This is a genomic window from Clostridium sp. NkU-1 (assembly GCA_001312405.1).
Map to the genome: position 1 here is coordinate 228580 of BBDR01000004.1, position 57671 is coordinate 286250.

At 44.9% G+C, this 57671-nt stretch carries 50 protein-coding genes and 17 pseudogenes (2 of these 67 only partly in view); 62 read left to right on the plus strand and 5 right to left on the minus strand.

Features of this window, described 5'->3' with window-relative positions:
• From JCM10519_RS08760 to JCM10519_RS08925, 46 genes and pseudogenes are all read left to right on the plus strand, one after another.
• Nucleotides 1-552: the 3' portion of a histidine kinase gene (locus JCM10519_RS08760; RefSeq protein WP_347843613.1), read on the plus strand. 384 nt of this gene lie to the left of the window's left edge; the window shows 552 of its 936 coding nt (coding positions 385-936); the start codon falls outside the window, past its left edge; it ends in the stop codon at nt 550-552.
• A gap of 394 nt (nt 553-946) precedes the next feature.
• A complete protein-coding gene (locus JCM10519_RS08765) occupies nt 947-1618 on the plus strand; it encodes a sugar ABC transporter permease (protein WP_347843614.1) in 672 nt (223 codons plus the stop codon).
• A gap of 21 nt (nt 1619-1639) precedes the next feature.
• Nucleotides 1640-1951: a hypothetical protein gene (locus tag JCM10519_RS28100; protein WP_347843615.1), complete on the plus strand. Its 312-nt coding sequence runs from the start codon at nt 1640-1642 to the stop codon at nt 1949-1951.
• Between the two features lie 37 nt (nt 1952-1988).
• The gene (locus JCM10519_RS28105) at nt 1989-2474 is read left to right on the plus strand and encodes a carbohydrate ABC transporter permease (protein WP_347843616.1); all 486 of its coding nucleotides are present in this window, start codon (nt 1989-1991) and stop codon (nt 2472-2474) included.
• 69 nt (nt 2475-2543) lie between these two features.
• Nucleotides 2544-4719: pseudogene (gene gnpA / locus JCM10519_RS08775) on the plus strand (1,3-beta-galactosyl-N-acetylhexosamine phosphorylase).
• Nucleotides 4720-4746: 27 nt separating this feature from the next.
• Complete coding sequence (locus tag JCM10519_RS08780) at nt 4747-5877, plus strand: glycoside hydrolase family 88 protein (protein WP_347843617.1); 1131 nt, start codon at nt 4747-4749, stop codon at nt 5875-5877.
• Nucleotides 5834-7339 (plus strand): alpha-L-fucosidase, encoded by a 1506-nt coding sequence (locus JCM10519_RS08785; protein WP_347843618.1) that lies wholly within the window; start codon nt 5834-5836, stop codon nt 7337-7339. The genes JCM10519_RS08780 and JCM10519_RS08785 overlap by 44 nt, the downstream gene beginning before the upstream one ends.
• A gap of 129 nt (nt 7340-7468) precedes the next feature.
• The gene (locus JCM10519_RS28110; protein ID WP_347843619.1) at nt 7469-7726 is read left to right on the plus strand and encodes a hypothetical protein; all 258 of its coding nucleotides are present in this window, start codon (nt 7469-7471) and stop codon (nt 7724-7726) included.
• A 40-nt stretch (nt 7727-7766) separates the two neighbouring features.
• Nucleotides 7767-8849, plus strand: a complete 1083-nt coding sequence (locus JCM10519_RS08790) for an extracellular solute-binding protein (protein ID WP_347843620.1) — start codon at nt 7767-7769, stop codon at nt 8847-8849.
• A 104-nt stretch (nt 8850-8953) separates the two neighbouring features.
• The gene (locus JCM10519_RS08795; protein ID WP_347843621.1) at nt 8954-9925 is read left to right on the plus strand and encodes a PHP domain-containing protein; all 972 of its coding nucleotides are present in this window, start codon (nt 8954-8956) and stop codon (nt 9923-9925) included.
• 230 nt (nt 9926-10155) lie between these two features.
• Nucleotides 10156-10464: pseudogene (locus JCM10519_RS28115) on the plus strand (MFS transporter); the annotation flags it as partial.
• 97 nt (nt 10465-10561) lie between these two features.
• Nucleotides 10562-11200 (plus strand): MFS transporter, encoded by a 639-nt coding sequence (locus JCM10519_RS28120; RefSeq protein WP_347843622.1) that lies wholly within the window; start codon nt 10562-10564, stop codon nt 11198-11200.
• Between the two features lie 166 nt (nt 11201-11366).
• Nucleotides 11367-11933: a hypothetical protein gene (locus tag JCM10519_RS28125; protein ID WP_347843623.1), complete on the plus strand. Its 567-nt coding sequence runs from the start codon at nt 11367-11369 to the stop codon at nt 11931-11933.
• Nucleotides 11930-12250: a hypothetical protein gene (locus JCM10519_RS28130; protein WP_347843624.1), complete on the plus strand. Its 321-nt coding sequence runs from the start codon at nt 11930-11932 to the stop codon at nt 12248-12250. The genes JCM10519_RS28125 and JCM10519_RS28130 overlap by 4 nt, the downstream gene beginning before the upstream one ends.
• A 438-nt stretch (nt 12251-12688) precedes the next feature.
• Entirely contained in the window at nt 12689-13129 is a 441-nt protein-coding gene (locus tag JCM10519_RS08810; RefSeq protein ID WP_347843625.1) for an OsmC family protein, read from the plus strand.
• Between the two features lie 69 nt (nt 13130-13198).
• Nucleotides 13199-14881: a dihydrolipoyl dehydrogenase gene (gene lpdA / locus JCM10519_RS08815; protein ID WP_054738655.1), complete on the plus strand. Its 1683-nt coding sequence runs from the start codon at nt 13199-13201 to the stop codon at nt 14879-14881.
• Nucleotides 14882-14896: 15 nt separating this feature from the next.
• Nucleotides 14897-15802: a lipoate--protein ligase gene (locus JCM10519_RS08820; RefSeq protein WP_347843696.1), complete on the plus strand. Its 906-nt coding sequence runs from the start codon at nt 14897-14899 to the stop codon at nt 15800-15802.
• A gap of 84 nt (nt 15803-15886) precedes the next feature.
• Nucleotides 15887-16321, plus strand: coding sequence for a MarR family transcriptional regulator (locus tag JCM10519_RS08825; RefSeq protein ID WP_054738659.1), 435 nt, complete (start codon nt 15887-15889; stop codon nt 16319-16321).
• A gap of 444 nt (nt 16322-16765) precedes the next feature.
• A complete protein-coding gene (locus tag JCM10519_RS08835) occupies nt 16766-17017 on the plus strand; it encodes a TM1266 family iron-only hydrogenase system putative regulator (RefSeq protein WP_054738662.1) in 252 nt (83 codons plus the stop codon).
• Between the two features lie 104 nt (nt 17018-17121).
• Nucleotides 17122-18537 (plus strand): annotated as a pseudogene (hydG, locus tag JCM10519_RS08840) ([FeFe] hydrogenase H-cluster radical SAM maturase HydG).
• Nucleotides 18538-18621: 84 nt separating this feature from the next.
• Nucleotides 18622-19857 (plus strand): annotated as a pseudogene (gene hydF / locus JCM10519_RS08845) ([FeFe] hydrogenase H-cluster maturation GTPase HydF).
• Nucleotides 19858-20080: 223 nt separating this feature from the next.
• A pseudogene (locus tag JCM10519_RS08850) lies at nt 20081-21219 on the plus strand (sodium ion-translocating decarboxylase subunit beta).
• Nucleotides 21220-21268: 49 nt separating this feature from the next.
• Nucleotides 21269-21415, plus strand: a complete 147-nt coding sequence (locus JCM10519_RS08855) for a hypothetical protein (RefSeq protein ID WP_347843626.1) — start codon at nt 21269-21271, stop codon at nt 21413-21415.
• Between the two features lie 260 nt (nt 21416-21675).
• A pseudogene (locus tag JCM10519_RS08860) lies at nt 21676-22939 on the plus strand (MATE family efflux transporter).
• A 455-nt stretch (nt 22940-23394) separates the two neighbouring features.
• Nucleotides 23395-24162, plus strand: a complete 768-nt coding sequence (locus tag JCM10519_RS08865; RefSeq protein WP_054738667.1) for an adenosylcobinamide-GDP ribazoletransferase — start codon at nt 23395-23397, stop codon at nt 24160-24162.
• A 35-nt stretch (nt 24163-24197) separates the two neighbouring features.
• Complete coding sequence (locus tag JCM10519_RS08870; protein WP_054738669.1) at nt 24198-24800, plus strand: bifunctional adenosylcobinamide kinase/adenosylcobinamide-phosphate guanylyltransferase; 603 nt, start codon at nt 24198-24200, stop codon at nt 24798-24800.
• A 23-nt stretch (nt 24801-24823) separates the two neighbouring features.
• A complete protein-coding gene (gene cbiB, locus JCM10519_RS08875) occupies nt 24824-25819 on the plus strand; it encodes an adenosylcobinamide-phosphate synthase CbiB (protein WP_054738671.1) in 996 nt (331 codons plus the stop codon).
• Nucleotides 25820-25850: 31 nt separating this feature from the next.
• A complete protein-coding gene (locus JCM10519_RS28135; protein ID WP_347843627.1) occupies nt 25851-26300 on the plus strand; it encodes an aminotransferase class I/II-fold pyridoxal phosphate-dependent enzyme in 450 nt (149 codons plus the stop codon).
• Nucleotides 26275-26940 carry an aminotransferase class I/II-fold pyridoxal phosphate-dependent enzyme gene (locus tag JCM10519_RS28140; protein WP_347843628.1) on the plus strand — a complete coding sequence of 222 codons (666 nt, stop codon included), beginning with the start codon at nt 26275-26277 and terminating at the stop codon, nt 26938-26940. Before JCM10519_RS28135 ends, JCM10519_RS28140 begins: the two co-directional genes overlap by 26 nt.
• 4 nt (nt 26941-26944) lie before the next feature.
• Nucleotides 26945-28483: pseudogene (locus tag JCM10519_RS08885) on the plus strand (cobyric acid synthase).
• Nucleotides 28484-28691: 208 nt separating this feature from the next.
• Nucleotides 28692-29253 (plus strand): annotated as a pseudogene (locus JCM10519_RS08890) (precorrin-8X methylmutase).
• A gap of 78 nt (nt 29254-29331) precedes the next feature.
• On the plus strand, nt 29332-29835 hold the full coding sequence (locus tag JCM10519_RS28145) for a response regulator (RefSeq protein WP_347843629.1): 504 nt from the start codon (nt 29332-29334) through the stop codon (nt 29833-29835).
• Nucleotides 29805-30239, plus strand: a complete 435-nt coding sequence (locus tag JCM10519_RS28150) for a hypothetical protein (protein ID WP_347843630.1) — start codon at nt 29805-29807, stop codon at nt 30237-30239. Before JCM10519_RS28145 ends, JCM10519_RS28150 begins: the two co-directional genes overlap by 31 nt.
• Nucleotides 30240-30280: 41 nt before the next feature.
• Nucleotides 30281-30790 carry an AraC family transcriptional regulator gene (locus JCM10519_RS28155; RefSeq protein ID WP_347843631.1) on the plus strand — a complete coding sequence of 170 codons (510 nt, stop codon included), beginning with the start codon at nt 30281-30283 and terminating at the stop codon, nt 30788-30790.
• Between the two features lie 23 nt (nt 30791-30813).
• Nucleotides 30814-30990: a hypothetical protein gene (locus JCM10519_RS28160; protein WP_347843632.1), complete on the plus strand. Its 177-nt coding sequence runs from the start codon at nt 30814-30816 to the stop codon at nt 30988-30990.
• Between the two features lie 36 nt (nt 30991-31026).
• The gene (locus tag JCM10519_RS28165; RefSeq protein ID WP_347843633.1) at nt 31027-31551 is read left to right on the plus strand and encodes a hypothetical protein; all 525 of its coding nucleotides are present in this window, start codon (nt 31027-31029) and stop codon (nt 31549-31551) included.
• Complete coding sequence (locus tag JCM10519_RS28170; protein ID WP_347843634.1) at nt 31542-31808, plus strand: cache domain-containing protein; 267 nt, start codon at nt 31542-31544, stop codon at nt 31806-31808. The genes JCM10519_RS28165 and JCM10519_RS28170 overlap by 10 nt, the downstream gene beginning before the upstream one ends.
• Nucleotides 31736-32704 (plus strand): sensor histidine kinase, encoded by a 969-nt coding sequence (locus JCM10519_RS28175; protein ID WP_347843635.1) that lies wholly within the window; start codon nt 31736-31738, stop codon nt 32702-32704. The genes JCM10519_RS28170 and JCM10519_RS28175 overlap by 73 nt, the downstream gene beginning before the upstream one ends.
• Nucleotides 32705-32893: 189 nt before the next feature.
• On the plus strand, nt 32894-33235 hold the full coding sequence (locus JCM10519_RS28180; RefSeq protein ID WP_347843636.1) for a substrate-binding domain-containing protein: 342 nt from the start codon (nt 32894-32896) through the stop codon (nt 33233-33235).
• The gene (locus JCM10519_RS28185; protein WP_347843637.1) at nt 33228-33470 is read left to right on the plus strand and encodes a hypothetical protein; all 243 of its coding nucleotides are present in this window, start codon (nt 33228-33230) and stop codon (nt 33468-33470) included. Before JCM10519_RS28180 ends, JCM10519_RS28185 begins: the two co-directional genes overlap by 8 nt.
• The gene (locus tag JCM10519_RS28190) at nt 33467-33865 is read left to right on the plus strand and encodes a hypothetical protein (protein WP_347843638.1); all 399 of its coding nucleotides are present in this window, start codon (nt 33467-33469) and stop codon (nt 33863-33865) included. Before JCM10519_RS28185 ends, JCM10519_RS28190 begins: the two co-directional genes overlap by 4 nt.
• A gap of 15 nt (nt 33866-33880) precedes the next feature.
• Nucleotides 33881-34681 (plus strand): galactose ABC transporter substrate-binding protein, encoded by an 801-nt coding sequence (locus JCM10519_RS08910; RefSeq protein WP_347843639.1) that lies wholly within the window; start codon nt 33881-33883, stop codon nt 34679-34681.
• On the plus strand, nt 34678-34902 hold the full coding sequence (locus JCM10519_RS28195) for a hypothetical protein (RefSeq protein WP_347843640.1): 225 nt from the start codon (nt 34678-34680) through the stop codon (nt 34900-34902). The genes JCM10519_RS08910 and JCM10519_RS28195 overlap by 4 nt, the downstream gene beginning before the upstream one ends.
• 249 nt (nt 34903-35151) lie before the next feature.
• Entirely contained in the window at nt 35152-36213 is a 1062-nt protein-coding gene (locus JCM10519_RS08915; RefSeq protein ID WP_347843641.1) for a galactose ABC transporter substrate-binding protein, read from the plus strand.
• A 243-nt stretch (nt 36214-36456) separates the two neighbouring features.
• Nucleotides 36457-38013, plus strand: a complete 1557-nt coding sequence (locus JCM10519_RS08920) for an ATP-binding cassette domain-containing protein (protein ID WP_054738675.1) — start codon at nt 36457-36459, stop codon at nt 38011-38013.
• The gene (locus JCM10519_RS08925; protein ID WP_054738676.1) at nt 38010-39044 is read left to right on the plus strand and encodes a hypothetical protein; all 1035 of its coding nucleotides are present in this window, start codon (nt 38010-38012) and stop codon (nt 39042-39044) included. The genes JCM10519_RS08920 and JCM10519_RS08925 overlap by 4 nt, the downstream gene beginning before the upstream one ends.
• Before the next feature lie 118 nt (nt 39045-39162).
• Here the strand turns inward: JCM10519_RS08925 and JCM10519_RS08930 are convergent.
• A pseudogene (locus tag JCM10519_RS08930) lies at nt 39163-39614 on the minus strand (CYTH domain-containing protein).
• A gap of 271 nt (nt 39615-39885) precedes the next feature.
• On the opposite strand from JCM10519_RS08930, the pseudogene JCM10519_RS28200 reads away from it, so the two are divergent.
• From JCM10519_RS28200 to JCM10519_RS09005, 16 genes and pseudogenes are all read left to right on the plus strand, one after another.
• Nucleotides 39886-40929, plus strand: a pseudogene (locus tag JCM10519_RS28200) (galactose ABC transporter substrate-binding protein).
• A gap of 1 nt (nt 40930) precedes the next feature.
• Nucleotides 40931-41490: pseudogene (locus tag JCM10519_RS08945) on the plus strand (DJ-1 family glyoxalase III).
• Between the two features lie 16 nt (nt 41491-41506).
• Nucleotides 41507-41830: a hypothetical protein gene (locus tag JCM10519_RS28205; RefSeq protein ID WP_347843642.1), complete on the plus strand. Its 324-nt coding sequence runs from the start codon at nt 41507-41509 to the stop codon at nt 41828-41830.
• A gap of 162 nt (nt 41831-41992) precedes the next feature.
• Complete coding sequence (locus JCM10519_RS28210; RefSeq protein ID WP_347843643.1) at nt 41993-42403, plus strand: hypothetical protein; 411 nt, start codon at nt 41993-41995, stop codon at nt 42401-42403.
• The gene (locus tag JCM10519_RS28215) at nt 42361-42882 is read left to right on the plus strand and encodes an extracellular solute-binding protein (protein WP_347843644.1); all 522 of its coding nucleotides are present in this window, start codon (nt 42361-42363) and stop codon (nt 42880-42882) included. The genes JCM10519_RS28210 and JCM10519_RS28215 overlap by 43 nt, the downstream gene beginning before the upstream one ends.
• Nucleotides 42883-42953: 71 nt before the next feature.
• Entirely contained in the window at nt 42954-44609 is a 1656-nt protein-coding gene (locus JCM10519_RS08955; protein WP_054738681.1) for a hypothetical protein, read from the plus strand.
• A complete protein-coding gene (locus JCM10519_RS08960) occupies nt 44599-45456 on the plus strand; it encodes a diguanylate cyclase (RefSeq protein ID WP_054738683.1) in 858 nt (285 codons plus the stop codon). The genes JCM10519_RS08955 and JCM10519_RS08960 overlap by 11 nt, the downstream gene beginning before the upstream one ends.
• Complete coding sequence (locus tag JCM10519_RS08965; RefSeq protein ID WP_054738685.1) at nt 45381-45929, plus strand: EAL domain-containing protein; 549 nt, start codon at nt 45381-45383, stop codon at nt 45927-45929. Before JCM10519_RS08960 ends, JCM10519_RS08965 begins: the two co-directional genes overlap by 76 nt.
• 113 nt (nt 45930-46042) lie before the next feature.
• Nucleotides 46043-47330, plus strand: a pseudogene (gene tig, locus JCM10519_RS08970) (trigger factor).
• A gap of 135 nt (nt 47331-47465) precedes the next feature.
• Nucleotides 47466-48053: an ATP-dependent Clp endopeptidase proteolytic subunit ClpP gene (gene clpP / locus JCM10519_RS08975; protein ID WP_054738687.1), complete on the plus strand. Its 588-nt coding sequence runs from the start codon at nt 47466-47468 to the stop codon at nt 48051-48053.
• A gap of 128 nt (nt 48054-48181) precedes the next feature.
• Nucleotides 48182-49484, plus strand: a pseudogene (clpX, locus tag JCM10519_RS08980) (ATP-dependent Clp protease ATP-binding subunit ClpX).
• A 79-nt stretch (nt 49485-49563) separates the two neighbouring features.
• A pseudogene (gene lon, locus JCM10519_RS08985) lies at nt 49564-51881 on the plus strand (endopeptidase La).
• 133 nt (nt 51882-52014) lie between these two features.
• A complete protein-coding gene (yihA, locus tag JCM10519_RS08990) occupies nt 52015-52614 on the plus strand; it encodes a ribosome biogenesis GTP-binding protein YihA/YsxC (RefSeq protein WP_054738807.1) in 600 nt (199 codons plus the stop codon).
• 369 nt (nt 52615-52983) lie between these two features.
• Nucleotides 52984-53556 (plus strand): transporter substrate-binding domain-containing protein, encoded by a 573-nt coding sequence (locus JCM10519_RS08995; protein ID WP_347843697.1) that lies wholly within the window; start codon nt 52984-52986, stop codon nt 53554-53556.
• A 171-nt stretch (nt 53557-53727) separates the two neighbouring features.
• Nucleotides 53728-54528, plus strand: coding sequence for an ABC transporter permease subunit (locus JCM10519_RS09000; protein ID WP_054738690.1), 801 nt, complete (start codon nt 53728-53730; stop codon nt 54526-54528).
• Nucleotides 54529-55273: pseudogene (locus JCM10519_RS09005) on the plus strand (amino acid ABC transporter ATP-binding protein). It begins immediately after the preceding gene.
• 81 nt (nt 55274-55354) lie between these two features.
• Here JCM10519_RS09005 and JCM10519_RS09010 read toward each other — a convergent pair.
• The 4 genes and pseudogenes from JCM10519_RS09010 to JCM10519_RS09025 form a co-directional block, all read right to left on the minus strand.
• Nucleotides 55355-56317 carry a GNAT family N-acetyltransferase gene (locus JCM10519_RS09010; protein ID WP_054738693.1) on the minus strand — a complete coding sequence of 321 codons (963 nt, stop codon included), beginning with the start codon at nt 56315-56317 and terminating at the stop codon, nt 55355-55357.
• 50 nt (nt 56318-56367) lie between these two features.
• Entirely contained in the window at nt 56368-56682 is a 315-nt protein-coding gene (locus JCM10519_RS09015; RefSeq protein ID WP_054738695.1) for a hypothetical protein, read from the minus strand.
• Between the two features lie 35 nt (nt 56683-56717).
• Nucleotides 56718-57243: pseudogene (locus tag JCM10519_RS09020) on the minus strand (DUF4364 family protein).
• 181 nt (nt 57244-57424) lie between these two features.
• Nucleotides 57425-57671, minus strand: a pseudogene (locus JCM10519_RS09025) (NADP-dependent malic enzyme) (it continues 907 nt past the right edge of the window).

The following is a 57671-nucleotide window of genomic DNA, read 5'->3' on the forward strand; positions in this document are numbered from 1 at the left end:
ATGGAACATGAGATCGAACATCTTATGGCTTACGTAAAGATTCAGAAAAACCGTTATAAGGATGAGTTTGAATTCGATCTTCGGACGGATATGCGGCAGATCCATGAACTGTTTTCCTTAAAAATAATTATGCAGCCAGTGGTGGAAAATTCCTTCCTGTACGGTATGACAGGTTTAAAGCAGCCCATGATGATCCATCTTACGGTCAAGGAAAAAGGCCAATGGGTCGTGATAAAAGTTATGGATAATGGACGTGGCATGGACAAGGAGAAATTAAGGGAAATACGGGATCAGATCCGGTTTGGAAAAGCAGGAAAGGATGAGGAGGAGCAGAACCGGTGCAGCAGCGGAATCGGACTTCACAGTGTGGAATCCAGGATCAAGCTGTACTTTGGAGTGGACCGGGCTGTTTCCATCTACAGCAAAAAGGATGCAGGAACCCTGACCGTTATACGGATCCCAAGAATTACCGTGGAGGATATTGATGAACACGGTAATTTAACCTCATCAAGCAGGGAAGCGGATTGCGAATATCCAATTCAGGAAAAGTAAATAAAACAGCTTAAAAATCGAAAATAACCAACAAATACAAAAATCGACCTATGTTTATTGGGAAAAAATCCGTTAGAATAGAAGTAAGAGAAAGGTTTTTATTCCTATGAGCCTTTCTACCTAAAATAAAAAGCGGGAGGCAGGCCCATGAGCAAGGAAAAAGCACCAGTATTAAAAACAAAAGAAAAGACATCCATAGCCCAGAAAAAAAGAGAACAGGTATGGGTGGCTGTTTATTTCGCCCTACCTGATTTTTTTCACTGTTTTCACCGGCATTCCTTTTGTAATCGCAATTGTGATGTCGTTTTTAAACATGAAATATATTACAAGGTTAGACAATCTTAAATTTGTAGGGCTTCAAAACTTTATAAAGGTATTCACCAACAAGGAGATTATGGAATCCCTCATAAGAACCTTCCAATATTCCCTGGTATATGTGCCTCTTATCATGATCCTTGGATTTGTGCTGGCATTTATGTTAAATAACGGAGTCTATATGAAAAAGGCCATGCGTTCCCTGGTATTCATGCCTTATGTATCCAACATGGTGGCAGTGGCCGTAATCTTTAAGGTGCTGCTTGGAAATAACAGTCCTGTGATTGTTGCTTTAAGAAATATGGGATTTGATCCGCCCTTACTTTTACTGAATTTAAAGCTGGCTCTTCCTACGGTGGCTATGATTTCCGTATGGAAAGGCGTTGGCCTTAACATGGTGGTTTATCTTGGAGCGCTGCAGGAGGTGCCGGCTGAGCTGCTGGAAGCGGCGCAGATTGACGGGGCAACAAAATGGCAGCGGATTCGCAATATCATCATACCTATGATTTCCCCCACCACCTTTTTCCTGGTAATCAGCTCCATTATCGGTTCCTTCCAGAACTTTACCTGTATACAGGCTCTTACTGAGGGAGGTCCGGGACAGGCGACTACCGTTATGTCCGTAAATATTGTCCGTACTGCATTTACAAAATATGAAACCAGTCTGGCAAGTGCAATGGCTTTCGTCATGTTTGCACTGGTCATGATCGTAACGCTGATCCAGTGGCGCGGACAGAAAAAAATGGGTTAATTATTAAGGGAGGGATCATCAATGACAAGCAAAAAGAAAAGTTTAAAGATAGCACTTACAGTTTTTATCCTGTTGATCGGGCTGGCATCTAATTTTCCATTCCTGTTCATGATCTCCTCTTCCTTTAAGGTAAGCGGAGAGGTCATGAAATTTCCATGGCATTTGATTCCGGAAAACCCCACCCTGATGAACTTTCAGGCATTATTGACAAACGGTATTTATAACTTTCAGAAATGGTATTTAAACACGGTTGTCATGACGGCCCTTACCATTGTAATTAAGATATTTTTTTGTAAGCTTTACGGCATATGGTTTTGCAAGAATAAAATTTAAGGGAAAAGACGCAATATTTCTGATCTTGCTGTCAGCCATGATGATTCCCAGCGATATCATGATCTTACCGAGATACATGATATTTAAAAATTTACACATTCTGGATACCATGTGGTCATTGATCCTGCCAAGCTGTGTTGACGTGTATTTTGTATTCCTGCTGCGCCAGTCCTTTGTTTCAATTCCGGACTCCTTAAGTGAAGCGGCCAAAATTGACGGCTGCGGTCATTTGCGCATTTATTGGCAGATTATTTTCCCATTGGCAAAACCGGCCATTGCGACCATGGCACTATTTTCCTTTACATGGTCCTGGAATGACTATATGGGACCCTATCTGTATATATCAACCATGGATAAGCAGATGCTGTCCGTTGGAGTAAAGCTTTTCTCCTCTGGTCTGATCCAGGATTATGGTAGTCAGATGGCTGCGGCAACGGCTGTGCTGCTGCCCATTCTGGTGGCCTTCCTGTTCTGCCAGAAGTTTTTCATCGAAGGCGTTGCTTCCTCCGGTGTAAAGGGATAACAAATAAAATGTAAGGCAGGTTAAAATGCCTTTGGAATTAGAAAAGATAACATAGAAAGGGGATATAAGATGGAAAAAAAACTTACCGGAAGAGTCACTGTTCCCACGGATGTGGATATGATCCAGGAGACTAAGGAGATTGCAAAGCGATGGGGAGCCGATGCGCTGCGGGATTGTGACGGGACGAATATGCCGGATGAGCTTAAGAAAATGCCTGTCAAGATCTACTCTACCTATTATACTACCAGAAAGGACAACGAATGGGCGAATGCAAACCCGGATGAAGTCCAGCAGGTATATTTGATGACAGAGTTTTACACGGCAATGGAAAAGGGAGAGCTTCGCATCCCTTTGATGAAGCATCTGTATAAGGATCAGTTAAAGCCCAATACCCTTCATGACATCAAGCGCTGGTGGGAGGTCGTGGACCGCACAACAGGGGAACCCTTAGGAGCGAATGCATGGGAATATGATGAAAACACCCAGGAGGTCATTATATTAAAGCCTGAAAGGTATCACGATTATACGGTAAGCTTTCTGGCGTTTATCATCTGGGATCCGGTTCATATGTATAACTTTATTACCAATGACTGGCAGGATGTGGAGCATCAGATCACCTTTGACGTGCGCCAGCCAAAAACCCAGAGCCATGTGATCGAAAAATTAAAACTCTGGATGGAGGAAAACCCGGACAGCAATGTGGTGCGTTTTACAACGTTTTTCCATCAGTTTACCCTTGTATTCAATGAATTTGCAAAAGAAAAGTTTGTTGACTGGTTTGGATACAGCGCCAGTGTCAGCCCTTATATTCTAGAGCAGTTTGAAAAAGAGGCCGGTTACCCCTTCCGTCCGGAATATATCATTGACCAGGGGTATCATAACAACACCAACCGGGTGCCGTCAAAGGAGTTCCGGGATTTCCAGGAATTCCAGCAGAGAGAGGTTTCCAAGCTCATGAAAGTCCTTGTGAATATCTGCCATGATTACGGCAAGGAAGCCATGATGTTTTTAGGGGATCACTGGATCGGAACGGAACCATTTGGAGAGTATTTTAAAAACGTAGGACTGGATGCGGTAGTGGGAAGCGTGGGAAATGGAACCACTCTTCGCCTGATTTCCGATATTCCGGGAGTAAAGTATACGGAGGGCCGTTTTCTGCCTTACTTCTTCCCGGATGTATTCTGCGAAGGGGGAGACCCCATCAAAGAGGCAAAGGTAAACTGGGTGACTGCAAGGCGTGCCATCTTAAGAAAACCGGTTGACCGGATCGGCTACGGCGGATATTTAAAATTAGCCCTGGATTTCCCGGAGTTTATCCAATACATTGAGGAAGTCTGCGATGAATTCCGTCTTCTTTACGAAAATGTGGGAGGACAAAGCCCATACAGCCACTTTAAAGTGGGAGTGCTGAACTCCTGGGGGAAGATCCGTTCCTGGGGAACCCATATGGTAGCCCATGCCATTGATTATAAGCAGACCTATTCCTATGCAGGAGTGCTGGAAGCCTTAAGCGGAATGCCTTTTGACGTGGAGTTCATCAGCTTTGAGGACGTGATCGCAGATCCGGATGTGTTAAAGAAATGCAAGGTAGTGATCAATGTGGGCGATGCCTACACAGCTCCCAGCGGCGGGGCATATTGGACCAATCCAAAGGTCAGCAGCGCTGTAAAAGCCTTTGTAGCCCTTGGAGGCGGATTCATCGGAGTAGGAGAGCCGTCAGCCTGCGAATATCAGGGCAGGTATTTTACCCTGGCAAATGTTCTTGGAGTAAACAAAGAAGTGGGCTTTTCTATGTCAACAGATAAATATAACTGGGAAGAGCACAGCCATTTTATCACAGAGGAATCCTCCGGGAACATTAATTTCGGGGAAGGGATGAAGAACATCTATGCTCTTTCCGAAGCGGAGATCTTAAAAAAGGACGGGGAAGATGTCCAGATGGCTGTCAACCGGTTCGGAGACGGAAGAAGCGTTTATATCAGCGGAATCCCTTATTCCTTTGAAAACTCCAGGATGCTTTACCGGGCAATTTTCTGGGCAGCAGGCATGGAGCAGGAAATGAAAAAAATGGTATAGCAGCAACTATAATGTGGAAGTCAATTATTATCCGGCTACCGGCAAATATTGTATCGTAAACAACACGTATGAGCCTCAGGAAACCATGATTTATGACGGAAATGGCAAAGAGTGCTCTATGCAGTTAAAGGCAAATGATATTTTGTGGTTTTCATTTTCACAAAATTAGAAAGGACCCATTCTCCTTATGCAGACAATGGAAACACTTGAAACCTATGAGGCTGTCACCATAGAGGAAGCACGTCATGCGCTGAATCATGCGGTCGCCAGAATTAAAAATAATATTTCTAAATTTTATGATAGTTTCCCGGCGGCAAGCAGCGCCAACCAGATCTATCCTGCTGCAGAAAATGATGATTGGACCAATGGTTTCTGGACCGGACAGCTTTGGCTGGCATATGAACATACAAAGGAGGCGGCTTTTAAAGAAGCCGCCCTTCATCAAATACCAGGCTTTCAGGAACGTCTGATCAAAAGAATTGTAGTAGATCATCATGATATGGGATTTTTATATACACCCTCCTGTGTGGCAGCTTACAAGCTTACCGGTGACAAGCTGGCAAGAGAAACTGCTCTGATGGCAGCAGATAATCTGATGGGGCGGTTTCAGGCTAAGGGGGAATTTTTCCAGGCCTGGGGAAAGCTGGGCGATCCGAAAGAATACCGGTTAATCATTGATTGTCTTTTAAATATGCCGCTGTTATTTTGGGCGTCAGAGGAAACAAAGGATACAAAATACCGTGAGACCGCCCTTCGCCATATCCGAACCAGCATGAAATATGTGGTCCGTGAAGATTCTTCTACATACCATACCTATTATTTTGATCCGGAAACAGGAAATCCGGTGCGGGGAGTAACGGCACAGGGGTACCGGGACGGTTCCATATGGGCGAGAGGCCAGGCATGGGGAATTTATGGTTCGGCAATCGCTTATAAATATTGTCCTGATCCAATGTACATAGAAAGCTTTAGAAAGATTACAGCATGTTTTCTGGAGCATTTACCTGGGGACCTGGTACCTTATTGGGATTTTGACTTTACAGACGGCAGTACGGAACCAAGGGACTCTTCTTCCGGGGCAATCGCAGCCTGCGGAATGCTTGAAATGGCAAAATATCTGGAACCGGATGAAGCAAAGGATATGCTGCAGCATGCAAAACGTTTCATAAAGGCGCTGACACAGCATTGTTTATATCATTCTGATGAAGAGACCAACGGAATCCTGCTTCATTCCACTTATGCTAAAAGTTCTCCTTATAACACGGTAAAGGATAGCGGTGTTGATGAATGTACCCTATGGGAGATTACTTCTATACGGAAGCATTGATACGACTGACAGAACCGTGGGAAGCCTACTGGTAGAAAAGAGAGTAAAAATGAATCAATTAGATGAAAGGCTTATAAAAATTGTTCCGTCTGACAGACAGGTTATGCTGCAGAAAACAGAATTTTATGCATTCTTTCATTTTACGGTGAATACTTTTACCGGAACGGAATGGGGATATGGAACAGAATCAGCAGAGGTCTTTAATCCTGATCAAATGAATGCAGACCAATGGGCAGAAGCTGTTAAGGCGGCAGGGATGAAAGGAGCAATCCTTACCTGCAAGCACCATGACGGATTTTGCTTATGGCCCAGCAAATACACCGATCATTCTGTGAAGTACAGTCCTTATCTGAATGGAAAAGGAGATATTGTAAAGGAAGTGGCAGAGGCCTGTAAAAAAGCCGGTTTGAAATTTGGCATTTATCTTTCTCCATGGGATCGGAATCAGGAAACCTATGGACAGGGAAACGCGTATGATGATTATTTTGTGGCGCAGCTCACGGAACTGCTTACCGGGTATGGAGATATTTTCAGCGTTTGGTTTGACGGCGCTTGCGGGGAAGGCCTTAATGGCAAAAAGCAGGTCTATGACTGGCAGCGTTATTATGATACCGTAAGAAACTATATGCCGGACGCCTGCATTTCCGTAAGCGGGCCGGATGTCCGGTGGTGCGGCAATGAGGCAGGTGATACCCGGCCCAGTGAATGGAGCGTTGTACCGGCGGATTTATCGGTAGCAGAGCGGGTGGCGGCTTTAAGCCAGCATGCAGATGATCCGTCTTTCCGGCAAAGGGTAATAAGCAGTATGGAAGAGGATTTGGGAAGCAGGGAACGTCTAAGACAGGAGCAACACTTAATCTGGTATCCGGCAGAAGTGGATGTATCCATAAGGCCGGGCTGGTTCTACCATCCGGAAGAGGATGATAAAGTTCGGTCCCTGGATAACCTGATGGATATTTATGAAAAATCCGTAGGGGGAAATACCACCCTGCTTTTAAATATTCCTCCCATGCCAAGGGGACTCCTTCATGAGGAAGATGTAAAAAGGCTGCAGGAGCTGGGCAGGGAAATACAAAAAAGATACGGGAATAACCTGGCAGAAGGAACCGAAATTCTGGTCAAAGAAGAAAATGAGTGGAATCCAGTAAAAGATGTACAAACGGATGACTATGAAACTTACTATCAGGGAAAAGGTCCTAAGGCAGAATTTAAGATTTCCTGGAATGCCCCCCAAAAGATTTCAGCAGTTATTTTAAAAGAAAATATATTAAAAAGCCAGAGAATTGAGGCGTTTGAAATTTTATCCATGAAAAATGGAAACCTTGTAAGTTTATATAAGGGAACTACCGTAGGCTATAAAAAAATCGCCCGCTTTCCCCAGATAGAATCGGATATACTGATTGTACAAATTTTAGACTCAAGGATCGGGCCGACTCTTTCGTTTGTTGGTATATATGGATAAAAAAATCGGTTTTCCTTTGAAAAAATCCATAGAATGATAAAAATAGCATATAAAGTTAAAATACAACCTATGTAAATCAGATAAAATGTCAGCTATAATGGGATTATAAATAAAAGGAGGGTAACAGATATGAAATTAAAAAGTGCATTAAGACGCGGCACTGCTTTAAGCTTAGCTGCAGCCATGGTTTTAAGTACGGCCGGATGCGGAAAAGCCGATAATACTAAGGGCAGTACAGACAGTAAAGCAGCAGAAACGACTCAAAAGACAGACAGCGACAAGCCATTTGACGGTGTAACAGTAAAATGGGCACTGACAGATAATGCCGCAACCAGTACGGAAACAAAAGAAATGATAGCATTAATCAAAGAAAAAAACAGGTATTAATGTAGAATTTTTCATTACTCCTACATCAAAAGCAGGAGAAATGGACAAGGTGCTTGTAAGCCTGATGGCCGGAGAAGATATGGACATTATAGGCAGAACTCCCCTTCAATTAGAGGAATTCTACAAAGCTGCTGTTTTAGAGCCAATTGATGAGCTTGCAAAAGCAGATAATTATGATATGGATACGTTGTATGGCGGCCAGACTGTAAAATTTGAAGATCAGACATATGCAATTCCGGCAGAAAAAGATATTTGGCTGACCTATTATAATAAAAAGATTTTTGATGAAGCAAACATTCCTTATCCTACCGCAGAAGGCTGGACCTGGGAAAAATATGTAGAGACTGCTAAAAAGCTGAATAATCCTGATAAAAATGTCTGGGGCTCCTTTATGAGCGATGACGTTGCTTGCAACTATATGCAGGCAACACAGAAGGGCGCATCTGCTTACAAGGCAGACGGAACTGCTAATTTTGATGATCCGGCATATGCCGATGCCATGAAGTGGTTCTTCAGCCTGGGTAATGAGTTAAAGATTCAGCCTAACTGTCTGGATCTGGCTTCCGGCACATATCCATATAACTCCTTTATGGTAAATGGAAACATCGGTATGTACGTATATGGCGGCTGGGTAGCAAGTGCTTTATCTGATAAGGTAAAATACCCAAGAGACTGGGAACTTGGAATCCTTCCAATGCCTTATCCGGAAGGCTCTGATCCATCTTCTTTAACGATTACAAGCTGCTATGCGATTCCAAAGACATCCAAGAACAAAGAAGCAGCATTTGAAGCGATCAAAACCATTTGTGAAAACAAATATACCTTAGGCTACGGACGTGTTCCTGCCAAGATCTTAACAGAAGACGAAGCAAAAGCCTATATCGAAAGCAGCCTGCTTCCTAAATTTAAAGATGACAACTTAACAGTGGAAGACTTTATGGCAGGCTGGTTTGATAACAGCAGAGCATACTTAAGTGAAAAGATCATGGGTACTGCTGATACGACCATCGGACAGATTTATACCGAGGAAGGCCAGTTATACGGCCAGGGACAAAAATCACTGGAAGATACCATGAAATCAATTCAGGACAGAGCAAATGAAGCGATAAAAGAAGCACAGTAATAATGAGAAAGCGCTGCCATGGCATTTGGCAGCGCTTTCTTTTCAGTTTAGAAAGAACCGTCAGGAAAGGGAAGAGCAATGGATGAACGGATTTATCTTCTCCCATGGAGGGGAATTTTTATAAAGCGAATATGCACTGCCATACAACGGTTTCCGATGGAAAGCTGACACCTGAGCAGGTGAAAGAGGAATATGGGAAAAGAGGTTATCAGATCGTGGCCTTTACGGATCACGGGAAATATTGCCCTCACCACCAGCTGACCACAAAAGATTTTCTGGCCCTGGCAGGCTTTGGAGCGGAGCTGAGAAAAGGCCCCATGGACAGGGAGCAGGCCAGAGGAGGCGCTTTTCATATTAATTTCTATGACAGCAATCCGGATGAGATGCAGGAAGAGAAGGCAGGAGCCTGTGGGAAGGAAACCGGAAATTATGATTGTTCCGGCATCAATGCCTACATAAAGAAGATGAAGCAGCTGGGCTTTCTGGCATGTGACTGCCATCCATACCGGTCCATGCAGAATTATGAGGATTATACAGGGCTTGAAGAGCTTTTTGCCATGGAGGTCTATCATTACCGCAGCGATCTTTTCGAACTGAACGGTTACAATCCCCAGGCTTATGATGAGATGCTGCGCTGCGGGAAGAAAATTTACTGCCTGGCATCAGACGGCAACCAGAATGAATATCCCATGGGACATCCGTTCTGCGATTCTTTTGGAGGCTTTATAAGGATCAAAGCAAAGGAGCTTACCTATCCGGCAGTGATGAAGGCCTTAAAAAGGGGTGATTTCTACAGCTCCATGGGTCCTGAGATCCATTCCCTCTATATCGAAGGCAAGGACCTGGTTGTAAAAACCAGCCCGGTAGAGAAGATTTACATGAAAATGGAAGGCAAGAACTGCCGCATAAAAGCAGCGCCCCACGGAGAAACATTGGAAGAGGCAAGATTTCCTTTAACGGGAAGGGAAGGCTACATCCGTGTGGTGTGCCGCAGTGAAAACGGGCTGTATGCAAATTCCAATGCATATTTCCTGAAGGATCTGCCCTTAAAATTCGTCACAGATCAGGAGACATAAACTTGGACAGAATGATACAACAAAAAAAAGATCCGGTCAGAAAAAAATGCAGTCCATGCTGTTCTGGCTATGTTGGGCAGCATATTTTTCTACATATCTTGGGAGGCTGAATTATTCCGCCTCTTTAACGGAAATTATCAGGGTGGAAGGATATGATAAGGGAGCGGCAGGTTTTATAGGAACCGCATTCTTTTTTTTCCTATGGACTTGGACAGCTTTTCAGCGGAATACTGGGAGATAAGAAAAAACCTTATAAGATGATCTTCGTAGGGGTTCTGGGTTCAGGAATCTGCAATGGGGCAATGGGACTATCTGGATCTGTCTGGCAGATGGCGGTGGTATGGTGTATCAATGGCTTATTTCAGTCCTTGATCTGGTCGCCGATCATTAAATTGTTTTCCGACTGGATTCCCACATGCAACCAGAAAGAATTCTGCGTAAACATCAACAGCAGTGTTCCCATCGGAACCTTTGCAGCATATGGGCTGACTGCGCTCATTGTTTGGAAATTTCATTGGAGAACGGTCTTTTTCTTTTCTTCCCTGTGTCTGGCAGTTATCAGCCTGGTCTGGTTCTTGGGCAGCCGCAAAATAAGAAAGGATGTGGAAGAAAACGGAATTTTAGAAGACCAGATCCTTGTTTCACAGAATAAAAAAACAGGCAGATGCTTCCATGTGGGAACTGGTTCTGGCTTCCGGAATGATTTTCTTTTGCTTTGGACTGATGTTCCAGGGAGTTTTAAAGGATGGAGTGACCACCTGGATTCCCACCTATATCCGCGAAGAATTTCATATGGAATCCGTAATCTCCATTATCAGCACCACTGTCATACCGGTGTTAAACTTAAGTGGAGTTTATCTGGCTTCCATTGCAAACAGGAAGATTTTCAGAAGCGAGATTGCCACATCTGCTTCATTTTTTGCCTTATGTGCGGCAGCTCTGACTCTGTTAAGGCTTTATAATGGCGGATCCGTGATAACTGTGCTGATCTTATTTGGCCTGGCAACCACGGCAATGATGGCGGTGAATACCATGCTGGTCAGCATGGTGCCCATATATTTCGCCCCTTACGGGAAATCCTCTACTGCTTCCGGGATTTTGAATTCCTCTGCTTATGCAGGAGGAGCGATCTCTGCCTACGGAATCGGAGTATTGTCTGAGAAAGCGGGCTGGGATGTCACCATTTTGATCTGGATTATCATTGCCCTTTTGGGAGCCGTGGTATGCACGGCCGGAAAAGCCCGGTGGAAGCGGTTTCTTCAAAACGGCAATTAACCGAAGCAAGCAGGGGCCCGGAGGGTCTGATCCATTGGTCATTGCGAATATCCGCTTGACGGGATAGGAGGAAAAAAAGGTTGAAAGACAGAATTTATTTATTGCCGGAGCCGGAAGGTTTTATAAAGCGAACCTTCACAGCCATACGGTCATATCAGATGGAAAAATGACGCCGGAAGAGGCCAAGGAAAACTATAAGAAGCATGGGTACCAGATTATGGCCTTTACGGATCACAGGATCTATCGGAATCATGAGGAATTGAACGATGAGGAATTCCTGGCGCTTGCTGCTGTAGAGGTGGACATCAATGAGGTAAGCCCGGACAGACTGCGTCCGGAAGATAAGACGTATCATATTAATTTGTACGATACGAAGCCCGGATATGAGCGGGCCAGAAAGGAACAGGGAATCTGCCCGGAATGTAAGTATGGGGACTTTGATTATATTAACGGATATCTGGAAGAGATGAAAAAACTGGGGTTTCTAGCCTGCTATAACCATCCTTACTGGTCCCTGCAGAACTACAACGATTATAAAGGCCTAAACGGGCTTTTTGCCATGGAAATCTATAATTACGGCTGCGAGCATGACGGACTGTACGGTTATAATCCTCAGGCCTATGATGAAATGCTCCGCTGGGCAAACAGCTGTGGTGCCTGGCAACAGACGATAATCACAACGGCCATCCGTTTGATGATCCTCTGTGCGATTCTTTTGGAGGCTTTAACATGATAAAGGCGGGAAGCCTAAGCTATGACGCAGTTATAAATGGGCTGGTAAAAGGCCATTTCTACAGCTCCATGGGGCCGGAGATAAAAGAGCTTTATGTGGAGGGCAAAGAGCTGGTGGTAAAGACCGGGCCGGTGCAGGCTATCTGTGGGATCACGGACACCACCAGATCCTGCCGCAGAGCTGCCGTACAGGGAGAACCCATTACAGAAGCAAGGTTCCTCCTTCAAGGGAACGAAACCTATATCCGGGTGGAATGTAAGGATGAGAAGGGGCTTTTTGCCAGCAGCAATGCCTATTTTCTTTCCCATCTGGAATGACTCTGAGTACCACATAGAGGCAGCCCATTTGATAATGCGTCTATTTTCCCGGACTTTATAGTAAATAGCATCCATAAACACAAAGGGTTTATTTGTTGTAATTGTAAGCTACAATTGCCATGATAAAAAGTTCCTTTTCAATGAGAATTCCGTTATGAATTTCTTATTGGAAAGGAACTTTTTATTTAGCAATTGGATCCAGGCATAAGTATTCGGTCTACCTGGCAGTGGGAGAGATACCGCCAAAGAAAGAGGGGCCAATAATGGAAACGGAAGGAGGAATCAGGCAAAATTCTGGCTTAATCACATCGAGGATATATAAAGATGATAAAAAAATAAAATATATGCTTAGCTAACTATTGATTTTTATAACGCAATATGTTATATTATTAACAAGTTAAATTATTATCCAATACTTATTAAAAAGGAGATGGCATTATGTTGACGACTTTTAAAGCAACAGCTAAAACATTACCTGAAGGTTTACAGGTAGAAACAAATTCAAGAGGTTTTAAAATCCTTCTTGACGAGCCGGAAGATCTGGGTGGTACGGATACTGCTATGAACCCTGTGGAAGCCCTGTTGTGTGCCCTGGGCGCATGCCAGTCCATCGTAGCGAAAGCATTTGCGGCTGCCCACAATATTACTTTTGAGGAATTCCATGTTGAGCTGGAAGGAGATCTTGATCCGGACGGATTCATGGGATTGGCAGATGTAAGAAATGGTTTTCAGGAGATTCGTTTTGTAATGCATTTTAAAACAAACGAACCAAAAGAGAAAATAGAAGAGTTTGCAAAATTTATTGAGAACACCTGCCCTGTAGGTGATTGTTTATCTAACGGTGTAAAATTAGTTTTATCCGGTGTGGCAATTGATTAAATAGTATTGAAAGGAAAAAGAGCCTATCTTATAAAATTGGCTCTTTTTCTATAGAAAAGGAGAAAACTTATGCTTATTAAAATGTCAATAATTCCTGGTGGGAAAATGGGCAAGGTAGGTAAAATAAATGTGAAAACAGGTGATAAGGTCGCTGCCGGTGATATTCTTGTACAAATTGAAACAGCCAAAGGAAACCGCCAGATTAAAGCCCTGTCAGATGGAACTGTTTGTAAAATATTATGTGAAGAGGGCATGGACATTGCATCAAATGCTGACATGTTTGAGATCGCCGAGGATCCTGCAGATAAAGAAGCCGCGGCAGCAAATTGTGATTGCGCCTTAAAGGAAGCCCCTAAGGAAGCAACTGCCGATTTACTTATAATAGGTGCAGGCCCTGGCGGATATGTTGCCGCTATTTATGCAGCGAAAAGCGGCTTAAAAGTAACTCTGGTTGAGCAGTCAGCATTAGGCGGCACCTGTCTTAATGTGGGATGCATTCCTACAAAAGCCCTTGTTAAATCTGCAGAAATCTGCCACAATGTAAGGAATGCGTCCGTCTTTGGTATTGAGACAGGCGGTCCGGTTTCAGTAAATATGAAACAGGTAATTGACCGTAAGGATAAGATAAAAGACAGACTTGTTTCCGGAATTGATTTTCTTATGAAAAAAAATGAAATCAATGTAATTTCCGGCCAGGCATCATTTATGGATAAAAATACAGTAGCAATAAAAGGCCAGGATAATTATATCATAAAGGCACAAAATATTATTGTGGCAACAGGTTCGAAAATTTCAAACATTGCCATTCCGGGTATAGAACTTCCTTTTGTCCTGAACAGCACAGCAGCGTTGTCTGATTGCAGGCTTCCTAAATCCATAACCATTATTGGCGGTGGTGTAATCGGAATGGAATTTGCATTTATATATAAAAACCTCGGTGTTGATGTCCATGTGATTGAATTTATGGACCGGCTGCTGACCATGGTCGACAGGGATATTTCAAAAGAACTGCAGGATATGGCAGAAGAAAACAACATTCACATTCACACCGGTTCAAAGGTCAAGAAAATTCAAAGTTCCATCGATGGTATGGCGGTTGTTACCTATGAAAACAATGCCGGGGAACATTTAGTGGTAAGCGAAAAGGTATTGGTGGCTATTGGCAGAGAACCCAATCTGGATGGATTGTCCATTGAAAAAAGCGGCGTTTTGTTAAACGAAAACGGAAGAGGGATCCAGGTAGATCATTCCATGCGTACAAATATTGACAATATTTATGCTATTGGAGATGTAACAAATATCATTCAGCTGGCTCACGTAGCTTCCCATCAGGGTATCATTGCTATAGATAATATATTAGGAAAGCATAAAGAGATGAATTATTCAGCTGTTCCTAATGTAATATTTACTTCACCGGAAATCGCAAGTGTGGGTATTGGGGAAGACGAAGCAAGAATCAAAGGCATTGACATTGAAGTAAGTAAATTTTCCTTTGCTGGAAACGGAAAGGCTTTGACCATGAATGAGGCGCGAGGCTTTTTAAAACTGATTAAAAACAAAAATACAGGAAAAATAATAGGCGGGTCAGTCATAGGTGCCGATGCCTCTTCTTTAATCAGCTCATTAACATTAGCGATTGCCAATGGATTTACTGATAAAGAAATCACCGAAACCATATTCCCGCACCCTACTACCAGTGAAACGATTCATGAAGCCGCACTGGATTTTGGAATTGGAGCCTTGCATCAATAATGAAAAAAAATAGTAATATCCGAAGAATTTGATCCCTGCTTTAATATAGCAGCAGAGCATCAGCTGTTTTTAACCTCTGAGGAAGATATCCATCTGTTTTTATGGCAAAACGATTCATCTGTCATTATAGGAAGGAACCAGAACCTGTATGCAGAATGCAATCTGGAGTACTTAAGGGAACATAACGTAAAAGCAGTCCGCAGGTTTTCCGGGGGCGGGGCAGTGTACCATGATAAAGGCAATGTTAATTTCACTTTTATTACAAAAGAGGCATCAGCCAGCCAGGATCACTTCATCAAGCTGATACAGTCAGCCATGCAGCGGCTTGGGATCGACTGCGAATTTAGCGGCAGAAATGATTTATTATTCAAAGGCCGAAAGTTTTCCGGTCACGCATATTATACGGACGGCGATAATTACATGTATCATGGTACGGTTATGGTCAATGTAAATTTTGAGCAGTTGGAAAATGCCCTTACACCGTCAAAAATAAAGTTAAAGTCCAAAGGTGTGGAATCCGTAAGGAGCAGAGTCACTAATCTATCAGAAATAAACAGTGAAATCACTGCCCAGTCAGTTATTCAGGCCTTTATAGAGACCTTTGAATGCAAAAATGTTGAATATATTAATAAAAATAATTTTCAACCGCCATTAGAGAAAGTCCTCTCGTCTGACAATTGGATGTATGCCCAGTCACCTAAATTTGATGTGGAGCTGGAACGTAACTATTCTTTTGGAAATATGTCTGTGTATATCTCAATCGCTGATGACATGATTCAAAATGTAAAAATAAGCACGGACAGCTTGAAACTATATGATTTTAAAGCCTGTGAAAAGGAACTGTATAAAACCCGTTTTAACGAACAGGCGGTATGGGACTGTATAGTGCGGTATCTTTCGAATTATCCTGAATTTTCATAATATAAGGAAAAGATTTTGAAAAACATTGTACACCAGATCGTTTTATGTTAATATATGATATAAAAAAATCAGATGGTGAGTATTATGTTTAATTTAGATGATTGTATTGCCTTTGTTACTTGTAAAGGAGCAAAGGATTTAGCAGATTCTTTAGAAAAGAGGCTGAATAATTTTAATATAACAAGAAGCCAATGGATTGCATTATATTATATCAAAAATAATGATATGATCACTCAAAGGCAGTTGGCCGATAAAATGTCTCTAAAAGAACCGAGTGTTGTCAGGTTAATAGATAAAATGGAACGGTATGGCTGGGTCAACCGCATCAGCAGCAACGATGACAAAAGAATGAAATTTTTAATTCTAACCGATAACGGCAAAGAAATTGAGACAGCCATGCTGGATGTTGCAGAAAAATTCAAATCTGATGTGCTTAACGGCATATCTTTTGAAGACCTGGATGTATTTAAATCAACACTTAACAAAATGCTTGAAAATATTGAGGATGACAGCAAATAATAAAAACTTCAGCCCCTTTAAGGCGTAATAAGGAAAATGATAGGGGTAGTGCAGGCCGCCAGCTTATCTGGCGGCCTTTACTTCACTCCATTATAATTCGTACAATCAAATATCAAAGTCTTTCCACCTTCAAAGGTGGATTCTTCCATACCTGGAATACTATTTAAATGAATGATTTCCTGAATGGTCCTATAGTTTCCCTCTGAGCTTCTGTGACATTCCCTTAAAAAGCAATAAACAAATTAAAATATACATAAAAACCAAATTGAAAAAAATTCTCACTTATGTTATGATAAAAATATAACAGCATCCTGACACCAAAAACACAGTTTGAAGTAGAAGGTTCGGCATATGAGGAGTCTTTGATTTGCCGCGCCTTGATGGCGCGGCTTTTTTTACTTTTATAAAGCATTCATTGCCTGGTTAAAAGAACGGAGGGAAAGCATGGAAACGAGAATCGCCGTAATCGGCATCGTTGTGGAAGAGGAAGAATCTGTGGAACTGCTGAATGAAATCCTTCATGAATACCGGAAGTATATCATCGGCCGCATGGGAATCCCCTATCCGAAAAAGCAGGTAAGCATCATAAGCATTGCTGTGGATGCGCCTCAAAGCATCATTTCCGCACTGACCGGAAAGATCGGGAAATTAAAGGGAGTCAGCTCCAAGACGGCCTATCAGGGTGTGAAGATTTAAAAAAGTTAAGGAATAAAACAGCTGTTTCCAGGGCAATGACCTGTGAAATTAATAAACCACTGACGGAAAAGCAAACGCTGACCCTAAAGAAAGGAAGAATTACTATGTATGATCCAAAATCGCTGAAAGCGGAGGAATTCATTTCCCACGAAGAAATTCTTGAAACTCTTGATTATGCGGAGAAAAACAAAGACAATGCAGAACTGGTTGACCAGATCATTGCCAAGGCAAGGCTCTTAAAGGGCCTGACTCACAGGGAAGCATCTGTGCTCTTAGCTTGTGAGATTCCGGAAAAAAATACAGGAATTCTATGATCTGGCAGAACAGATCAAAAAGGATTTCTACGGAAACCGTATTGTGATCTTTGCACCTCTTTATCTTTCCAACTATTGCGTAAATGGCTGTACCTATTGCCCCTATCATCTGAAAAACAAACATATTGCCAGAAAGAAGCTGACTCAGGAAGAAGTGGCAAAAGAAGTGATTGCCCTTCAGGATATGGACATAAGCGCCTGGCCATTGAAGCCGGTGAGGATCCGGTTAATAATCCCATCGAATATATTCTGGACTGCATCAAGACCATATATTCCATTAAACATAAGAACGGCGACATCCGCCGGGTAAACGTAAATATAGCTGCTACCACTGTGGAGAATTACAGAAAGCTTAAAGAAGCAGGAATCGGAACTTATATTCTTTTCCAGGAAACCTATCATAAGGAAAGCTATGAAAAACTTCATCCCACAGGACCGAAACATGATTATGCGTATCACACCGAAGCCATGGACCGGGCCATGGAGGGCGGAGTTGACGATGTAGGTCTGGGTGTTCTGTTTGGACTGGAGATGTATAAATATGAGTTTGCCGGTCTTATGATGCATGCAGAGCATCTGGAAGCGGCTCATGGGGTAGGACCTCATACTATTAGTGTTCCCCGCATCAAAAAGGCCGATGATATCGATCCTGATGCCTTTGATAATGGAATTGATGACGAGACGTTTGCAAAGCTTTGTGCTCTGATCCGGATCTCAGTTCCTTATACTGGGATGATCATTTCCACCAGAGAAAGCCAGGCAGTAAGACAAAAGGTGATCCGCCTTGGAGTGTCCCAGGTCAGCGGCGGTTCCAGAACCAGCGTTGGCGGCTACCAGGAGGAGGTCCGTCCTACAGATACGGAGCAGTTTGACGTATCGGACCAGCGTTCCCTTGATGAAGTGGTCCATTGGCTCATGGATATGGGCTATATTCCTTCTTTCTGTACGGCCTGCTATAGGGAAGGGCGTACGGGAGACCGTTTTATGAGCCTTTGCAAAAGCGGTCAGATCCAGAACTGCTGTCAGCCCAATGCCCTGATGACATTAAAAGAATATTTGATGGATTACGCTTCCGAAGATACGAAAAAAGTCGGTGAGGCCCTGATCGCAGCGGAGCTTAACCATATTCCAAAGGAAAAGGTGCGTCTGATCTGTGAAGATCATTTACAGAAAATAGAAAAAGGAATCAGGGATTTCCGTTTCTGATCCTTAAGGCAGCCGCCAAGGTTAGGCAAGCTTTATTTTGGCTCGCTGCATGGCAGAAATTGACGGTAGGAAGAGGTGACAGGCATGGGACTTAATGAAACACCATCCTCTGAGCGGGTGCATATTGGCTTTTTTTGGCCGCCGCAATGCAGGAAAATCAAGCGTTGTCAATGCAGTGACAGGACAGGAGCTGTCCGTTGTATCGGAAGTAAAAGGAACTACCACGGATCCTGTTTTCAAATCCATGGAGCTTCTTCCCATGGGGCCTGTGGTGATCATTGATACGCCGGGCTTTGACGATGAAGGCGCTCTGGGAGAGATGCGGGTAAGGAAGACAAAGCAGATCTTAAACAGGGCCGATTGTGCGGTCTTAGTTGTTGATGGGACTGTTGGAAAGACAAAAACCGACGAAGAATTGATCCTTCTGTTTAAGGAAAAAAAGATTCCCTATGTGGTTGCTTATAATAAATGTGATTTGACGGGACCCCGGAACTATGACGACGGACTTTCTGTCAGCGCGTCAGAAGGCCAGTTCATCTACGAATTAAAAGAACGGATCGGCAGCCTTATAAACACCGGAGATACAAAAATGAGGATTGCAGGGGATTTACTGAATCCATATGACCTGGTGGTTCTTGTGATCCCTATTGACAAGGCGGCACCCAAAGGCCGCCTCATCCTGCCCCAGCAGCAGGTGATCCGGGATATTCTGGAGGCCGGTGCCATATCCGTGGCAGTGCGTGAAACGGAATTAAAGGAAACCCTGGAAAGGCTGGGGACCAGGCCTGCCCTTGTCATTACGGACAGCCAGGTCTTTGGACAGGTAAGCAAGGATGTGCCGGAAGAGATCCTTCTCACCTCCTTTTCCATCCTGCTGGCCAGGTATAAGGCTTTTTAGAGGATGCCGTGAAGGGAGTGGCAGCCATCGGTGATTTAAAAGATGGGGATAAAATCCTGATCTCCGAGGGCTGTACCCATCACAGGCAGTGCGATGACATTGGAACCGTAAAGCTTCCCCGCTGGCTTTTGCAGTATACGGGGAAAGAGCTTTTAATGGAGACTTCCTCCGGACGGGAATTTCCGGAAGACTTGTCAGCCTATAAGCTGATCATCCACTGCGGCGGCTGTATGCTTAATGAAAGGGAAATGGAATTCCGCAGGAAGTGTGCGTCGGATGCAGGTGTGCCATTTACTAATTATGGAATTGCTATCGCTTATATGAAGGGCATTTTAAAAAAGGAGCTTAAAAGCGCTTCCTCATTTGGAAGAATTGCTGCATTAAAAGTGCCTGGCCTCATTGACTTATGGCTATATTTATGATATGGTAATGATAATCAGATATGGGGGAGTAGTCAGCATGCGTCGGCTAAAACGGCCTTCTATGTATATCAGCATGCAGTTAAATCAACATCCTGAACAGTAATGTTCTGGTTTAATTTGAAAAGACAAGACCTGTGTCCTAATTTAGGGCAGGTCTTGTCTTTTCGTTGTATATGACGGCTTCGCCGATAAAAAGGAGTACCAATACGAAGGGAGATAAAATATGAGCTTTTTGTTGTCAGGTCTTACCTCTGTTACCATTCCACAGTTAATCATGTATCTCGTCGGTTTTTTTGCTGATCTATCTTGCTGTCAAAAAAGGGTACGAGCCGTCGCTCCTTCTTCCCATGGGATTTGGGGCCATACTGGTCAACCTGCCCATGTCCGGCGTGATCGATCAGACTCTTCCCGGCATAGGAAATACCCATGGCATTATCCAGTGGCTGTTTGAATCAGGGATCGAAGCCTCGGAAGCGCTGCCTCTTCTCCTGTTTATCGGAATCGGGGCCATGATTGATTTTGGGCCTCTGTTATCCAATCCCATTATGATGCTGTTTGGTGCAGCAGCCCAGTTTGGTATTTTTTTAACGATTTCCGTGGCTGTTTTGCTCGGGTTCAACCTTTCTGACGCGGCATCCATTGGTATTATCGGTGCTGCCGACGGCCCTACCTCTATCCTGGTATCCCAGATACTCAAATCAAATTACATCGGACCAATTGCAGTAGCGGCTTATTCCTACATGGCCCTGGTCCCCTTAGTCCAGCCCTTTGCCATTAAGCTGGTTACCACTAAAAAAAGAACGGCTGATCCGGATGCCTTATAATCCGATGACAGTTTCTAAGAGAATGCGGATCCTGTTTCCTATTGCAGTGACCATGATCGCCGGATTTGTAGCTCCTCAGTCTGTTTCTCTGGTAGGCTTTCTGATGTTTGGAAATCTGCTCAGAGAATGCGGCGTGCTGACCAGCTTATCAGATGCGGCACAGAATATTCTTGCAAATTTGATTACCCTGCTTTTGGGAATCACTGTTTCGTTCAGCATGAGGGCAGAAGCATTTGTTACCTGGCAGACTCTTATTATCCTGGGACTTGGCCTTGTTGCTTTTGTGTTTGACACCATAGGTGGAGTGCTGTTTGCCAAGTTCATCAACCTGTTTAGAAAGAATAAGATCAATCCCATGATCGGCGCAGCCGGTATTTCCGCTTTCCCCATGTCAGCCCGTGTGGTACAGAAGCTGTCCATCAAGGAAGACCCCACCAATCATCTGCTGATGCATGCTATTGGGGCCAATGTTTCCGGGCAGATTGCCTCTGTATTGGCAGGCGGAATTATTTTAAACCTTTTAACCACATTATTATGATCAGCAGCCATATATGGAATCTCCGCTGCCTGATAGAAAGGAGCCAGCTATGCTTGAAAAATTTCTCCTGTCACTGGATATTATGTGGAAGGGAATGCTTAGTATATTTGTAGTAATCATCATTATCACACTGCTCATCATAGGGTTTCGGTGGGTTGAAAAAAATCTTTTAGATAAAAAAGATGAAAAAAAGTAAATTATGAAATATCATAAAGAAAGGGTTAAGATCACAGAGGATTGACAAACAGTGAAAACTGTATTATGATAGCTCTGGTTTTAAATAAATAACCTGTTCTTTGCCACCGGGTAAAGAATTTTAAGGTGTTCTGAAATATTCCGTTAGGTCGCAGAAGGAATATTTTAAGAACACCTTTTTTATGTTGAAAGGAGGATATGGGATGGAACAATCTGTCTTAAAAAAACTACGCCAAATATGTGAGCCTTAATATTCTGGGAATGATCGGGCTTTCCTGCTATATACTGGCAGATACCTTTTTTTGTATCAAAGGCACTGGGCGCTACAGGCTTGGCGGCACTGAATTTTTCAATTGGGATTTACAGCCTGATTCATGGTACCGGCTTGATGATCGGTATGGGAGGTGCCACCCGTTACAGCATTCTGAAATCCCAGAATGAGGGAAAACGGATAAATGCCGTTTTTACCGCCAGTATAAAGCTGGGAATTCTGACAGGAGTGCTGTTTGCAATCACAGGAGTTCTGGGTTCCGGGCCTCTGGCTGTATTATTGGGAGCGGATGCAGCTACACTGCCTCTGACTAAGGCATATTTAAGCACCATACTCTGCTTTGCGCCTTTTTTTATCCTGAATAATATCATGCTGGCATTTGTGAGGAATGACAATAATCCTAAGCTGTCGATGATTGCAATGCTGACAGGAAGCCTTTCCAATATAATTTTGGACTATATATTTATGTTTCCGTTTGGAATGGGGATGTTTGGTGCAGCCTTTGCCACAGGCCTGGCGCCTGTTATCAGTCTTGTGGTTTTATCTGCCCACTTTATAAAAGGGAAAAGCGGTCTCCGGTGGTTGCAAAGCAGAATTCAGTGGAAGGCTGTCCATGATATCCTTGGTCTTGGCCTGGCCGCATTTATTACGGAGGTGTCTTCGGCTATTGTCTTGATCACTTTTAATTTAATCATCCTGGAACTGGAGGGAAACCTGGGTGTTGCCTCCTACGGGATCGTGGCCAATATAGCACTTGTAGGAATCTCGGCTTTTACAGGAATTGCACAGGGAATACAGCCGCTGGTCAGCAAGGCTTATGGATCAGGGAACGGTATTATCATAAAAAAACTGCTTCAATATGCGGTTGTCACCTCCCTGGCAATTGCATCAGCAATTTATTTCCTGGTATTTTTCTGTTCGGATCAAATGATCAATGTATTCAACAGTGAGCAGAATGCTGCAATTACACGTCTTGCCAGGGAGGGGCTTAGGATCTACTTTGCCGGATTTTTCTTTGCAGGAATCAATATTATTGTATGCATGTATTTAAGTGCTGCCGAGCGGGGGATGAATGCCTTTATTATTTCGGTGGCACGGGGCTGTGTTGTCCTTGTTCCCATGGTGCTTATGCTGAGCCGCATTTGGGGAATGACAGGGGTATGGATGGCATTTGTTATGACGGAAGGTTTGGTAAGTGTTCTTGGCATGATATTAGTGTTTTGGAAAAAGGGGAGTGATCTTCTCCATTCGTAATGCAGATATTTGATGGGTCCCTGAAGAAAGCATATGAGCCGGAGATTAGATTGCCGGTATGAAGCGGGGCGCAAAAGGTGAGTATTATAATCGGAATATAACTGAGAGAAACGCTGTTTTGTTTGTTGCGCAGCGTTTCTCTTTATGTTTTAAGTGCATAGCAAAGCAGATTACACAAGCCGGTAACCCCAGATACTGGAGTCATCAGTGATTTTCACAGTCAAAATAAGTTCACTGCAATAAGTTTACAAACATTGTTAAGGCGATGATATGGATATAATTTGTTTCATTAAGATTGGAACTGTTTGGACTATGGGGGTGTAATGGAAATTTTCATATCATAGGAAAACAAAGACAGTACGTTTGAATGGAAATGACATTTTTCTTATTCTGTGATATGATAATTTTATATGCCGGGTGTGCCGCCTGGTTTCAGTATTATGAGGAGGAGTAATATGAATCTTTTTGGCAGCTTAGTTATTGCGTTTTCCATGTACTCCCGTATCCCAATGCCCCAGATGGAATGGACAAAGGAGCGGATGAAATATGTCATGTGCTTTTTTCCATTTATCGGAGTGGTCATCGGCCTGCTGGAATTTGCAGCCGTTCTCGGCTGCAATGCCCTGGGCTTTCGCTATTTCGGGCAGATACTTCCGGTAGTGATTCCCATCCTGGTTACAGGAGGCATACATATGGACGGATTTCTGGATGTGGTGGATGCCAGATCTTCTCACGGAGACAGGAAGAAAAAACTTGAGATATTAAAGGATCCCCATACAGGCGCGTTTGCCATCATTGGCTGCGGTGTTTACCTGGTTCTCTATCTGGCCGCCTTTTTGGAAATGCGTCCGGTCATGATACCGGCTTATTGCCTGACATTTGTGGTTACAAGGGCCTTAAGCGGACTGTCTGTTGTGACATTTCCCATGGCTAAGGAAAGCGGGCTGGCAGCCTCCTTTTCCGGAGCTGCCCAGAAGAGGGCAGTGGCCATTACCATGGTTATGTACCTGGCAGCGGCGGGCTGGGGAATCTGGCATCTGGGAGGAATGCTGTCTGCTGCAGTGGGCCTTTCCATTTCTCTTCTTGTTTATTGGTATTATTATGCCATGGCAAAGCGGGAATTCGGAGGCATCACCGGCGATCTGGCAGGATATTTTCTGCAGATATGTGAACTGGCACTTGTGGCAGGACTGGCTGTTGTTTCTCATCTGGTATCATTATAAAAGAGCGGAGAGGGAGCACCCTATGAGTAAACTTTATGCCCAAAAGCTGGGAAGGAAAGAGGAAATACCCTGCGGGTATGCCTTTATGCCTAAAAAGCGTGGGCGGGAAAGAGGATAGCATGATATTGATTATAGGCGGAGCATGGCAGGGAAAGCTGGCCTTTGCCATGGAGCTGGCAAAGAGTGCCGGAAAAATGGCGGAAACCGAAGGGAAAACGTCTTTTAATCCCCTGCCTGTGAGCAGCGTGCCCCGCTTCACAGGGCATCAATTGGATATGCAGGAATATCCGCTTGATTCATCAGTAGGCAAAAGTGAGAAAAGTGAAGAGTATGAGATCGCAGAAGGCAGCAGGGACAGCTTTGAAGCAGCCATGACATGCCGGCTCATCCATGGCCTTCACGAGTATATAAGACGGCTTTTAAAAGAAGGAAAAAGCGTTGATGCTTTTCTTGAGGCGGTCCAGCAGCAAAATCCCCATGTCATTATTACCTCCAATGAACTGGGCTGCGGCATTGTGCCTCTTGACCCGGAAGACAGGGAATGGAGGGAAGTGTCAGGAAGGGCATCCGTAAGATTAGCCAGGAATTCCAAGGAAGTTTACCGTATGGTATGCGGAATTGGGACCCGGATTAAATAGACAAAAGGTCAGGGAATGAAATAATGATACGACTACATTTAGCAGCAGTGCTGACAGGATGCTTTTTGGATCTGTGCTTTGGCGATCCCCGCTGGCTTTGGCATCCGGTCTGCGGGATTGGCTCTCTCATAAGCTGGCTGGAAAAAAAGCTCAGGGAAAGGTTCCCCAAGGATGAAATGGGGGAAAGAAGAGCTGGTTTATGGCTGGTGATCCTTGTGCTTTTTATCACAGGCACCATGTCTGCGGCAATTCTTTGGACTGCTTACTTCCTTTCCCCTTATGCGGGATTTTTCATAGAAAGCGTGATGTGCGGTCAGATGATGGCATGGCGTTCCCTGAGGGAAGAAAGCATGAAGGTTTATAAGGCTTTTTCCGGTGGGGATGTGGAAGGAGCCAGGCAGGCCGTATCCATGATCGTGGGCCGGGATACAAAAGGCTTGTCTGAAGAAGGAATTACAAAGGCGGCAGTGGAAACCGTGGCGGAAAATACCTCCGATGGAATCGTGGCTCCTCTGCTTTTCATGGCTCTTTTTGGAGGAGTGGGAGTGTTTTTATACAAAGCAGTAAACACCATGGATTCCATGGTGGGCTATAAAAATGAACGGTATCTCTGGTTCGGACGGGCAGCGGCCAGGCTTGATGATATCTGTAATTTCATACCGGCCCGCCTGTCTGCGGCGCTTATGATAGGAGCAGGATATGTGTGCCAGTTTATTTACGGTATGAGAAAGAAAGAAAACCCATACAGCGGCAGGAATGGCCTCATAATATTTAAAAGGGACCGCTTTAATCACAAAAGCCCTAATTCAGCCCAGACGGAAGCAGTTTGCGCAGGGGCGCTGCAGATCCAGCTGGCAGGAGATGCCTATTATTTTGGAAAGCTGTATGAAAAGCCCACCATTGGAGATCCTGTAAGACCGGTGGAATACAAGGATATCCCCAGGGCCAATCATCTTATGACGGTAACTTATGTGTTGGGGCTGATTCCTGTATGTTTGCTGTTCCTTTTGACTTTTTAAGACAATCATATTTTAACTGGAGAAAAATAATATGGAATACCAGCATGGCGGAGATATTTATACCAATAATGTTACAATAGACTATTCAGCCAACATAAATCCCCTGGGACTTCCCCGTGGGGTAAAAGAGGCTCTTTATAAAGCAGCCGACAGCTGTTCCTGTTACCCGGACAGCAGGTCCATGAGGCTTCGTAAGGAACTTGCAAGGTTTCACGGCGTTTCGGCAGAGAACATCATCTGCGGAAACGGGGCTGCGGATTTGATCTTTCAGATTGTACAGGCATTAAAGCCGAAAAATGCTTTGCTGATCGCCCCCTCATTTCTGGAATATGAACAGGCCCTTAAGGCATCTTCCTGCAATATTTTGTATTTTAGCTTAAAGGAGGAAAACGGGTTTCGGCTACATGAAAAGGAACTGATAGGCTGGCTGGAAAAAAAGCAGGACCAATGTCCAAATGATGTTTTTATGCAATCCCAATAATCCCACCGGCTTTGCGGCGGAAAAGGAAGCTATGGCGGCAATTCTTAAATATTCCAGGGACCGGGGAATCTTTTGCATGGTAGATGAATGCTTTAATGAATTCCTGAAGGAGCCGGACCGGTATTCAGTCCTTGATTTAATAGGCCGCAGCGGCTATGAAAACGTATTCCTTTTAAAGGCATTTACAAAACTGTATGCCATGGCCGGGCTGCGATTGGGCTATGGGATATGCACAGGAAAAGAGGTTCTGGAACAGATGAATCTCATTCGGCAGCCCTGGAGCGTTTCAAGCCTTGCCCAGGCGGCAGGAGAGGCGGCCCTTATGGAGACAGAATACGTAGAGGAAACAAGGCAGATGATTGCCTGCGAACGGGAGTATTTAAAAACAGCCCTTTCTTCCCTTGGTTTTCAGGTTTTTGATTCCATGGCTAATTATATTTTTTTCAGGGATTTGAGGCCAGAGGCCCTTACCCGGGAAAAGCTGCTTTATAAGCAGCTTCTGGACCGGAAAGTCCTGATACGTTCCTGCTCCAATTACAGAGGGCTTGATGATGCCTATTACCGGATCTGTGTCAAGCAGCGGGAGGAAAATGAAGAATTTCTTTCCATATTGAAATCCATAGTGACAGAAGGGAAATAACCAAATGGCAAAGACGATCATGATACAGGGAACCATGTCCAATGCAGGAAAAAGTCTGATTGCAGCCGCTTATGCCGGATATTCAAACAGGATGGCTACCGGGTGGCACCTTTTAAATCCCAGAACATGGCCTTAAATTCCTATATTACAGAAGAGGGGCTGGAAATGGGAAGGGCCCAGGCGGTCCAGGCGGAGGCGGCAGGAGTAAAGCCGGAGGCAGCCATGAACCCAATCCTGTTAAAGCCGACCAATGACATCGGATCCCAGGTAATTGTAAACGGCATATCCATTGGAAATATGCCTGCAAGGGAGTATTTTGCATACAAAAAAAAGCTGGTGCCGGAAGTTGAACGGGCATTTCATAAGCTTTCAGAGGAATACGATATCATCGTCATAGAAGGAGCCGGAAGTCCGGCGGAGATTAATTTAAAGCAGGATGATATCGTAAATATGGGAATGGCAAAAATGGCGGAGGCCCCGGTGCTTCTGGTGGGAGATATTGACCGGGGAGGTGTGTTTGCACAGCTTTACGGAACCGTAATGCTTTTGGAACCAGATGAAAGAGCCTTGATCAAAGGCCTGATCGTCAATAAATTCCGTGGGGATAAATCCATTCTGGAACCAGGGCTGGACATGATTGAAAAACAGCTTTCCATCCCGGTTGCCGGTGTGGTCCCATATATGGATGTGGAGCTGGAAGAGGAGGACAGCCTTGGAAACCACTTGGCAGGAACGGTTAGAACGGACCGGACCGCAGTGGAAATCGCCGTGATCCGGATGCCCAGAATTTCCAATTTCACGGATTTTCAGGTTTTCTCTACCATACCCTGGGTATGCCTGCGCTATGTGGACCGTGTTTCTGATCTGGGAAATCCGGACCTTGTCATTCTGCCTGGCAGTAAAAATACGATTGGAGATCTGCTTTGGATGCGGGAAAGCGGCCTGGAGGCGGCAATCCTTAAGCTTCAGGCAAGGGAAGTCCCTGTATTTGGAATCTGCGGGGGTTTTCAGATGCTTGGAGAAAGTATCTCCGATCCCTTCCAGGTGGAATCGGAAGCAGCTGCCATGCCGGTGCGTGGCATGGGACTTTTACCGGTCCGCACCGTGTTTGGAAAGGAAAAGACCAGAACAAGAGTGGCAGGCTCCTGCACCAGCGTAGGCGGAATTTTTGAGGAACTGTCAGGCATGGAGGTGGAAGGTTATGAAATCCACATGGGAGAAACCACCAGATCCGTGCCGCCTCTTTCCTATGTCATGGAATCCCAGTCAGGCTCCCATTTGGCAAAAATGGACGGATGCCAGAGGGGAAATGTGTACGGCACCTATATCCATGGCTTCTTTGATAAAGAAGGGATTGCAATGACCATTACAGAAGCTTTGGCAAAAAAAGAAAGGCCTGGCCATGGAGCCGGATGGCGGTTTTAACTACCAGGAATACAAGGAAGAGCAATATGAACGGCTGGCCGCTCAATTAAGGAACAGCCTTGACATGGAAAGGATCTATGGGATAATGTTCACGAAAGCAATGAGCAGTGTGAAATAGGGCAGGAGAAGATTTTCGTTGTGCTTGCACAAAAGAAAATCTTGTCATGACCTATTTCATAGGACGAATGCCCGTGAGCTGGCAAAACCGCAGGTTTTGCCAGCTCCACTGCAGACTTATGAGGAGAATTCAATGAAAGGCAATGAACGAAAACTGGAGCGGGTGCTGCCCGAGGAAATAGAAAAAAAGAAGTTTTGAACTGATAACCATGGAGCTTGGGGAAAAAGTCCTTGATCCGGAAAATGAACTGGTCATCAAACGGGTAATTCATACCACCGCTGATTTTGAATATGCGGATAATCTTGTGTTTTCCCCCCATGCCGTAGGGGAAGGAATCAGGGCATTAAAAGAAGGCGTCCGGATCATTACGGATACCAACATGGGAATGGCCGGCATTAACAAAAACGCCTTAAAACATAATAAATGTACCGTTACCTGCTTTATGTCGGATGAGGATGTAGCAGAGCATGCAAAGCTTCACCACACCACCCGTGCCTGTGCCAGCATGGATAAGGCGGCAGGGCTTTCGGAGGATTGTATTTTTGCAGTGGGAAATGCTCCCACTGCCCTGGTACGTCTTTATGAATTGATAAAAGAAGGGAAAATCCATCCCAGGCTTATCATCGGAGTTCCGGTGGGCTTTGTCAATGTGGTCCAGTCAAAGGAAATGATCATGTCCCTTTCTGATATACTTTATTGTGGCCAGGGGAAGAAAGGGCGGAAGCAATGTGGCAGCGGCAATCGTAAATGCCCTGCTTTATCAGATATAGCAGCAGTAACCTGGTTGATTGCCCATAGTTTTGGACATAAAGACATACCCGGCAGGATTTTTAGAGGGGAAGAACAGCATGGAATTATATAGCATAATTTTAGTAGATGACGAAGAAGAAGTGCGTAAGAGCATTATTAAGAAAATTGAATGGCAGGCAGCCGGATTCCGGGTGGTGGGGGATGCGGAAAATGGGGAAGATGCCATGGAAAAGATCGAGGTTTTGGAACCGGATGTGGTTTTGACGGATATCCGGATGCCATACATGGATGGCCTGGCTCTTGCGGAAAAAGTGAGGCAGCGGTATCCTTCCATGAAGGTGGTGATCTTTTCCGGCTACGATGATTTTGAATATGCCCAGAGAGCGATCAAGCTGAATGTAACGGAGTACATTTTAAAGCCGGTCAATGTGGAAGAGCTGACCTCCATATTAAAAAGGATCAAGGGGAATCTGGATCAGGAAATAGAGGAAAAAAAGGAATTTAAGCCGCCTTCGGGAAAATTACCGGAAAAGCCTCCCCATCATCAGGGAGCAGTTTTTTTAATGATCTGGTGCACAAAGATCTTTCAGAGGACCTGGTAGAACAGAAACTTAAGGAATATGGCGTGCCGGTCATGGGGGCAAGGAAATGGATCATCGTTGCCATTGATGTGGAGAAAGGGGAGGTCAGGGAAACTCTTTCCCTTCACCATGAGGAGGAACTGATCCCTATTTCCGTTATGCAGATCGTAAGGGAAAAATTAGAGGGCTATTGCAGGTTTGCCCTTTTCCAGTCTGTTTCAGAGGCGGAAATGGTGGTGATCGTGGCCCTTGATGATGACAACTCCACCACAGGGCTGATCGATGTTCTTGGAGATATCTGCAGAGAAACAAAGCGGATCCTGGAGGTTCCGGTCACAATGGGCATCGGCAAAAGCTTCCGGGAGCTGTCCGTTTCCGGGAAGCCTACCAATCCTCCATTGATGCCCTGGGCTATAAAGCCATAGCCGGCAGGGGCACTACCATTTACATCAATGATATGGAGCCAGTGGGAGTAGGAAAACTGGAATTTGACAGTGTGACAGAAGCGGACTTGATCTCAGCCATAAAATTCGGTCCCAGTGAAAAGATCGAAGCAGCAGTTGCCAGGATCATTGAAAAGATGGAATCAGCAAAAGTACATTACCGCCAGCAGCAGGTTTATATGTTCGGCGTTTTAAACAGTGTCCTTCAGATGATGCAGCAGTATGACCTGGCCCCCACGGACATTATGGGCGGGGAGCTTAAAAGCATGGAGATTTTTGACAGGATTAAGAAGAAAGAGGAATTCGGTCAGTGGATTTTTAAAATTGCAGAGAAAATGAACCAGTTAATTAATCAGGAGCGTGATTTCACCACACGCCAGGTGATCCAGGAAGCAAAGCAGTATATTATGGACAACTATCAGAATCCGGATTTGTCTGTGGAAATGATATGCCGCCACCTTCATATGAGCCCTGCATATTTCTCCACCATATTTAAAAAAAAGAAACAGGACAGGCCTACATCGCATATTTAACGGATGTCCGTCTTAATAAGGCGGTGGAGCTGCTTAACAAAACCGATGATAAGACCTATGTGGTGGCAGCGAAGGTAGGATATCAGGAACAGAACTATTTCAGCTACGTATTCAAGAAAAAAAATTTGGAGTATCACCGACTAAATTCCGAGGAGCCAGGTAATGGAAACACCCTCCGGGTATCCCTTTACACCCGGTAAAGCGGGGTGGCCCTGTCCAAAAGGATGGACGATAATATGGAAAGAAAGAATATCAGCATTCGTTATACTATTTTTGTATATTTTACCGTGACTGCCTTGGCAGCCAGTCTTTTGATTACTTTTTCCTTATACCAGCGTCTTTCCACCCAGGTGGGGGAGATGGTGCAGGAGGAAAACCAGAGCCTCATTCACCAGGTAGCCAGGTCCGTGGAGTCCTATCTGCTTACGGTCATGAAGCTGTCGGATTCCCTGTATTACGGAGCCGTAAAAAATGCCGATTTATCCTCGGAATCCATTAATAACGAGATCACGCTCCTGTATGATAACAACAAGGATAATGTGGACAACATCGCCCTCTTTACCCAATCAGGTACCATGGTGGAAGCGGTTCCTGCTGCAAGGCTTAAAAGCGGCCTTGATGTGACCAGGGAGAACTGGTTTTTAAATGCTTTGGAGAAGACGGAAAACCAGCATTTTCCTATCCCCATGTCCAGTATATTTTTGACAGCAATGAAAACCAGTACCGGTGGGTGGTATCCTTATCAAGAGCTGTGGAGCTGACAGAGGGCACCTCTACCACCCAGGGCGTGCTATTAGTGGATTTAAGCTACTCCAGCCTGGAACATCTTTTTGACGGGGTGACCACAGGAAAGGGCGGCTATGTCTATTTAATCAGCAGCGACGGGCAGATCCTGTACCATCCAAGATCCAGCTCATCGACTCCGGGCGGATGCAGGAGAACAATATGGTGGCAGCCGGCTATAAGGACGGAAACCACCGGGAGGAATTTCAGGGGGAGACCCGGATCATTACGGTAAAATCCATTGGTTATACAGGCTGGAAGATCGTTGGAGTGACACCTAAAAATGTGGTTTCCTTAAATTCCATTAAAACCAGGCTTTTTATCGTGTTCCTTATAACCCTGATCCTGTTCATACTTGCCCTGATCAACTCCTATATTTCCTCCCGTATCACCAATCCCATTAAGGAACTGGAAAAATCCGTGGGGATTCTGGAAGAAGGAAATTTGGAAACGCCTGTTTCCATCGGAGGTTCCTACGAAATCCAGCATCTGGGGAATTCCATTAAAAATATGGCAAAACAGATCCGGGTTCTGATGGATGATATCGTGGCAGAGCATGAAGCAAAGAGAAAACAGGAATTTGATACCTTGCAGTCACAGATCAATCCTCATTTCCTTTATAACACCCTTGACATCATTGTGTGGATGATTGAAAACGAGCAAAAGGCAGAGGCTGTCAAAGCGGTGACGGCCCTGGCCCGGTTTTTCCGGATCAGCTTAAGCAAGGGAAAGAGCATTATCACGGTCAGGGATGAATTGGAGCACGTGCGGAATTATCTGATGATCCAGCACATGCGTTTTAAGAATAAGTTCTCCTATGTGATCGATGCGTCTGAGGAATGCATGGAGCTTGCAAGCTTAAAGCTGGTATTGCAGCCCCTTGTGGAAAATGCCATTTATCATGGAATGGAATTCATGGATGGGGACGGAGAAATTATTTTAAAGGTCTGGAAAGAAGGAGATGACCTGTGCTATATGGTAAAGGACAATGGACTTGGAATGACAGAAGACCAGGTTTCAGGCTTATTTTCTGATCAGGTCCATGTTACTTCAAAAAAAGGGCTCAGGGATCGGCGTAAAAAAATGTCAATGAAAGGATCAGGCTGTATTTTGGGGAAAAGTACGGACTGACCATTGAGTCAGAGCCTGACGAAGGAACGGTGATCACCATCCGGCTTCCTGCGGTTCCCTATAGCTCTGCCTCTGTGCCCGGTGAAACGGGACAGGCTCTACCCGAAAAGCGTGGGCAATGAAAAGGAAACACCCTTCGGGTATACCTCTATGCCCAGGAAGCATGGGCAATGAAAAGGAAAGTAGATCATGACAAAACAGGAAAAATTATTGTGGACTCTGCTGGCGGGAGTGCTTGTGTTCCTGTTTCTTTTATCCTCCACAGATTTGATCATCAAGGAGAAGAAAACAGAAATATATCCGGTTTCCGTCATCATCGGGGATACTTCCGATGACTATTATGTAAATTTCAGAAAGGGTGTGGATAAGGCGGCTGAAGAATACAATGTAGATGTCAGCTTTATTACACTCTATGAGAAGGGAGATGCCGATCAGCAGATAGAACTGGTTCAAAGGGAGATCAATGACGGCGCATCAGTAGTGGTCCTGATTCCCGTAAAGCCGGTGGAGTGTGTAAAAAAAGATGGATGATATGGTTTTGAACAGCCCTGCCGTCATCCTGGGAAGCTTACCTCCCAATGACCAGGTAAAAAGCGGCATATCACCGGATTATGAAGAGGAAGGAAGGTTACTGGGGCAGGCAATTGCAGCGGAGAATTCCCCGGATATTCCTGTATGGATCTTTACAGACGGGCTGGAGTACGGGTATAACAGGGAGGCATATGACGGGCTGGTATCTGCTCTTTCAAAATCCGGATTTCCATGAAGCTTTATGAGAAGAAGGCAGAGGGAACCTTCCGGGAGGCAATCCAGGGCATGGTTTATCCCGGAAGCGGAAAAGCGGTCATTGCAGCGATTGATGTCAGAAGCCTTGATGAAGCCGCTGATATCATTTCCGGCACCACGGTATATGGCAATGCGGTTAAAGGTCTTTACGGAATTGGCAGCACGACCAAACTTTTAAAGGAACTGGACAATGGAATCATTAAGGGGCTGGTTGTAAGCGACCAGTTTGATGCCGGCTATATGAGCATCGAAAAGTCCGTGGAAGCGGTCCATGGGGGACTTCAAAGAACACAGATAGTTTTAGATTCTTACTATATTCAGAAGGCCAATCTGCGGGAAAGCAAATTTGAAAGGATTTTGTATCCAATTGATTGAGATGGGGGATGGAATATGAAGAAACGATATGGTATTCTGGCAGCGGCGGTCATCCTGCTGCTGGCACTTTGGGGAGTGTTTTATCAGAGTCGTAAGGAAGGTGGAAAGGAAGAAAAAAAGTCCATACGCATTGGAGTGACCTTATACCGCGGGGATGATTCCTTTATCAATACGCTCAGGGGAAATATTGAGGAACAGGCCAAGGAATATGAAAAGGAAACAGGCATTAAGGTTGTCATGGAAATTGTAGATGCCAAGGGGAACCAAAATACCCAGAACAGCCAGGTAGACCGTTTCATCTCCCTGGGCTATGATGCCATCTGCGTGAATATTGTGGACCGCTCCGTGGCCTCCAACATCATCAGCAAGGCCATGGATGCCAGCCTGCCGGTGGTGTTCTTTAACCGGGAACCGGTGGAGGAGGATATGCGCCGCTGGGAAAAGCTTTACTATGTGGGAGAAAATGCAAAAGAGTCTGCAATCCTACAGGGAAACATTCTGGTGGACGCTTATAAAACAGATCCTTCTTCCCTTGACCTAAATGGAGATGGAAAGGTCAGCTATGTTCTCCTGGAAGGAGAAAACAGCCATCAGGACTCCTTGATCCGCACGGAATGGTCCATTCAGACCTTAAAGGATGGCGGAGTGCCCTTAGAAAAGATCACCGGAGGAATTGCCAATTGGGACAGAAGCCAGGCCTCCGCCTGGATGGAGCAGTGGCTTTTGGAGTACCCGGATGAGGTGGAAGTAGTGATCTGCAATAATGATGACATGGCTTTGGGAGCGGCCGATGCGCTGGAACGAAAAGGGACATGAGGCCGGTTAAAATAGTAGGGATTGACGGCACGCCTCAGGGGCTTGAAGGGCTGCGCACGGGAAAGCTGTTTGGAACAGTTCAATGTGACTGTCAGGAATATGCAAATGTTATTTTTGAAATCGCTGCAGCGGAATCTCTTGGTCAAAATGTACAGGAAATTGTAAAATTGGACCGGGATAAGTATTATGAATGCAGACAGAAGGCACTGACCGCCCAGTAATGGGCGGTCAGTTGTGCATTGTGAGTAAAAATATCGAAGTTTTTTTAATGGAAAAAGGAAGAATCTAAAAAATTCGATACATATACCAAAAAAAATTATATGGAAAACTGCACAAAAGAAAGCTATAATGTGCATGTCGGTAAGGTAAAAACACCAATCGATAACAATATAATGATAAGGGAGGATTTATCATGAGATTACTCAAAAAAAGCATTAGCAGTAGGCCTTGCGTCAGCAATGGTATTTTCCATGGCAGGCTGTGGAGCAGGTTCCAAGGGAACAACAGCTGCACCAACAGAGGCTTCTACGGCAGCAGAGACTAAGGAGGAGGCAGGGGCAGAGACCACCGCAGAAGCAGTAAAAGATGCTGTTGGCGGAGATGTAGCGGACAAGAAAATCGGTATCTCAATTTACAAATTTGATGATAACTTTATGACACTTTACCGTACAGAGCTTCAGCGCTATTTAACAGAGGACTTAGGCTTTAAGAAAGAAAATGTTGTAATCCAGGATGGCAAAGGTGATCAGGCTGAACAGACCAATCAGATCCAGAACTTCATTACCCAGAAATACGATGTATTGATTTTAAATCTTGTTCAGGCTTCTTCTGCTCCGGAAATCACAGATATGTGTAAGGAAGCAGGAATCCCGGTTGTTTTCATTAACCGTGAGCCAGATACCCAGGAAGAGCAGAGATGGAAAGATGACAAGATTAACGCTACTTATGTAGGTTGTGACGCAAGACAGTCCGGTACCTATCAGGGAGAAGAAATTATTGAAACTTCCAACAAGGGCGATATTAACGGCGATGGCGTTGTTTCTTATATTATGATCCAGGGTGACCCGGAGAACGTAGATGCTCAGTACAGAACAGAATTCTCTGTTAAGGCTCTTACTGATTCCGGCATGCAGGTAAAAGAACTGTTAAAGCAGCGTGGTGACTGGGATCAGGCAAAAGCTCAGCAGATCGCTCAGGATGCTTTAACACAGTATAATGATCAGATTGAAGTAATCTTCTGCAACAACGATGCTATGGCACTTGGTGCTCTTCAGGCAATCGAGGCAGCAGGACGTACCGTAAACAAAGACATCTATTTAGTAGGTGTTGATGCTCTGACAGAGGCTGTTCAGAACGTTATCGACGAAAAGCAGACAGGTACTGTATTCAACGACCACTTCTCACAGGCTCGTACAGCAGGCGATATGGCTGTTAAGTTTATCAAGGGTGAATCTGTTGATAATGTAAATATGGTAGACTATATTAAGGTAACTAAGGATAATGCTCAGGAAATTCTTGACAAATTAAAATAATTTCCAGCAGCCGGTAAACTAAGAAAAATTCGAAATGCGTATTTTCTTAGTTGCCGCGGCATTCGCCGAGTGGATATGCAGGCATATTCGCTCTGCTCATTGCTCGCGCAAAAACGGGTGTGTCGGTAAGGCACACCCATTTTTTTAAAGGTATCTACAGACATGGGCAATAAATAGGAAACACCTTACAGGTATACCTATATGCCAGAAAACATGGGCAATAAATAGGAAAGGAGAAACGGGATGGCAGAGGAATACAGACTGGAAATGATAGGGGTCAGCAAATCCTTCCCTGGTGTTAAAGCGCTTGATAAAATCAACTTAAAAGTACGTCCCGGTACCGTTCACGCCTTAATGGGTGAGAACGGAGCAGGTAAATCGACCCTTATGAAATGCCTTTTCGGCATTTATAAAATGGATGAAGGAAAGGTTCTTATTGACGGGAAAGATGAGAACATCGCAAATCCCGATGATGCCCTTCACAAAGGGCTTGCCATGGTGCATCAGGAGCTGCAGCCGGTTCCGGCGCGTTCCATTGCGGAAAACATGTACCTTGGAAGGTATCCATTAATAAAAATAGGTCCTTTAAAAATGGTTGACCATAAGACCATGCACCAGGAAGCAGAAAAGTGGTTAAAGGATGTAAAAATGAATTTTAATCCCAGGGCAAAGCTTGGGACACTATCAATCGGACAAATGCAGTCAGTGGAAATTGCAAAGGCAGTGAGCCAGAATGCGAAGCTGGTAATTTTGGATGAACCGACCTCATCACTGACTGATAATGAAGTGGAAGCGCTGTTTCGGATTATCAGGGATTTGAAAGCCCGTGGCGTTTCTATGATATATATCAGCCATAAGATGGCAGAGATCCGGCAGATCGCCGATGATATAACAATCATGCGTGACGGAACGTATGTGGGTTCCTGGGAAGTAAAGGACATTTCGGATGATGAAATCGTAAAGCAGATGGTCGGCCGGGAATTAAGCAACGTTTATCCGCCCAAGGAAGATTACCGGACAGATGAGACTGTCTTAAAAGTAAGCCATGTAAGCAGTATCCACGCACGCTCCTTCCGGGATTGTTCTTTTGAATTAAAGAGAGGAGAGATTCTGGGATTTGGAGGCCTGGTAGGCGCTCAGAGAACAGAATTAATGGAAGCAATTTTTGGAATGCGCCACATTGCAAGCGGAGAGATTGAGATCCTGGGTAAAAAGGTAACGATCAAACGTCCCCAGGATGCCATAGGTGATTCCGTAGGAATGATCACAGAGGACAGACGGGGAACCGGAATTATTGGCTGCTTGAGCATTGCGGATAACACGGCCATTGCCTCTTACCGGAATTATACCAAAGTCGGAACCATTAACAGCAAAAAGGTGGATCAGGTAGTAAAGGACAGCATCGCAAAGCTGAGCATCAAGACGCCAAATGACAGGACCCTGATACAATCTTTATCAGGAGGAAACCAGCAAAAGGTGATCATCGCCAGATGGCTGGCTAATAACCCGGATATTCTGATCATGGATGAACCTACCAGAGGAATTGACGTTGGTGCAAAATATGAGATTTACCAGATTATGATTGATCTGGTAAAACAGGGGAAATCGATTATCATGATTTCTTCCGAAATGCCGGAACTGATCGGTATGTCAAACCGGATTATCGTTATGTGTAACGGCCATATTACCGGAGAGCTGGAAGATGAAGAGGCAACTCAGGAGAAGATCATGGCATTTGCCACTAAATTTGATTTAAACGATAAGGTAACAGAAAATTTCACACAGGAGGTTAAATCATGACAGCGAAGAAGGCTAACGCCAAAGATTTACCTATGCAAACAAAAAAAGTTAATTTAAAGGATTTTCTTATTAATAATGGAATCATCGTTGTTCTCATCATGCTGGCGATTTTTACTGTAATTAAGCAGCCGGCCTTTGGTTCCTTTGATAACCTGAAAAACATTGCTTTAAACGTAGCCCCCCGTTTTATCATTGCCTGCGGCGTATCCGGGTGTCTGATCACCAGAGGTACGGACCTTTCTGCCGGACGTATGGTAGGACTTTCTGCCTGCCTTGCAGGTACTTTGCTTCAGAAGCCTGGGTACAGCGGAAAGTTTTTCCCCAATCTTCCTGATTTCGGAATCTGGTGGGTATTTGTCGTGCTGTTGATCTGTATCGCTGTCTGTGCAATTTTCGGTCTGATCAATGGTATGGTCGTTTCTTTTCTTCAGGTTCCGGCCTTTATCGGAACTTTGGGCATGCAGCTGATCGTTTACGGTGTCTGCCTTGTTTATACCAATGCAACCCCTATCGGCGGTTACCGCGCTGCTTATACAGAGGTGGCAAAGGGCAGGCTTTTAGGAGCCATCCCTTACCTGTTCTTAATTGCCCTTGCAGTCGGGCTTGTGATCTGGTTTGTTTATAACAAAACACCTCACGGCAAATATATGTACGCCATCGGCGGAAATGAGCAGGCAGCGGAAGTTTCCGGCGTTAATACGAAGAAAACGAAAATCATTATTTATGTAACAGCAGCAGCGCTTTATGCATTGGGAGGTTTCCTTGTAGGCGCAAAGTCCGGCGGTTCCTCCGTTAATATGGGAATGGGCTGGGAGCTGGAAGCCATTGCAGCCTGTACCATCGGAGGCGTATCTGTTAACGGCGGTATTGGTAAGGTATCCGGTGTTCTGATTGGTGTACTGGTATTTGAGATCTTAAAGACCTGCCTGCAGTATCTTGGTGTTGACACCAACTATCAGTATATTGCACAGGGAGTTGTTATCGTAGTTGCCATTGCACTGGATATCAGAAAGTATATTGCAAAGAAGTAATTCCTTTTAGATTGATGTCCATATTCATTCTTTAAAAGGAAAAATGAAAAGGCGAGCCGTAAGAGTCTGGAAAAAAAGGGTATCCTTTTGGACTCCTGCGGCTGGCCTTATTCGGATATTATGGAAGCTGGCTCAGCCTGCTGTTTTGATATTCTCCTGAAAAGGTCACATCTTCTCCAAACCAGGAAGGAGGGGTGAAGCGTTCTGCTTCTTCTCTTTTTGGAAATTCCACTTCAGCCAATAAAAGCCCTTTAAAACGTCCTTCAAAAACATCCAGTTCTATGGTCAGATGATCAGAGCCTTCCAGGGGAATCAGATACCGCTTTTTCGTAAGGATATGGCCGTCTGCTTTTTTGATCAGGTGTTCATAAGACTCTGGCGTCAATGGGAGATTATATTCTTCCCGCTCTAAAAGCCCTTTGATTTGTAGGTAAGGTAAAAGGATTCATCCTCCCTGCGGATGCGGACGACAGGTTCTGTTGACAGGTACCCCTGTTCTATCAAGTGATAGGGGTATGCGGTGTAATCAGCCGGCGGCTGGGATATGAGATATTTACGTTCTATTTCCATGAAAAAAATCCTCCTGCTTTAATATTTTGTATTGCTGTATGTGCTGGTATACCACGGGCATTCGCCCTGTTTCGCACTGCTCATTGCTTTCGTGTATAAGTATATCACATGGGAGCAAAAATAGAAGGCTCACCTTTCCTGTTTGTGAATCAATGGGACAGGAAGACAGATCCGGTTGATTCATTAGTATACAAAAAAGAGAAAACGTGGTAATATGGGGAAAACAGTGAAAATTCAGGAGATTAAGGACATGAAACGGTTTAGTAAACGGATGTTTGTGTTTTTTTCTGATTCTTTGGACTGTTTTCCTGGTTCATGGCTGTGCTCCCCGGGAGGAGGCAGAGGATACCAGGGAAAGCTCCAAATCAGAAGCTGGCACGGAAGGGTCCGTGAGGAGACAGGCCCTAAGATCGGGGTAAGCATATACCGCTATGACGATACATTCATGAAGCTGTATCGTTCCCAACTAAAGCAATACCTGGAAGAAACTTACCATGCGGAGGTGATCATGCGCAATGCCGGGGGAGATCAGGAAGAGCAGAACCGGCAGATCAGCCAGTTTATTTCAGATGGGTGTGAAGGGATCATTGTAAATCCAGTCAAGGTATCTGCTGCGGCCGGGCTTGTTAATACCTGCGGTCAGGCGGGGATTCCTTTGGTTTTCATTAACCGGGAACCAAAGGAAGAGGAACAGAAGCGGTGGCATGAGAATCATATGGCAGTGTCGTGTGTTGGGACGGATTCCAGGCAGGCCGGGACTTATCAGGGAGAGATTATACTGGAACTGCCTGATAAAGGGGATATAAACGGCGATGGGGTAGTGTCTTACGCTATGCTCATGGGAGAAGAAGGCAATGAGGACAGCCGTTACCGGACGGAATATTCCATAAAAGCCTGGAAGAAGGGGGAATGAAGACGGAAAAACTTTTTTTCCGGCAATGGGGACTGGAATAAGGACAAAGGGAAAAAGCTTGCCGAAGAGGTACTGGCTGCCTATGGCAGCAGAATTGAGGTGATCTTCTGCAACAATGATTCCATGGCAAACGGTGCTTTGGAAGCTGTGGAGGAGGCAGGCCGTGTGCCTGGAAAGGATATTTATCTTGTAGGGGTAGATGCCCTTCAGGATACGGTAAAATATATAAAAGAGGGAAAAATAGCCGGGACTGTTTTAAATGATCATGAGGGACAATCCCAGACAGCTGCCGATACTTTGACAAAAATGATTGACGGGGAAGATGTGGACACAAGGTATCTGGTGGATTATATCAAGGTCACTGCAATCAGTACCTTTCATACGTTAAAAGGAGAGGATTAAAATGGGAAAAGTATTTGCGTTTTTAGCTGACGGATCAGAGGAAGTGGAGTTATTGGCTGTTGTGGATATTTTAAAAAGGGGTGGACAGGAGGTGACCCTTGTTTCCGTTACAGGAAAAAAAGACGTGGTAGGTGCCCATCAGATAAAAATCCAGGCGGATTTTGAATTTTCAGAGGTTGACTGTAAAAATGCCGATGTTCTGTTTCTTCCTGCGGGATGCCGGGGACCAGGAATTTAGGAGCTCACGGGGGGCTGTTAAATTCTTTAAAGGAAGCCCATGGAGAGAACAGGAGAATAGCGGCAATCTGTGCGGCGCCAAGCATTTTAGGAAAACTCGGTATGCTGGAAGGGAGAAAAGCAACCTGTTTTCCAGGCTTTGAACCGGAGCTTAAGGGAGCCTTGTATACAAAACAGGGGGTTGTTACGGATGGGAATATAACGACGGCCAGAGGTCTTGGCTATGCACTGGATTTGGGGATTGAACTTTTGGGTCTTCTGACGGATGAGAATCATGCCCGCCAGGTAAAGGAGGCCATCCAGTACGATCATATTTCCGTGTAATGGGGCAGGTGATTGTATGAAAAAGAGATGGGTATTATCGGTTCTTGCGGTTGTTTTCATCAGCCTTCTTACCGGATGTGAGAAGAAAGATCCATACGGATTGTCGGAAAAGAATCCGGTCACCATTACCATCTGGCATTATTACAATGGCGTCCAGAAGGAGGAATTTGACCGCCTTGTGCAGGAGTTCAATGAAAATGAAGGACGAGGAAAAGGGATCATCGTCAAGGCATTTAATAAGGGGAACATTGATGAATTAAGCACTCTGGTCAATGAAAGCATTGAAAAAAAGATTGGATCAGAGCCTTTGCCTGACATATTTTCCCGCTTACGTGGATAAGGTTTACGAAGTGGACCAGATGGGATTGGCGGCAGATTTAAGCGGCTATCTGACTTCGGACGAAATTTCGGAATATGTGGATGCTATATAGAAGAAGGCAGGTTTGACAGCACTGGGGCGATCAAGGTATTTCCCATTGCCAAGTCTACGGAGATCCTTACGGTGAACAAGACGGACTGGGACAAGTTTGCCCAGGCAACGGGAGTGACAGAGGAGGCTTTTTCCACCTGGGAAGGGATCACCCGGGTGGCGGAGTCCTATTATAAATGGACGGACAGCTTGACAGAGACACCGGATGATGGAAAGGCTTTTTTTGGAAGAGATGCTTTTGCTAATTATATGATCATTGGCAGCCTTCAGCTTGGTCATGAAATTTTTAAGATAGAGGATGGAAATATTGTCCTGGATTTTGATAAGCAGGTTATGAGGAAGCTGTGGGATAACTATTACGTACCCTATGTAAACGGGTATTTTGGTTCCTACGGGAAATTCCGGAGTGATGATGTAAAACAGGACGGCTGGCGGCCTTTGTGGGAGCGACCAGCGGAATTGCTTACTTTCCGAATTCAGTGACTCTTGAGGATGGGACCAATTATGCCATAGAGAGCAAGCTTTACCCTCTTCCCAATTTTCAGGGGACCGTTCCATGTGCTGTTCAGCAGGGAGCCGGTATGATGGTGTTTAAATCTGAGGAAAAAAGGGAGTATGCTGCTGCTCTTTTCTTAAAATGGTTTACAAGCGTGGAGCAGAACATGGAATTTGCCATTGGCTCCGGTTATCTTCCGGTAAAGAAGGCTGCCGGAAATCAGGAAATGCTAAAGCCCTTCCTGGAGGAAACCAGTGAAAACAGCGGAGTATCACAGAACCTTTTAATAGGGCTTGACACAGCGAATCAATACAGACTATATACTTCTAAACCATTTAAAGGCGGGGACCGTGCCAGAAGCGTGCTGAATTCTACAATGGCTTTAAAGGCAAAGGAAGATTATGAAGAGATATGTGCCCTTATGGCCAGGGAGTCAAACGGGAAAATGCAGTTGCAAATTTTGTAACAGAGGAAAACTTTAATAACTGGTACAAGGATACAATGGAGCAGTTGGAAGCGATTGTTGGAGAGTGATTTATGAAGAACAAGAGAAGTGAATCCATTCGCACCCAGCTTCTGGGACCATTGCTTATCCTGCTGGTCTTACAGGCTGTTGTCATTGCAGGGCTGGTACTGTTTGGCGGAGTTTCCATTAAGCTAAAGAATAATGAGATACATATATTAAGTGAAAATACGGAAAGTACAAAGCTGGGCCTTGAAAAGGAAACCATTCACCACTGGATCGTTATGTTTAACAATTCCGACTTTATAACTGCCGGAATCCAGCAGGTGCTGGATCATGAGAAACGCCGGCCAAAGGATATCTCTACGGATTATGTTCTAAATAAAAAAATCGTTGAAGAGGTTATGGAAAAGTCCATAGAAATGCTCCACCTAAGCCATGCGACAGGCGTCTTTATGGTCTTAAACGGCCCTGCGGCCAAGAACAGTCCGGTTGATATGAAGGCAGGTTTTTACGTGCGGAATTCCAATTCAGGAGGGTATTTAAAGGATAATTCGTCTCTTCTTATGGAGAGAGGATTGCCATCCATAGCGGAAAAGTATGACATCCCTTTGGATTCCTTCTGGGAGCTTGGCTTTCAGGAAGGCGAGGATAACAAAGCTTTCTCTTTTTATAAAAAGCCATATCTTATGGCAGTTCAAAATCAGGCGGCCCATGATGATGTCATGAAATATGCTTATTTAAGCCCTCCCTTCCGTTTAAGCCCCAGGGATATGCAGGTGGTGACCTACTCCATCCCAATCATCCTTAATGACGGGACCGTTGTGGGAGTTTGCGGGCTGGAACTAACCTTAAACCAGCTTGAGCAGATTCTGGGAGAAGACCAGACAAGCGGCAGCTATGAAGAATGCTGGCTTTTAGGCATCCGGAACAAGAGGACAAAAACCATTGTTCCAGTCGCGTATTCCGGGTATCTGTATAACCAGTATTTTAACGAGAGCCAACGAATCAGTTATGTGGATAATGAGGAAGAAAACATCAGTGAGCTGAGGTCCTCGGAAGGAACCAGGTGGTATGCCAGCATAAAAAGCCTTGATGTCTATGGAACCAACGGGCCCTTTGAGGGGGAAGAGTGGGTATTGGCCGGTATTGCACGTCAGGAGGATCTGCTGTCTTTTTATAATGCAATCCGGCGCATGCTTCTCGGTTCCATGGCAGTCCCGCTTATATTCAGCCTGCTGGGAGCATTTGTCATAGGAAAGATCATGACAGAGCCTATCCGCAGGCTGGTCACGGAGTTAAGGGGGCAATCAGGAAGAAGTGGACTTTCCCTTAACAGAGTACATATCAGAGAAATCGATGAGCTGTCAGAAACCATTGAACAATTAAACCGGGACGTGGAACGGGCGTCGTCAAAGATTTCAAGCATTCTGGAACATGCCAATGTCCTGATCGGCGTATTTGAATACGAGGAAGAGGCTGACCGTGTGTTCTGCAGCCGGTCTTTGTTTGAGATGCTGGGCTGGAGGCATATGGAGGAACCCTACTGCTATATAAAAACGGCAGAATTCAAGAAATACATGGAGAAGACTTTTATTGGAATTAAAATAAAAGGAGACCGTATTTTACAGTCCCTGGAAGGCCCTCAGGGAACGCGGTGGGTGGAATTTATTCTGGACGGATCAAAAAAAAGGGACCATACTGGGCGTGTGCTCGGATGTGACTGCTGATGTAGAGGAAAAGGAAAAGCTGGAGCGGGAGAGAAATTATGACCTGCTGACGGATATTTACAACCGGAGGGCATTTAGAGAACAGGTTACAGCTGCCATGAAGAGGCAGAAAGGGAAGGTTTCTGCACTGGTCATGTGGGATCTGGATAATTTAAAATATATCAATGATACCTACGGGCATGACGAAGGAGACCGCTACATTGTCCTTTTTGCCAGCTGCTTAAAAATATTTTCAGAAAAGGGAGGAATTGTAGCCCGATATTCCGGAGATGAATTTGTTACCTTTCTGGAAGCAGATGAAAAAGAAGAGATCAGAAACAAGATCCAGGAATTCATGAAGCATATTCAGAAGTTTTCACTGAATACGGGAGAGGGATACCAGTTCCCCATCCGTGTGTCAGGAGGGCTTTCCTGGTGTCCTGATGATGCAAAAGACTTTGACACCCTGTTTAATCATGCGGATTTTGCAATGTATATGGTGAAGCACAGCGTAAAAGGGATTGTTAAAGAATTTGATTTCAACGAATATACCCATAATTCTTATATGCTTGCTGGCAGTGAAGAATTTAACCGGATGCTGGACAAAAAAGAGGTTCGTTTTGCGTTTCAGCCCATTGCAACAAGGGAAGGATCTATCTATGGCTATGAGCTGCTGATGCGTCCGGACTTTGCCAATATGAAGGGGATCAGTGAGGTCTTAAATCTGGCAAGAGCTCAGGCAAAGCTTCCCCAGATGGAGGCTCTCACCTGGTTTTCAGCCTTAAGGCAGTTATGGAACAGGCTTTGGCCGGGCAGCTGGGACCGGATGAAAAGCTGTTTGTCAATTCCATTGCCAGCGTATGCTTAACAGACGCAGAGCAGAGGGAACTGGAAGAAAACTATGGAGAGCTGCTCCACCGGATCGTCATTGAAATGACAGAAGGAGAACCGGCAAGCCATGACTTCATGCACCGCAAAATCGATATGGCAAGACAGTGGAAGGGGCAGATCGCAGTTGATGATTTCGGAACAGGATATAACAGTGAGGCCATTCTCCTGCGCATGAGGCCTGATATCATTAAGGTGGATACAAATCTGGTAAAACGGATCCATGAAGACCCGAACCGCCAGATCATTTTAAGGAACCTTTTGAATTTTGCAATGCAAAACAACATCACTGTTCTGGCAGAGGGAGTGGAGACTCCGGAAGAGCTGGAATTTCTCATGAATTGCGGGGTTTCTCTGTTCCAGGGATATTATATTGCCAGACCGCAGATGGAGATCAGGCCCCTTGACCCCTACATCGTGAAGCGATTGCAGGAGTTTTCAGGAAAAACCTGATTTAATCATAAATAATACTGGAATTTGCGGGACGAGTATGTTATAATGCTAAATTGAAGTGTAACGCCCTGTTGATTTGGCGGTTCACATATATTTCAAGGAGGAACCCTTTAATGAGTTTACAAGTAGAAAAATTAGAAAAGAACATGGCAAAATTAACGGTAGAAGTGTCGGCGGAAGAGTTTGACAAGGCTCTTACCGCAGCTTACAATAAGAATAAGGGCAGATTCAATATCCCTGGTTTCAGAAAAGGGAAAGCTCCTCAGGCCATGGTTGAGAAGATGTATGGAGCAGGTATTTTATATGAAGATGCAGTAAATGAGGCTCTTGACGCAACCTATGGCGACGCAGCAGAAGAAAGCGGACTGGACATTGTTTCCAGACCTGAAATTGACATTGTACAGGTAGAAAAGGGAAAGACCCTGATCTATACTGCAACAGTTGCAGTTAAGCCGGAAGTGACTCTTGGCGAGTATAAGGGATTAGAAGTGACCAAGTCAACTGCTGAAGTGACCGAGGAAGATATTGATGCTGAATTAAAGAGAGTTCAGGAACAGAATTCCAGACTGATCACCGTAGAGGACAGAGCCGTAGAGGATGGCGACCAGACTGTTATCAATTTTGAAGGTTTTGTAGACGGAAAGCCATTTGAAGGCGGAAAGGGTGAGGATTATCCTCTTACCATTGGTTCCCATTCCTTCATTGATACCTTTGAAGAGCAGTTAATCGGCAAGAACATCGGCGAAGAGTGTGATGTCAACGTAACCTTCCCAAATGAGTACCATGCAACAGAACTGGCAGGAAAGCCTGCATTATTTAAGGTGACTGTAAAGGAAATTAAGAAAAAAAGAACTTCCTGAGTTAAACGACGAGTTTGCAAGCGAAGTTTCTGAATTTGAGACATTGGAAGAGTACAAGAACGACATCAGGGAAAAGGTTGCTTCAAGAAAAGAGAAAGAAGCGGCAACAGAGAACGAAGACCGTGTGGTAGAGAAGGTTGTTGAGAATGCTGCCATGGAGATTCCTGAGCCGATGATCGACAGCCAGGTGAACAACATGGTCAATGACTATGCAAGAAGAATGCAGAGCCAGGGCCTGTCTCTTGACCAGTATATGAAATTTACAGGCATGACTCTTCAGTCCTTAAAAGAGCAGATGAAGCCACAGGCTCTTAAGAGAATCCAGACAAGACTGGTACTGGAAGCAGTTGTAAAGGCAGAGAACATTACAGCTTCTGATGAAGCGGTTGAGAAAGAAATCGCAAGCATGGCAGAAGCTTATAAGATGGAGGTCTCTCTGGTGAAGGAATCTCTTGGAGAGAACGGCATCCAGCAGATGAAGGAAGATCTGGCAGTTCAGGAAGCAGTAGATTTTCTTGTTGCAGAAGCAAAATTAGTTTAAGAAGTATTACCTGAATAGATTCCTGGCATTTTTGTCCGGAGTCTATTCCGCTTTGATAAGAGATATCCTGGGGGTATCCCTTTACGCCCGGCAAAACAGGGCGAATATAGGAAAGAACAGACAGGAGGAAGACAGATGAGTTTAGTACCTTATGTCATTGAATCAACCAGTAAGGGCGAACGTTCTTACGATATTTATTCCAGACTTCTTAAGGAGAGGATCATTTTCCTTGGGGAAGAGGTATCCGATGTATCAGCAAGCCTTGTTGTGGCCCAGCTGTTGTTTTTAGAGGCAGAGGATCCGAATAAGGATATCAACCTCTATATCAACAGCCCCGGTGGTTCCGTTACCGCAGGCATGGCAATTTATGATACCATGAACTATATTAAATGTGATGTTTCTACTGTTTGTATGGGCATGGCAGCCAGCATGGGAGCATTTCTGCTGGCCGGCGGAGCAAAGGGAAAACGGTTCGCTCTTCCAAATGCGGAGGTTATGATTCATCAGCCATCCGGCGGAGCAAAGGGCCAGGCCACTGAGATCCGGATCGTAGCTGAGAATATACTGAAGATAAAGAAGCGTTTAAATGAAATCCTGTCCGCAAATACTGGTCAGCCTTATGAGGTCATTGAACGTGATACGGAACGTGACAATTATATGAGTGCGGAAGAGGCGAAGGCATATGGCTTGATCGATGATATCATCTACAGCCATGACCGATAAACCTTTACGCCTAAGCAGCCAGGACAATTGATAGGAAACACCCTGCGGGCATCCCTTTAGCCCGATCAAGCGGGGTGGGCACTGCCCAGAGGGCGTGGGCAAGAATTAGGAAAGAATGAGGTGTGTATATGCCGGTCAGAACAGACGACAAGATCCGATGCTCTTTTTGCGGGAAGACTCAGGATCAGGTAAAGAAACTCATTGCCGGTTCCAATAATGTCTACATCTGTGACGAATGCATTGATTTGTGCGCAGAGATATTAGAGGAAGAATTTGACAGCCATGAGGATGAAGGACCTGATTTTGGTGATATTAACCTGATGAAGCCAAAAGAAATCAAGGCTTTTTTAGATGATTATGTCATTGGTCAGGATAACGCAAAAAAAGGTATTGTCTGTAGCAGTCTATAACCACTACAAAAGAATCACTTCCAGAAAGAAAATGGATGTGGATGTGCAAAAGAGCAATATTCTGATGTTAGGTCCTACCGGCTCCGGTAAAACCTATCTTGCGCAGACGTTGGCAAAGGTCTTAAATGTTCCGTTTGCCATTGCAGATGCCACCGCTCTTACAGAAGCCGGTTATGTGGGCGAGGACGTGGAGAACATCCTTTTAAAACTCATTCAGGCGGCTGATTATGACATCAGCAGGGCTGAATATGGAATTATCTATATTGATGAGATTGATAAAATAACAAAGAAGTCGGAAAATGTGTCCATTACCAGGGACGTTTCCGGTGAAGGCGTACAGCAGGCTCTTTTAAAGATCCTGGAAGGCACGGTCGCAAGTGTTCCGCCCCAGGGTGGAAGAAAGCATCCCCACCAGGAACTTTTACAAATTAATACGACCAACATTCTGTTCATCTGCGGCGGCGCCTTTGATGGATTGGAAAAAATCATTGAACGCCGGTTAAGCGCTGGCTCCATCGGCTTTAATGCGGAAATCGTAGATAAGAATAAGACGGATATTGATGATCTTCTGAAAAAGACCCTTCCCCAGGATCTGGTGAAATTCGGACTGATACCGGAGTTTATCGGCCGGGTGCCGATTACCGTATCCCTGGAGCTCCTGGACCGGGAAGCACTTGTGAAGATTTTGACAGCACCGAAGAATGCCCTGGTCAAACAGTATCAAAAGCTGTTTGAACTGGATGATGTGAAACTTGAGCTGACAAAAGAAGCGGTTGAGCGGATCGCTGAGCTGGCAGTGGAGAGGAAAACAGGCGCCAGAGGCTTGCGTTCCATTATGGAAAGCGTAATGATGGATTTGATGTACGAAATTCCATCTGACAGCAGCATTGGAATCTGCACGATTACCAGGGATGTTGTAGATAAAAAGGGTGAGCCGGAGCTGATTTATCGGGACACGGCAGTTCCCAGAAAATCACTGGCTCAGAAGTTAAGAAAAGATAAGACAGGCGAGATCGCATAGGTCCCTGCATGAGTCGGGAAGGTGTTACAGCGAGAAAAATCTGCTGGAACACCTTTTTGAATGCAAAGGAGAGAACACAATGGTGGATAAGACAATCACAATGCCAGTTATCGCCCTGCGAGGCATGACTGTTCTTCCCAAAATGATGCTGCATTTTGACATCAGCCGGACAAAATCCATTGCGGCTGTGGAGAAGGCGATGGTAGGAGACCAGAAGGTATGTCTGGTTACCCAGAAGAATTCTGAGGAAGCTGACCCTGGAATCGAGGATTTGTATCAGGTCGGCACAGTGGCTCTCATCAAGCAGCTTGTAAAGCTGCCTAGTAATGTGATCCGCGTTATGGTGGAAGGCGTGGAACGGGTGGAGCTCTTAACTCTTGACAGTGAGGAACCCATGCTGGTGGGAGAGGTGATAAAGACCCTGGAAGCAGATGATTCCATTGAATATATCACCAAACAGGCTATGATCCAGATCATTCAGGAAAAGCTGGAGGAATACGGCAAGGAAAATCCCAGGATTGCAAAGGAAGTACTTCCCAATCTTATGGTACTGACAGACCTTGGCGAGCTTTTGGATCAGATTGCCGTACAGCTTTCCTGGGATTACCGGGTACGCCAGCAGGTGCTTGAAAGCGCTCTTTTGGAGGACCGGTATGCGCTGGTCATGAAGCAGCTGATAACGGAGATCGAGGTCACAAGGGTAAAGCGGGAATTACAGTCCCATGTAAAGGAACGGATCGACAAGAACCAAAAGGATTATATCTTAAGGGAGCAGCTTAAGGTGATCCGTGAGGAACTGGGAGAAGACAACCCTCTGTCTGATGCAGATGATTACTTGAAAAAGCTTAAGGCCTTAAAGGCAGATAAAGAGACTAAGGATAAGATCCAGAAGGAAATTGACCGCTTTAAGGCCATGCCTGGAGGAAGCCAGGAAGCCAATGTGGTCCGCATGTACCTTGAGACAGTCATGGAGCTTCCATGGAAAAAGCTTTCTAAGGATAATAACAGCATCACTCATGCAGAGGATATCTTAAATGAGGATCATTACGGCCTTGAAAAGGTAAAGGAGCGGATTCTGGAGTATCTGGCAGTCCGTGTGCTGACCAAAAAAGGCTCCAGTCCCATCATCTGCCTGGTAGGACCTCCTGGAACAGGAAAAACTTCCATTGCCAGATCAGTGGCAAAGGCATTAAATAAGGAGTATGTAAGAATCAGCCTGGGAGGAATCCGGGATGAAGCGGAGATACGCGGACACCGGAAAACCTATGTGGGCGCCATGCCAGGCAGGATTGTGGAGGCCTTAAGGCAGGCTGGAGTCAGCAATCCATTAATGCTTCTTGATGAAATCGACAAGGTCAGCAGCGATTATAAGGGTGATACTTCTTCCGCCCTTCTGGAGGTGCTTGACAGCGAACAGAATGTGAAATTCAGGGACCATTATGTAGAGATTCCCATTGATTTATCCAATGTGCTGTTCCTTGCAACGGCAAATACCACGACCACCATACCTGGGCCGCTTCTGGACCGTATGGAAGTAATTGAAGTAAATAGCTATACGGAGAATGAAAAATTCCATATTGCAAAGAATTACTTAGTAAGAAAGCAGCGGGAAAAGAATGGACTTACCGAAAAGCAGGTGTCCATATCGGACAAGGCTCTTGAAAAGATCATTCATCACTATACCAGAGAGGCCGGCGTCAGGAATTTGGAAAGGCGGATCGGGGCTGTTTTCAGAAAAGCTGCAAGAGAATTTCTGGAAGATGAAAAAATTACCATAGAGATTTCGGAAAATAATCTGGAGAAATATTTAGGCAAGGAAAAGGTACAGTTTGAAGATGCAAACGAGGAAGACCAGGTGGGAATCGTAAGAGGCCTTGCGTGGACCAGCGTCGGAGGAAATACTCTTCAGATCGAGGTCAATGTCATGCCGGGAAAGGGAACCCTTCAGATGACCGGACAGATGGGCGATGTCATGAAAGAATCCGCCCAGACGGCTTTAAGCTATGTCAGGTCGGTTTGCCCGGAATTTAAGGTAAAGGATGATTATTTTGAAAAACATGATATCCACCTTCACATTCCGGAAGGAGCCGTACCAAAGGATGGCCCGTCGGCAGGAATCACCATGGCAACGGCCATGCTGTCCGCAGTTACCAATAAGAAGGTAAATGCCAGGGTGGCCATGACCGGAGAGATTACACTTCGCGGCCGTGTTCTGCCTATCGGAGGCCTTAAGGAAAAGATCCTGGCTGCCCGTATGGCCCACATAGAGAAGGTTCTGGTTCCGGACAGGAACGCCCGGATATTGCAGAACTGTCAGAGGAGATCATCGGAGACCTTGAAATCATATATGTGAAGAACATGTCTGAGGTTTTAAAAGAAGCTTTCATCCAGAAATAGAAAATGCCTTTACAGGTATGTCATTATGCCCCAAAAGCGGCCTTTATGCCCAAAAAGCATGGGCAGGAAAGAGGAAACACCCTTCGGGTATACCTTTATGCCCAAAGAACGTGGGCAGGAAAGAGGAAACCATATGATCATTAAAACAGTAGAGCTGGAGACTGTGTGCGGAATAACCAGCAAGCTTCCGGAGAATACAAAACCGGAGTTTGCCTTTGCAGGCAAGTCCAATGTGGGAAAATCTTCTCTCATAAACGCCCTGATGAACCGCAAATCCTTTGCAAGAACCTCGTCCCAGCCGGGGAAGACCCAGACCATTAATTTCTACAACATCAACGATGCTTTATACTATGTGGATCTTCCGGGCTACGGCTATGCCAAGGTATCTGTGGAAGTAAAGGCAAAATGGGGGAAAATGATAGAAAACTATCTTCATAAGTCCCCCATGCTCCGGTGTGTGTTTTTGCTGATTGATATCCGCCACGAGCCTTCTGAGAATGATAAGACCATGTACGACTGGGTCGTATACAACGGCTACCAGCCTATCATCATTGCCACCAAGCTGGACAAGATCAAGAGGAGCCAGGTGCAGAAATCGTTAAAAACCCTCCGCACAGGGCTCGGAATCGGAAGTGATGTGATTGTCATTCCATTTTCCGCTGAAACCAAGCAGGGCAGGGAAGAAATATGGGAGATAATTTCAGAATCCGTAAATAGTCTTGACAATGAGTAAAAATCTTTTTATAATGAACCTATTTATTACATAGAGTTCATTCTGGTAGGAAGAGGAGAAAACAGTTATGAAAAAGACAATAAGAAAAATCGTATCAACTCTTATGGCAGCAACCCTGGCAGCGTCCTTTCTGACTGCCTGCGGAGACGGAAATACTGCCACAGGCACGTCAGCCGGCAAGGAAGCAGGAGATAAAAAGGTGTTAAAGGTTGCCATGGAGTGCAGCTACGCACCGTACAACTGGACTCAGCCCACAGATGCTAACGGAGCCGTTCCTATTTCCGGAAGCTCTGATTACGCTTATGGCTATGACGTCATGATGCTAAGAAGATTGCCGATGAGCTGGGCTATGGACTGGAGATTGTTAAGCTGGACTGGGATTCTCTTGTTCCTGCAGTTCAGTCCGGAAAGGTTGATTGTGTCATTGCCGGTCAGTCCGTTACAGCAGAACGTATGCAGTCCGTTGATTTTACAGATCCTTACTACTATGCAACCATTGTTGCCCTGGTGAAAGCCGGAGGCAAGTATGAGAATGCAAAGAGTGTTGCCGATTTTTCCGGGGCAACTGCTACTTCCCAGTTAAATACCATCTGGTATGACAACTGCCTGCCTCAGGTTCCGAATGCAGATATTCAGCCTGCCCAGGAATCCGCACCGGCCATGCTGGTATCCTTAAGCTCCGGCAGATGCGACCTGGTGGTAACAGACAAGCCTACCGGCCAGGCAGCGCTGGTTGCTTATCCTGACTTCAAGCTCCTTGATTTCACCGGAACAGAGGGCGAGTTTAAGGTTTCTGATGAAGATGTCAACATTGGCATCTCATTGAAGAAGGGAAATACGGAATTAAAGGATGCCATGAACGGAGTACTTGCCAAAATGGGCAAGGATGACTTTGATAAGATGATGGAAGAAGCAATATCCGTTCAGCCATTATCAAAGTAATTCAGGTAAAATACCCATAGGCAGCCGCCAAGGGCAATCAGGTTTGACCTTGGCTTACTGCCTTCACGGGAATAAAGAATAGAATCAGGACTTGCAGGCACGGAACAAGAGTGTTCTTATTTCGTGCCGCTTGTTCTGTTTCCACGAAGTACGAGAAGGAGAAGGTAGTATATGTCTTTGCCATCAGATTTTTTTGGAAGAATTGTATTTATACTGCAGCATTATGGCCCTTCCTTTTTAAGCGGGGCAGGAAAGACAATGGCAATCGCCATTGTCGGTACATTCATCGGCTGCATCATTGGTTTTGCCGTAGGAATTATCCAGACAATTCCGGTATTAAAAAGTGACAATCCCATAAAAGGGTTTTTATTAAAGCTAGTAAAAATAATTTTAAATATTTATGTAGAGGTATTCCGCGGAACTCCCATGATGGTTCAGGCCATGTTTATATTCTACGGCTCTTCCGTGCTGTTTGGCATTAACATGTCCATTGTTTTTGCTGCCTATTTCATTGTATCCATTAATACAGGAGCCTATATGGCTGAGACCGTGAGAGGCGGAATCCTTTCCATTGATCCGGGACAGACCGAGGGCGCAAAGGCCATTGGTATGACCCACTTTCAGACCATGATCAACGTTATCATGCCTCAGGCGCTGCGCAATATCATGCCTCAGATCGGCAATAACCTGATTATCAACATTAAAGATACCTGCGTGCTTTCTGTCATCGGCGTGGTGGAGCTGTTCTATGCCACAAAAGGTGTTGCTGGCGCGTATTATACCTATTTTGAAGCATTTGGCATTACCATGGTCATTTATTTTATCCTGACCTTTACCTGCTCCAGAATCCTCCGTTACTGGGAGAAGAGGATGGATGGTCCTGACAGCTACGATCTGGCGACCACGGATACTCTGGCTTATACCAGCGGCCTGGTAAAATTCCCAGATCCCAAAGAGAAGGAGGATAAATAAATGACAGGCGGAAAAGTTTTAGAGATTCATCATTTAAGCAAGACCTTTGGGACCAATGTGGTGCTACGGGACATTGATTTTTCTGTCAATGCTGGAGATGTGACCTGCATCATCGGAGCCTCAGGTTCCGGAAAGTCAACGCTGCTGCGCTGTATCAACCTGCTGGAGACTCCCACCACAGGCGAGATCCTATACCACGATGTAGACATTACAGACCGGAAAATGAACGTTCCTTCCTACCGTACCAAAGTAGGCATGGTGTTCCAGAGCTTTAATCTGTTTAATAATATGACTGTTTTGGAAAATTGTCTGGTAGGCCAGGTCAAGGTGCTGAAAAAAAGATAAGGAAGAAGCCAGGAAGAAAGCGATGATGTATCTGGAGAAGGTAGGCATGGCTCCATACATCAATGCAAAGCCAAAGCAGCTTTCCGGCGGACAGAAGCAGAGGGTGGCCATTGCAAGAGCTCTGGCAATGGAACCGGAGATCCTCTTGTTTGATGAGCCGACTTCCGCGCTGGATCCACAGATGGTAGGAGAAGTGCTTGCGGTCATGAGGACTCTGGCAAAGGAAGGCCTTACCATGATCATCGTGACTCATGAAATGGCATTTGCCAGGGACGTGTCTAGCCGCGTGGTCTATATGGCAGGCGGCGTCATTGAAGAGGAAGGCGCTCCGGCCGATATATTTGGCAATCCAAAGAAAAATTCAACAAAAGAATTTTTAAACCGGTTTATGCATGGATAAGAAAAAGCTGATTCAGGATTATGACACTGAATCAGCTTTTTGCAATTCCATATGAATACCATTTTATATGGTTTTTTCACGTTAATTAAAGTGAGAACCCTCTGACAAAATCCTTTCATCAATACGGCGCACAACGCCATGGGTATAAGCTGCAAAATATTTTGACCAAAAACCATATGCTGCTGGATTGATGCTCTCAAAGTCTACGCCAAGGTGGGTGTAACCCTCTGCTTTCAAAGTTTTTATTACATAATTCAGAAGACTCTGATATACTCCTTTGCCTCGATGCTCTTCAAGACAAAAGGCGCCAGTGATGTGGCGGTAATTAGGATTCTCAGTAATAAAGGTTTCACCAGATTCCGATATTTTTAAATAAGCGCATATTTTGCCCTGGTATTGAGAAACAAAACATCGTTCATGATCTCTCACACATGTTTCGCAAAATGTTTCACATGTTTCTTGTTTGCGGTTCATAAAAAAAGGGCTGTTATTACAATGTTTGTTTAACAATAAATCAAGTGAATATGCTAAGGGATACTCACTTGATGCAAGTTCTGAAAACTTGTATTCTTCACAAATCCTGCAATTAAATGGTTCCATAGGGCGGATTGAATCGACGCAGCGCAGGCCAAAGCCGTATTTGAAAAATTGCTGTTGTGCAATTTCGTCATGTGCATATAGGCAGATCCCATGACTGACTGCGCCTGCACCCACCCACTTGCGGGCAGCAGCCTGATACATGGCAGCATAAATATCTGCCCTGTTCTTAAACGTTGCCGCATTGGCCCACATGGGAGAAAACACACCCCTCACGCCAGTAGATTGAAACGCATTGTCAAATGGCATAATGCTGCACAGAAATCCAACCATTTCACCATTTTCAAATGCTGCAACACCCAGACCGTTATCGGCAAAATAGGTCAAGTCAGGGAATGCATCAACATTTGGCAAAGCTGGCACCTGACAAAGTTCTTCTTTGTAGCTGGTAAGTGCCAGTTCGTTTGCCTTGTTAATATGTTCCCTGGTAAAATCAACTACAATCATTTTTTTATTACTCCTCTTTTTGATATGGGAAATGGGCGCTGGTATAAATTTTATTTGGGAGCATCAGAAACCCGCTGAGGATGAATGATTTCCTCTTCAACCGGCACTCCCTGTACGGGAACCGGCACTTCCGGCTTATCAGATACACTGTCATGAACCGGTTTAGCAAAAAGATTTCGTACTTTGATCCGGATAAAGGTTTTTGCTGCTTTGATGGAAACCGCAAAAATAATAATTGGAAGAATAATGGTTAAAAACAGCCTTACCTTAAAACGGAACTTTTTTTTCTTAAATTGTTTTATATGAAGCTGACATTGGTCGTTTATTTTTGGAAACAATGTTTTCTTTGTCTGAATTTTATTCAAGATGAATCCCCCTTATGTTTCTGCTGGATGAAATATTAAGAGCCGCTCATCAATGCCTTCATGGCAAATGCATAAATTTCCTGACTCTTTGATTTCCAGTGATCACACATGATTTCCGCCTGATCCTTGTCCGGTACAGACAGTTCTAAGTTTATCAGGCAGCTTTTCCCTTCCCGGACCTGGCAGTGGACAATGTAATCATGGCTTGTGGACTTGTAGAAATCAGCAGTTACGCCTACCTCGTTGCGGAGCCGGAACTTGTTCTCCTTTAAATATTCATCCATATCATTAATGATTGCCGGTGAAATTTTGCTACCGAAAAAGGAAAGGGTTTCTTCCCCTTCCTTGGTAATTTCGTACCGGCTGCTGTTGTGGTTAGTTTCCACATTAAGTAGTCTGGCCTCCAGCAGTTCATTCAATGCCTGATTGAGCGTAAAATATGTGGTATATTCGTGCTCCAGAAAAAAAGTTAGACAGTTGTGCGCTTGTCAGGGGGAAATTAACCTGTTTAAGCATGTATAAAATCATAAGTTTGTACAGGGTCATAGGTTCTGACAGCATAGTTACCTCTTTCCTGCCCATGTTGTTTGGGCATAAAGGTATACCCGCAGTGTTACCTCTTTCTTGCCCACGCTTTCTGGGCATTGAGGTATCCCTGTAAGGGGATACCTCAAGTGATGCGCTTGCTGCGTCGTAAATTCAAGGATAGTGAAAGCAACTGTTCACTGAATCCACCATGTTTTTACTGACGGATATGATTTTTGACTGCCTGGCTCACGACAGATGCAACACGTGGGTCAAAGGCTTCAGGCAGGATATTGTCTTCGTTCAGTTCTGAAGGCGCTACAAGGCCAGCAATAGCAGATGCGGCAGCAAGCTTCATTTCTTCTGTAATAGCGGCAGCTCTTCCTTCCAATGCACCTTTAAAGATGCCTGGGAACACAACTACATTATTGACCTGGTTTGGAAAATCTGATCTTCCGGTTCCC

Excerpts from the sequence above, each read along its gene's own strand:
- JCM10519_RS08865 (WP_054738667.1), top strand. The coding sequence starts at position 23,395 with ATGAATCTTTTTGGCAGCTTAGTTATTGCGTTTTCCATGTACTCCCGT.
- JCM10519_RS08870 (WP_054738669.1), top strand. The coding sequence starts at position 24,198 with ATGCCCAAAAGCTGGGAAGGAAAGAGGAAATACCCTGCGGGTATGCCT.
- JCM10519_RS28105 (WP_347843616.1), top strand. The coding sequence starts at position 1,989 with ATGATGATTCCCAGCGATATCATGATCTTACCGAGATACATGATATTT.
- JCM10519_RS28110 (WP_347843619.1), top strand. The coding sequence starts at position 7,469 with ATGAAATTAAAAAGTGCATTAAGACGCGGCACTGCTTTAAGCTTAGCT.
- JCM10519_RS08925 (WP_054738676.1), top strand. The coding sequence starts at position 38,010 with ATGACAGCGAAGAAGGCTAACGCCAAAGATTTACCTATGCAAACAAAA.
- JCM10519_RS08780 (WP_347843617.1), top strand. The coding sequence starts at position 4,747 with ATGGAAACACTTGAAACCTATGAGGCTGTCACCATAGAGGAAGCACGT.
- JCM10519_RS08825 (WP_054738659.1), top strand. The coding sequence starts at position 15,887 with ATGTTTAATTTAGATGATTGTATTGCCTTTGTTACTTGTAAAGGAGCA.
- JCM10519_RS28180 (WP_347843636.1), top strand. The coding sequence starts at position 32,894 with ATGACAAAACAGGAAAAATTATTGTGGACTCTGCTGGCGGGAGTGCTT.
- JCM10519_RS28135 (WP_347843627.1), top strand. The coding sequence starts at position 25,851 with ATGGAATACCAGCATGGCGGAGATATTTATACCAATAATGTTACAATA.
- JCM10519_RS08785 (WP_347843618.1), top strand. The coding sequence starts at position 5,834 with ATGAATGTACCCTATGGGAGATTACTTCTATACGGAAGCATTGATACG.
- JCM10519_RS28140 (WP_347843628.1), top strand. The coding sequence starts at position 26,275 with ATGATGTTTTTATGCAATCCCAATAATCCCACCGGCTTTGCGGCGGAA.
- yihA (WP_054738807.1), top strand. The coding sequence starts at position 52,015 with ATGATCATTAAAACAGTAGAGCTGGAGACTGTGTGCGGAATAACCAGC.
- JCM10519_RS08765 (WP_347843614.1), top strand. The coding sequence starts at position 947 with ATGGAATCCCTCATAAGAACCTTCCAATATTCCCTGGTATATGTGCCT.
- JCM10519_RS08790 (WP_347843620.1), top strand. The coding sequence starts at position 7,767 with ATGGACAAGGTGCTTGTAAGCCTGATGGCCGGAGAAGATATGGACATT.
- JCM10519_RS09010 (WP_054738693.1), bottom strand. The coding sequence starts at position 56,317 with ATGATTGTAGTTGATTTTACCAGGGAACATATTAACAAGGCAAACGAA.
- JCM10519_RS08835 (WP_054738662.1), top strand. The coding sequence starts at position 16,766 with ATGGAAACGAGAATCGCCGTAATCGGCATCGTTGTGGAAGAGGAAGAA.
- JCM10519_RS09000 (WP_054738690.1), top strand. The coding sequence starts at position 53,728 with ATGTCTTTGCCATCAGATTTTTTTGGAAGAATTGTATTTATACTGCAG.
- JCM10519_RS08910 (WP_347843639.1), top strand. The coding sequence starts at position 33,881 with ATGAAGAAACGATATGGTATTCTGGCAGCGGCGGTCATCCTGCTGCTG.
- JCM10519_RS28175 (WP_347843635.1), top strand. The coding sequence starts at position 31,736 with ATGGTGGCAGCCGGCTATAAGGACGGAAACCACCGGGAGGAATTTCAG.
- JCM10519_RS28145 (WP_347843629.1), top strand. The coding sequence starts at position 29,332 with ATGGAATTATATAGCATAATTTTAGTAGATGACGAAGAAGAAGTGCGT.
- JCM10519_RS08965 (WP_054738685.1), top strand. The coding sequence starts at position 45,381 with ATGGAACAGGCTTTGGCCGGGCAGCTGGGACCGGATGAAAAGCTGTTT.
- clpP (WP_054738687.1), top strand. The coding sequence starts at position 47,466 with ATGAGTTTAGTACCTTATGTCATTGAATCAACCAGTAAGGGCGAACGT.
- JCM10519_RS08955 (WP_054738681.1), top strand. The coding sequence starts at position 42,954 with ATGAAGAACAAGAGAAGTGAATCCATTCGCACCCAGCTTCTGGGACCA.
- JCM10519_RS28195 (WP_347843640.1), top strand. The coding sequence starts at position 34,678 with ATGAGGCCGGTTAAAATAGTAGGGATTGACGGCACGCCTCAGGGGCTT.
- cbiB (WP_054738671.1), top strand. The coding sequence starts at position 24,824 with ATGATACGACTACATTTAGCAGCAGTGCTGACAGGATGCTTTTTGGAT.
- JCM10519_RS28165 (WP_347843633.1), top strand. The coding sequence starts at position 31,027 with ATGGAAAGAAAGAATATCAGCATTCGTTATACTATTTTTGTATATTTT.
- JCM10519_RS28205 (WP_347843642.1), top strand. The coding sequence starts at position 41,507 with ATGAAAAAGAGATGGGTATTATCGGTTCTTGCGGTTGTTTTCATCAGC.
- JCM10519_RS28100 (WP_347843615.1), top strand. The coding sequence starts at position 1,640 with ATGACAAGCAAAAAGAAAAGTTTAAAGATAGCACTTACAGTTTTTATC.
- JCM10519_RS28130 (WP_347843624.1), top strand. The coding sequence starts at position 11,930 with ATGATAAAGGCGGGAAGCCTAAGCTATGACGCAGTTATAAATGGGCTG.
- JCM10519_RS28125 (WP_347843623.1), top strand. The coding sequence starts at position 11,367 with ATGACGCCGGAAGAGGCCAAGGAAAACTATAAGAAGCATGGGTACCAG.
- JCM10519_RS08915 (WP_347843641.1), top strand. The coding sequence starts at position 35,152 with ATGGCAGGCTGTGGAGCAGGTTCCAAGGGAACAACAGCTGCACCAACA.
- JCM10519_RS08810 (WP_347843625.1), top strand. The coding sequence starts at position 12,689 with ATGTTGACGACTTTTAAAGCAACAGCTAAAACATTACCTGAAGGTTTA.
- lpdA (WP_054738655.1), top strand. The coding sequence starts at position 13,199 with ATGCTTATTAAAATGTCAATAATTCCTGGTGGGAAAATGGGCAAGGTA.
- JCM10519_RS08855 (WP_347843626.1), top strand. The coding sequence starts at position 21,269 with ATGCTTGAAAAATTTCTCCTGTCACTGGATATTATGTGGAAGGGAATG.
- JCM10519_RS28190 (WP_347843638.1), top strand. The coding sequence starts at position 33,467 with ATGAAGCTTTATGAGAAGAAGGCAGAGGGAACCTTCCGGGAGGCAATC.
- JCM10519_RS08795 (WP_347843621.1), top strand. The coding sequence starts at position 8,954 with ATGGAGGGGAATTTTTATAAAGCGAATATGCACTGCCATACAACGGTT.
- JCM10519_RS28185 (WP_347843637.1), top strand. The coding sequence starts at position 33,228 with ATGGATGATATGGTTTTGAACAGCCCTGCCGTCATCCTGGGAAGCTTA.
- JCM10519_RS08920 (WP_054738675.1), top strand. The coding sequence starts at position 36,457 with ATGGCAGAGGAATACAGACTGGAAATGATAGGGGTCAGCAAATCCTTC.